The organism is Legionella qingyii, from assembly GCF_003990155.1.
Taxonomy (GTDB): domain Bacteria; phylum Pseudomonadota; class Gammaproteobacteria; order Legionellales; family Legionellaceae; genus Legionella; species Legionella qingyii.
The window spans coordinates 115,343-171,158 of sequence record NZ_RZGX01000007.1 but is presented as its reverse complement, the minus strand read 5'-3'; the positions used below and the strand labels follow the sequence as shown (position 1 = coordinate 171,158).

Genomic DNA, 55,816 nt, shown 5'->3' with positions numbered 1-55,816 from the left:
AATTGCTGGAAGAGGACAAATCCTCTCAGGATGGTATTGCTTTAAAAAGAATGAAAGCTGCTCTTTCTACTCAATACTTAAGAAAAGTGATTGGTTTTTAAACTTTGATGAAATCGCCCTGAAAAATGATCCATCGCCTGATTTATTTAATATTTCCTTAAGAATTGAACGATACAATGGCGTCAATTAATGAGCTATTCATACAGATAAGTATCAAATGGTTTAATATCTGTATGAGCGGAGGACTGATACAACTTAGGCAATCTTAAATCAATAAGCTGAAATTATGTTGAGATAGATTTTTTAAGTTATCAGTGTGCTCAAAACAATCCAATAATAAAAACCTACGACAAAAGCACTATGTGTGTTGCTTTACGTTTTGATCAAACCTTTTTCATCACCTTTCTTAAACATAATCAAATAATACCTACAGCGAATTGAGCAAGATTTCCTGGGAGCAGCAATTTTTTATCTCGAATTACTTAACAGGTGCAGCATTTTGGCTGAGCTCATTATTAATTTTTAAGTAGGTATCCCATGAACGACAAACACGATCAGAATCAACAAGAACAAATAGCGCTGATAAGAGCAGAACGTGCACGACAATTTGCAGAACAAAAAGCAAAAGAAGAGGCAAAAGGATTGCTAGAACATTTAAATGTTCTTAATGAATTCTTCCATCACTATACATTTCCCAAAGACACACATGAAGATATTTATGCGACAACAGAACGTACCAACCAATACGTAACCGCGGTGTTCGAGTTACAACCCGTACTTAATGAATTAATCCAAAAATGGGATGGTATTGAATCCGAGCTAAGGCTACTCAGTCATGCGATGCAATTGCTTGCTACGGGCAAATCCAGTGCTTTAGGCGATTCATTTGAACATGAGTTAACGCAATTTTTTAAGTGTCTTCCTGTGTTGCTGGAGCATATAAACGAGGTGACGTCGCATATTAATGACCGAGATGAAGAGCGGCGCTATCATGATCAGAGTATTCTCGTCGAAGTGCGGGTGCTTCAGGAGCACTTGCAACAGATTCTTCATCAGCTATCTGGAGTGCAATTGCATGATGTTGATGAAAAGGCAGTTTCAGCTGTTGCGGCCGCACCGAGTAAGGCACTTGATGTAACAGAAGATGTTAAAGATATCAATCAAGACAATCCTTTTTTTTCACTTCCTGACGAAATGATGATGTCGATTCTACGCCACTTACCGCCACAGGATTTGCTTAATGCCCGATGGATGGCTAAATCAAAAACCGCAGTAGTTGATGCCACACTAGAAATGATAACCCGACCGTATTTTATCATCGATTACTTAAGCCATGCGGATGGAATTGCTGGCCATCAGTTTACAGCGTTTTATCAGCGAACCCCACGTTATCAAGAGCTAAAGCGCAAAGTCCTGGCAAATGAGCCTCTCACTGCCGAAGAAACTATTTGCTATACGCTCACCCGCGATTGCAACGTCTTACCCGCTAACTTAACAGAGGCCATGCAGGAACTGCCCTTAGATGAAGCCACCAAGAACCACTTGGAACTGATTCGTGCTGCTTCAGAAGAAATTCGTGCAATTGATGATATATATATAAGATACTTTAGTTGGCCAACGGAGGGCATTGCGAATAAAGCGATGGCTCATCGCGCTAATTTATTGGAGCACCTGAAACTACATCCAAATCAATTTGTTAATGTTTTGGCTGGGGCCAATTTTAGTGTTGGGCACTTCTCCGGTGTGGACTTTTCTTATCTTAATCTAAGAGGCATAAACTTTAGAGAAGCTGACCTTCGAGGGACCAATTTTAGTGGGGCTTTTCTTGCTGGAGTGAACCTGAACAGTGCTCTATTGTTCGGTGCTGATTTTACCGATGCGAAACTGGGCGGCGTGCAGTTACATTGCGTGAATTGTGATGGTATGGATCTGTCGGCAATGAATTTAGAAGGAATAGATTTTGAATGGGCCTATATTCGCGGTGCGAAATTATTGCCTGCGGGTGCCCTAAATAGCCCGGAAGAATTAAGCGCTGTGTTAGCTCAATTTGTACAAAGCATTGCAAATCATTCTTCTGGTAGCAAGCGTAAACTACAAGAACACATGTTAGCAGAAATTGCGCAGCATCTTGAGCTCTCCACCGAACACAGTTTAAGAGAAAAAATCGACTTGCTGGATGTTGCTTTAGCAGAGATTGATCCAGGCGAGCTGATTGTAGGGGTATTCCCATTCCAAAATGCCTGCCAGAAATTAAAAGAAAAAATGACCTCCGCACAACCTATACAGGACATTGCAGATCATCCGTTGAAAAACGAGGCAAAGGAGATTCTTGAGCGAATTTTGGGGATGCTACACGGAACGGACGAAGCTGAAGAAAAAAGGCCAAGCTGGCTTCCAAAACGGAAACAGATTAACGTTCAGGCCTATATGCGGCAATGCCGCTTATTGGTGGATTGTATTAAAAAATACCCTGAGCTAAATAATGGTCTCAAGGTTGCCAACGCGCTCGGTATTAGCCCTGAAATGTGGCATATGCTTTATACTACATATCCGGCTTTTTTTAATTTTTATCCTTCTTATTCGCCAATTTTAGTCGATTATCCTCGAGATAAACAACAAACGGATGATGAAGCGAGATATTATGCAAGTGAGGTATTTAATGGCTATAAGTTTAATATCAGATTACTGCAAAAAATAAAATGGAACGAGTTAGATCGATATTTATATGGAGAAGAAGATTTTGTTATCCTGGAAGGCAATGAATTTGATGAAAAGAAAGTAAAACTGGGTGATTTGTTGATTACTTTTTGCCCTAAGGGAAGTGATTTTCCAAAATTTGAAGTGATTGATTTTGAACGCCACAAACTAAAACCTGCTTTTTCAATTAATTTAGCGCATTATGGGAACATATCTTTGGAGGCATGCGTACCATTCGATCCCTTTGATATTGATCCTTCGCAAAAATTTAAAGCTTTCTGGTTGACTGTTGATGACATTCAATATTTCCCAGCGGCTTATGCATTAAAACAACAAATTATAGAAAGGGTGTTTGCATCTGAACGCGTCAATCGTAATCGTAAGCAAGAACTATTTTTTCCGATTTTCGAACAACATGAAGATAAAGATGAAAATCAATTGGCTGTGTTGCCCACGGAATTGCTTGATATGGTTTGTGCCTATGTTCATATGAACCGATTTAGGTCGCACAAAAATACTTCTCCCTTAGTTCAAGTAGGTGAGTTACACGGACAGTTTTTCAGGGAACGAGCCAAATCATTGCCAGAGAACACTACAAATCGACATGTTGGCTCAAGCTCCATGGCAAAAGAAAAGGAGATAACTACTGTGGAAAACCAGGAGCCTAAATCTGCTGAGAAGCTTGCTGCACCAAGAGCTCACGGATTATTTGCAGAGACTCAAAATGGAATCACCCAGGAACGCACAGCGCCGGTTGTAGCGCCTGTGATTCCAGAGCAAGGAAGAGGGCGACCAGTCCAAGATGGGACTCAAGGAGACTCTGAAACCTGTCTTCCTAAGCCTAGTATTGGTAGTTGCTTAATTTCATAAATTAATACTCAGATCCAACCGTATTTGGTTCCTCCAGCTTACAGATACGGTTGGCAAATTATACCCCTTGCGAATAAAGTTTTTCGGTTTCTACCTAAAATGAGCGTGTCGTTCCCGCCCGCTTGAAGCGACAAACGAAGTCAAATTTTTTAAGCGGGAATCCATAACAGAATATGAGCGAAGAAAATAGGGCGAACGATTGATATCCCTCGCACGTCACTGGTGAAGTGATACCGACTAAGGTATTATTCCTTATTAAGGAGAAGGCTAAGCCCTAAGGATGGGAGTTCATTGTTAATGAAACGTCTTGGTTTATCATTGCTACTGATTCTGGTTGGCTGTGGTGCTGCATCGGCTGCGCAAAAGACAGTTGTCTGCCATATGCAAGGAATAGAAGATGCTATTTCCTTTGCGCAACCCAATAAAATTGGGGATTTACCCAAAATTGATTTTGATTATCCAGTGAATGTTACTCGGTTCAGCCTGCGAGCTGATAATTTACTGCTCCTCGCGATGGATCAAGATGAGAAAGATCGCCCACGGATTTTCTTTTCAGCACAATTCAATAAACAAAAACAAGCTTATATTGGCCAATTTATGACGGATTCTGGCGGCAATGAATTGCAACTGGATAACGGTCCCCTTTCTTGTACATTAAAATAAATTAAGGTTCTTAGGAGGGCTCGCTAAGGTTCAAGCGAACGATTGAGTTCTTCGATTTCATCGAGAATCTTTAGAAATTTTTCTCCAAATGGGGTAACGAAATACTCAACCCTAGGTGGAAGTTCGTGAAACGTTGTTTTACCAAGGATGCCAAATTCAAGATTTTTTCTAAGACATTGATTTAAAACCTTAGTGGTGAGCCCTTCGACACGGCGAACCATTTCCCCGGGACGATTGATTCCATCTCGCAAAAGAGAATAGATGGTAAGAGACCACTTACAACCGTATATTGTCTCAACCATAGTTGCTGCTTTTAAGGTTTTTTTTTCGTTCAACGCGTTCTTCAAATAATTCAATAATCAGTACCAATAAGTACCTACTGTACCACTAAGTACTTACTTTTTTTAAGATTATATATCTCCCATACTCAGCAGAACAGATAGTTTACTAACTAAAAGGTGAGGGACATGTTACATCATAATTTAGCCATTATTATAGGTGGCTCTAGTGGTATGGGATTGGAAGCAGCAAAAAAACTAGCCGCAAGTGAACTTGATTTACTCATCACGGGAAGAAGTGAGCACAAGTTGAAGCATGCTGCCAATGAAATAAGACGGGTAGGAGGCAAAGTCGAAGAGTTAGTTACTGATCTTTATGATAATGCTCAGGTCGCACAATTGGTTATGAACATAAAAAATGAGACGCGCAAAATAAAATATCTTATTAATGCAGCTGGCTATTTTAAACCCATAAGTTTTTTAGACCATACAGAAGAGGATTATGATCTACAAGTAAACCTCAACAAAGCATTTTTCTTTATTACGCAAGCAGTTGCAGAGAAGATGAAGCACGAGGGAGGTGGCGCAATAGTTAATATTGGCTCCATGTGGGCGCATCAAGCAGTCAAGGCAACGCCTTCCTCGGCCTATTCGATGCAAAAGGCGGGTCTTCATTCATTCACCCAACATTTAGCCATGGAGCTTGCGGATCATAACATCAGAGTGAATGCGGTAGCCCCTGCAGTGGTCGTAACACCCATCTATAAGTCATTCATCAAGGAAGATCAAATTGAAGTATCGCTGCAGGATTTCAATAGCTTCCACCCGATTGGCAGGGTAGGCAAAGCCACTGATGTGGCGAATGCCATTGAATTCCTGTTGTCCGACAAATCAAGCTGGATCACTGGGGAAATCATCAATGTTGACGGGGGTGTTATGGCGGGAAGAACTTAACAAAGTCCGTGAGCGATACTCTATTAAGTTAAAGAACAAATCCCTCCCCCGTTTACGGGCGAGGGGAAAGGGCGCGACCATTAAGGTAAGGATTCTTGTCATTCCCGCGAAGGCGGGAATCTATTCTTAAATTTGGCACTACGCCTTGTCAGATATGGGTTCCCACCTTCGCAGGAACGACAGTTTGTTAGTGGGCACTTTCTCCCCAAGGGGAGAAGGGATCTTTAATTCTTATTCAGGGTGAAATCGCTTAAAGAACTGGAGCATTTCATAAAAGACATAGGGGCTAGCATCGCGATGATCGAGGGTATCACTTACTGATTTAATAAAGACAGCACTGCCCGATTTCTTAAACTGTTCATAGGCTATTTCTGCCCCATGATAAGGAACGTCTGTATCCCCCTTGGTGCCAACAAGCAATAAAGGTGCTGTTGGCGAAAAACTATAATGATTGAAATAGTTTTTCAGTTTCTCTGAATTGTCTTCTGTATGATTCAATATGGCATCAAAAAATTCGGGTTGAAAAATTAATGCTGGGTTTTGCGGCAGAGCATTCAGTATTTCCTTAGTGGAATGGTGCCCATCAAATAATTCAGGAATAGTAGCATGATAAGGACTGACAAATAGCTGATTTAAATCGAGCCAATAGTTTTTATAGGTTTGTAGCGAATAGAAAAAGTACGCTAAATATGCGGTGGCTCGAGGCCCCGGATTGCGCATAATAAATTGCATGGTTTCATTCCAGTCGTAAGGCGCGGAGCCTAAAGCAACAGCAGTAACTGGTATATCGGGATACTGGGTGGTCAGTAACTCAAACAGTACTAAAGAGGAAAATCCTCCTTCTGAATAACCACCAATATAGAGCTGGTCATTAAGATCAATTTTTATTATTTTGGCTAGCTGCTTGGCGGCTAACAGCATATTCATACTGCTACTGGCCAGGGTTTCATATTGTACGTAAGGATGAAGTGGAAGTTCGTTGTCTCCAAAGCCAAGATAATCCGGCATAACGGTTAGATAGCCACCATGGCTGGAAAATAAAGCCGGATAAATCGCATCCCCTTCCTTCATCTTCGAAGGTGCATCCTCATGGTTGAAACGTGTTCCATGCTGATAGCTGACAATTCCTAGTGTATCGTTTATATGAGGTACAGCCACCAAGCCTGAGGCCGTGGTGATATGGCCATCAGGAGCTGGGGTTTTATAGTTGATTTTATAAAGAGTTACATCGTAATTGGCTTCAAGTGCATCAAGTGGATGCATTTTTTTTAATGCTACTTGCGCCATCTCTTTAGAAAAGGTTCCTAAATAATTATAATTAACTAGGATTTCATTACGTTCTTGCGATTGGCCATAGGTGATACTTAAGAAGAAATATAAGGAGAAGAAAATAATTTTTTTTAAATTTGCCATCGCGATTTAGTTCCAAATAATCTTTAAAAGACAAGTACATTAAGAAAGCTCTACAACTCAGATTCAACTTTTTCTTCAGGGTTGTCAATTATAAATTTTCGCTGCATCTTATTGTTTAATAATCATATTTTAAGATTTATGTGAACAATCCAACACTCTGTATATATATTTACATCTGATAAAGGTTAAAATTGGGCCATGTTAATGTAATTAGGTAGTATTTAGATAAAACAGGATGTGGACAAATGAGAACAAAAAAAATACTAAGATTGATTTCGACAGAAAGCGATCAAGACGTGATCCTAAAAAAGCTGGATTTATGGTTCAGTAAAGACCCTCAATTAATCGAAAGAACTTATATTTTTGAACGCAATATTTTTCATCTTCTAGTATTAAAAAACAAAACGAAGGTTCTTGATAAATTGTTATCCGATGAGCAACGAAAATCAGTTGCGCAAAGAGCTGATCGACTAGGTAATACTCTATTGCATTTCGCAGTACGCAATGGAGGAGAAAATCAAGATACTTTGAATGTTTTGCTTAAGCATTTCCCTGAAATGGTCAATACCCAGAATAGAAGTGAAAATACCCCTTTTCATGATGCGGTTATTTTCGATCAACTCTGGGCGGTCAACATTCTTCTTAACCATAAGCAAACAAAGCGTTCAATAAAGAATGCTAATGATAAAACAGCCCCAGAATTAGCTCTTGGCAATCCTGCGATAAGGCAGGCAATACTTAGTATTGATTTGTCAAAAATTCAATTACTTGATTTACGTAATCGTCCAAGTAGTTCTAATTCGAGCGCTTTTGATAGTTTTCATGAGTCATTTCCTTTGATGTCTTCCCGAAGTAATTCATCAGATAGTTTAGCTTCTCCAGATAGCGTCGATTCTTCCAGTCCATCATTCAAATTACAAGAAATCAACTGGCGTGTACTTAATTTTGACCCAGGGGAAGAGCAAGAGGAAACGGAAGTTCTTAATAGGAAACCCACAAAACCTTATTCATTAACTCCTTATCTCAAGAAGCTATTAGCTGCCCATCAAGAAAAGGATTCGTCTTATCAGGCGTTATTCGAACGAGTTTGTAGGCGATTTGGTAAATATCATTTAAGTGAAGCTCTGGATTTCAGTGAGTTTTCAGCCGCCACAGTTCAAGAGGTGCTGCTGAGTATTCTGTCTTCTTCATGTTCGATTGTGACTGCTCAATCTAAACAAATTCAAAATAGAAATTTTCAATTATTCAAGGAGTTTTCTTCTTTGCTGCTCAGCAATAATTTAACGCTCCCTGAATCAAAAGAGATTGCCATTTCTGACAAAGAATCTCTTGCTAATGCTCTCAAATTATTGACAGCCTGCAAGGAAACACCAGAATCAATACGTGAATTTGATTTTGAACGAATCGCTCATAGAGCTTTAGGTTTGCTGAGCTTTTATGATTTGATAACCATCCTCATTAATCTGAGACGATTATATAAAAATCTCGATTATCATCAGAAGATTGTCGCTAATTATGTTGTTTGGCAATTATTTACCTATCAGTGTATTGAAGGGATAACTCCTGATTCCTTGGTCTTTTTACAAATGAAACTCTTCTTCAAATATAATGTTGATAAGGAGTTTGGTTTAGGTTTATTGGGGATGCAAATTAATGCTCTTTTTGAGGCATTAATTGAAAATAATTTGGATGTTTTTAATGTACCGGCATTAAGCAACTATCAACAAATAACGCAACGACTTGCCGAATATGAAGTCTCACAAGAGTCTTTTGATCGGTTAATTGATCGCGCAATGGATTTGAAAAAAGGCGAGCGAGAGTATGAGGTAAAACGGCTTGCTCAAGAAATGCGTATTCTTACGATCAACTTTTATCAAAACGTACTTATAAAAGAATTTGGTGGCGGCGAGTGGGCAAAAGCGGAATCTAAAAAAAATGCACCACACATAGATAAGTCAACTCAATTTTTTAACAAGTTAAGCGCTTATTTTGTGAAGAAAATATTGAGTCAGCCAAGTAACAATATTAAAAATGCATTACAATTCATGCTGGAGTTGGCTCATGAGCTTTGTCTTTTAGATGGTGAAAAATACCCTGATTTAAACCACCTGATGCTAATTTGTAGCGTATTGAATAATAATAATATTTTACGATTATCCAATTCATTTGAACTTTTATCGTCCAAAGAAAGAAAAGCACTTGCTGAATTGGAGCATATGGTTAGCAAGGAATCAAATTCAAAATGGATGCGCGAAGTTTATCGACTTTATCGAACGACCTTGCCATTTTTAGGTATTATTTTAACTGATGTTACTTTTGCTACTGATGGAAATCATTATCCTTTAAGCCGTTTTGAAGCAGTTGGTGGGATTTTGATGAGGGTTCTCGAAATCAAAACCTTGTTAAATAATAAATACAGCCGTAATACCACTGACCTGCAGGATTTTTTAAATAATTGTCTTGAAATCAGTGAGGACGACTTATATTTAGCTTCTCTTAGAATTCAGCCAAGAAAAGGGGATGTGTTGAATCTGGATGAACCAAGTAAAGATTGGCAGTTTATCTTGGATCATCTGAACCAAAATTTTTTAAACAATAATTTGATCCCTGCAGTTATTTATAAAGGGCAAATCCATCCCCCCATTCAATTGGCGAATCGATTAATTTCTTATTTTAGTAGATACATAGAAAATTTAAATAAAGCAGTCAAGGAGTTGAATGAGGCCGAAGAGCTTTCCGCAGAGCAGCTCAAATTAAAAGAGGATCATGACAAAATACGACAGTTGATTGAGCAGCTTGAAAAAACAATTGATCGAATTATTGAAGTGAATAAAACCTTCTACGTCAAACAAAATCTTATGGGGGCACTATGTCCCGTATATTATCAGAGTAAGATAATGCAGTTGAATCAGCAACAGTCACTGGTGGATAAATCTACAGACTTAAAGAAAACACGAAGAACTTCCTGGCGACAAGTTAGCACGCTTGTGCATAAAAAGCTTTTTTTCTCTTCTGTAGACGCAATCAAACCACAAACAGCTACAGGAGAACCTCTTTCGAGAAATTTCGCTGAGCGAATCCGCGCTGATATGGAAGTCGAAGAAATTCAACCGGATGGGGATTTGAGTCAACATGAAAGCAGTTCATTAAAACAGCTAAGCTTTTCTTAATGCGCACTTGTTATAATATTTGACCAACCAAACACACAGGAGTTACAAGATGGCATTGTCGCAACAAGAGCGTGAGGAACTGATACGTTTTATTCGATCAAATCAGTTAAATATTAAATCATCGACCGGATGGACTAATTATTCGAAATTTAGACAAAATAAAGATGCTCTGGTATTGGATATTGATGATACTGAATCATTAAGCAAGGTTTTGCAGTTCATTACTGCTTTAAATAAAAAGAAAGATCCTGCAGATCGTACTTTAGTAAGGCCTGCTGCAGGAGGTCGAGGAAAGAAATACAGTGAATCCTATTCGGTACATGGAGTGGAAGACGCTGATATTGTAATTCGTTTAGTAGGGAAAGAATTTACGGAAATTAAAGGGGTTGATAAGGAGGGGCAGGTTGTTACCATTGGTGCCAGTATGCAAGTTGGCGAAATAAATCAACAACTCTATGACCAATATAATCTTACGTTACCGACGTCCAGTTTAAATCCATACATTTCATTTATTGGTTTAGCCGCTAACAGCGGTATTGGTACTGGAAAAGATCAGCCCGGTGTAGCCGGCCTTATCAAATCGATGACACTCTGTCTGCCAAATGGAGAGATTGTAACCATTGATAGTTCCCATCCTGATTTTGAGACCATATGTTCAGGCCATCAAGGTTTATTCGGTTTTGTTTTAAGTGCTGAAGTTCAATGTATTGAAGCGCAAAAATTAGAATGCAATAAAGAAGTCATGAGTGTTGCGCAATTAATTGACGAAATAAAGCAGGGTTTATTCGAGCGCGATCCTTATACCAGTATCTATATTATGCCCACTTATCAAGCTGATGAGTTGACCAATCGAGCTTATAAAAATGTCTGCGTTTATCGTTGGCGTCCTGTTGAAAAAAACTGTGAGGATCAAAATGCTCGTACGCCCTTAACGCATGTAAGACAGGAAATGGAAACGAGAATTTATGATTATCTGAAAGTCAGCAATTTCTTGTGCCAATTTCCGCATGTGATTCCCCAATTTGCACAATATATAGTTCTTCCTCTTGTGATTGGGAGCAAAAATGAGACTTCTGTATCACGCTGGTATGATTCAGTTCATCATCAGACAGGTTATCCCGGAAATGTTGAAGACACAGGCTTATTATTTGAAGTGAGCGAAGATTGTCATGAAGTAGTCATCGCTCTGGAAAAGGTATTTACAACATTACATGAGTACAGTGAGCGCGATTATTTTCCCATCACTTCGGGGATGTATTTACGCTATTTACAGGGAATGAATGGTGGTGTCTCTATTACCCAACACGCCGACGGAAAACATGTTTGTTCGTTTGATATGGTTTCAGATATTCATAACCCTGGACATGATGCTTTCCAGAAAGAAATTACCAAATTCTTTAGGGAAAATCTTAAGGCGGTTCCGCATTTAGGAAAATTTTTACCTGATGATTATCAATTAAATTGCGCTGAGTATAATGATGCCTTAGTTCGATGGTATGAAGATAACAATTTAAATCTTGAAGAAAGCATGTTGCTTACCGCCCATTATTGCAAACTTTTGCAATTCCCTAATATGATGCCTGCGCAACCCGATTTTTCAAGAAGACAATTTGCTTTATTCCAACCCGCAGAAAACATTCCTCAGTTAAGAGATAGTGTTGATGATGAGCCCAGATATAAAGCTGCAATTTGAGCCTGCATGTCATTATTGCCAAGGTAGGTTGCATTGACAATTAATTTTTATTGCCTCTGGTATTTGTTTTATTCAATAACTAAACTTATTGAAATATATTAAAATTAACTTGAATTGAACGCTCTTTACCTACTAAGGCGGGTTGGGCGTAAAATTAAAACAGACGCTTGATGTTGATATGAACAGGACTTACGAAAAACGCCAAGGTCGAGGCAAAAAATGTTTTTAATGAGGAAGTTTAGATATACTAAATGACCGAATTAAAAACATTTTTTAACGAAGAGATGGGGGGCGTAAGTCCTGATGAAAATAAATAGCCTATGAGGGGCTGATAAAATGATACAGGACAAGAAGTCAAAACAGTTGTTGGGAATGGCTGTAATCATTTTAGCTATCCTTTTATTTCTACTTTGGCATTATTTCCAACCTAAGGCGTTAGGAAGTGATTTTGCCAGTGGGAATGGACGAATTGAAGCGATAGAAGTTGATATTGATACTAAAATTGCTGGGCGGATAAAAACCATCTACGTTGACGAAGGGGATTTCGTCAAAACAGGCCAGGTGCTTGCCAAAATGGATACCGATTCCCTTGAGGCGCAACTTCGTGAAGCGCAAGCCAAATATAAAGAAGCTCAAAGCAATGTGATTAGTGCCAAGCACCAGGTTATCCAACGAAAAAATGAAAAGGAAGTGGCTCAGGCTACGGTAGCTCAACGTCAAGCTGAGTTAAGTTTGGCAAGAAATCGGTTGTCTCGCGTGCAAAAGCTGGTCGCCAAAGGAGCTGCTTCAGTAGATAGTCTCGATGAAGCAAATGCGCTTTTTTATAGTGCTGAGGCCGTATTTAAAGCAGCCAATGCTCAGGTTGCTGAAAAAGATGCAATGATTGCAACCGCAGAAGCGCAAGTTAATGGTGCAGAATTATCCGTTGATGCAGCTGCTGCGACAATCGAGCGACTGAAAGTGGATATTAAAGACAGCACCTTGGTTGCACCAATTGATGGACGGATCCAATTTCGTGTTGCTCAGCCAGGAGAAGTACTGGCTGCTGGGGGCAAAGTATTAAATATGGTCGATTTAACCAATGTGTATATGGTTTTTTTTCTGCCCACAGAACAAGCTGGAAGAGTGCAGATAGGTGCAGCCGTACATCTGGTGCTTGATGCGATTCCTCAATATGTAATCCCGGCAAAAGTGACTTTTGTCGCGGATGTTGCCCAATTTACCCCCAAAACTGTTGAAACAGCAAGTGAGCGGCAAAAACTGATGTTTCGTGTTAAAGCACGAATCGCTCCAGAACTACTAAAAAAATACATCCATGCTGTAAAAACAGGGTTACCTGGTATGGCTTATGTCCAGTTGAATCCTAAAAGTAAATGGCCTGCCAATTTACAAGTGAATGTGCCAAATGAGCGAAGATAATGCCAAACGAATTGGAATAATTGATAATGTGAGCCTATGGTTTGGTAAGACGCAAGCACTTAAGCAAATCAACCTGAATATTCCTGCCAGTTGTATGGTTGGATTTATTGGTCCGGATGGGGTAGGTAAATCGAGCTTGCTTTCCTTAATTGCAGGGGCACGTGCGATTCAGCAAGGAACGGTCATAGTTTTAGGCGGCGATATGAAGAGTGCTTCTCATCGTAACGCCGTATGCACACGCATTGCTTACATGCCCCAAGGATTAGGAAAAAACCTTTATTCTTCACTTTCAGTTTTTGAAAACATTGATTTCTTTGGGCGCTTATTTGGTCATGAGCGCAGAGAACGTGAATACTATATTACGCGATTGTTAACCAATACCGGGCTATTGCCATTTAAAGATCGGCCAGTAAGCAAATTATCTGGTGGAATGAAACAAAAACTGGGTTTATGTTGCGCCCTGATTCATTCACCTGATTTGTTAATTTTAGATGAGCCTACTACCGGTGTTGACCCTTTATCTCGACGTCAGTTCTGGGAATTAATCAATGTCATTCGTCAAGATAAACCGCAAATGAGTGTTCTGGTAGCTACTGCCTATATGGAGGAAGCGGCACAATTTGATTGGTTGGTCGCGATGAATGATGGAGGCATTTTAGCAACAGGAACCCATAATCGGTTGTTGGCACATACTCAGACTTCTACCTTGGAAGAAGCCTTTATTGCCCTGTTGCCCAAAGAACAACAAATGCATCATCAAAAGGTAGTAATTGAACCACGGTTACAGCAAGAGTTTGCTGAAATTGCTATTGAAGCTAATGGCCTGACCAAAAAATTTGGTAATTTTACCGCGGTAGACTCAGTAAATTTTCGTATTGAGCGAGGAGAGATTTTTGGTTTTTTAGGGTCCAATGGTTGTGGTAAAACAACGGTCATGAAGATGCTGACTGGATTATTACCAATAAGTGCGGGGCAAGTATGGCTTTTGGGTAAAACAGTTGATGCTCATGATCTTAATATACGTCGACAAATTGGATATATGTCGCAATCCTTTTCGTTATATGCAGAACTGACGGTTTTTCAAAATTTATTACTGCATGCTCGCTTGTTCCATTTACCCAAGGAACAGGTCCATGCGCACATTAATCGCTTGGTAAACCGTTTTTATTTAACCGATGTTCTTAATGAATACCCTAATTCTTTGCCGCTAGGGTACAAGCAAAGACTGTCATTAGCAGTTGCGGTACTCCATCAGCCGGAAATTTTAATTTTGGATGAGCCCACCTCTGGTGTTGATCCTTTGGCACGTGATTTGTTTTGGCAATTAATGATTGATTTGTCCCGCCAGGATCGGGTCACCATCTTCATTTCCACTCATTTTATGAATGAAGCAGAACGCTGTGATCGCATCTCTTTGATGCATGCGGGAAAAGTATTAGTCAGTGATAAACCAGCCAATCTGATTAAAATAAAAAAAACCAAAACCCTCGAAGATGCCTTTATCTGTTACCTTGAGGAGGCTCGAAAAGAAGAGTCCACGAGCCAAATTACTTCATCAACAAACAGGACAAATCAACGCTCCTTTCTGCTCGCAAAACAAAATCAAAGAAATATAGCGTTTGATATCCGACGTATGTACAGTTATTGCCGGCGGGAAACACTAGAACTGATTCGTGAGCCTATTCGTGCGATTATGGCTTTTTTAGGTAGTGTCATTCTCATGATCATCATGAGTTACGGTATAAATCTGGATGTTGAAAATCTATCTTTTGCTGTGTGGGATCGCGATCAAAGTACTACCAGCCAAAATTATGTGCTTGATATTGCGGGCTCACGCTATTTTAGTGAGTATCCGCCGGTTATAAATTATAACCAATTAGACAAAAGAATGCGTTCGGGGGAACTGAATCTGGCACTCGAAATACCCAATGGTTTTGCCCGTGATATCAAACGAGGCAGGGAAGTCCAAATAGGCGCTTGGGTCGAAGGCGTCATGCCCCAGCGTGCGGAAACGGCAAGAAACTATATTCTGGGATTACATCAGCATTGGCTGGCGAATAACCTGCCTGAATTCAAAAAAAATGATCTGCAGAATTACTTCAATATAGAAACACGGTTCCGTTACAATCCTGATGTGAAGAGTTTACCGGCTATGGTTCCTGCGATGATCCCCTTACTTTTAATGCTGATTCCCTCCATATTAACGGCACTTGCTGTAGTGCGCGAAAAAGAATTGGGTTCCATTATCAACTTATATGTCACTCCAGTTACTAAAATGGAGTTCCTGCTTGGTAAATTACTGCCTTATATCGGCCTTGCCTTATTTAATTTCCTCTCGTTGGTTGCACTTTCTGTATTCTTTTTCAAAGTGCCTATTAGCGGTAGTTTTTTAACCTTTCTGATGGCAGCTTTTATTTATGTCGTCATCGCGACATCGATGGGATTTTTAATTTCTACTTTTATGCACAGCCAGATTGCCGCAATTTTTGGTACGGCAATCCTTACTATTCTTCCCGCAACGCAGTTTTCAGGTATATTGGAACCTGTATCCTCTCTTGAAGGATTAGGAGCTTTGATTGGCCAAATTTATCCCGTGACTTATTTTCTGAATATATCACGAGGCATTTTTTCCAAGGGATTGGGTTTTAATGAATTACATGGTGCTCTTTTTTCGTTATTACTTGCAGTACCCATATTAATGGCCCTTTGTTTGTGCTTTATCAAGAAACAGGAGCAGTAAAATGGCTATAAGTAATATAGTCTATCTGGCAGTTAAGGAATTACGGGGCATGTTACGTGATCCGATTATGCTGATATTAATTATTTTTGCATTTACTGTTTCTGTTTATGCGGCTGCAACGGCGTTACCTGAAACACTGAATAAAACACCTATAGCCATAGTCGATGAAGATCAATCTCCTCTATCACAAAGGATTACCGATTCATTTTATCCGCCACAATTTACTCGACCCGTGCTCATTAATTTGACCGAGATGGATTCTGGAATGAATTCTGGGACTTATACTTTTACCCTGGATATCCCCCCCAATTTTCAACGTGACTTATTGGCTGGCCGTAAACCCTCTATTCAATTAAATGTCGATGCAACACGCATGAGTCAAGCATTTGTCGGCTCGGGTTATATTCAAACCATGATTAATGGGGAAGTCAGTGAGTTTTTAAGACATTATCGCGAAATTGTCATTCCTCCAGTAGATTTAGTGTTGAGGGTTCGCTTCAATCCTACGTTAAGTAAAACTTGGTTTGGGGCCGTTATGGAAATCATTAATAATGTGACCATGCTTTCAATTGTCCTTACAGGAGCCGCACTACTGCGTGAGCGTGAGCATGGGACGATTGAGCATTTGTTGGTGATGCCTATTACTCCATTTGAAATCATGACCAGTAAACTTTGTGCTATGGGCTTGGTGGTATTAGTAGTCAGTTCATTCTCTCTGGTCATCGTGGTGCATCAGTTACTTGCCATTCCTATTGAAGGTTCCATCCCTTTATTTTTATTAGGAAGTGCGATGAATTTATTTGCGACAACATCCATGGGTATTTTTATGGGAACTATAGCCCGCTCCATGCCACAATTCGGTTTATTACTGATCCTGGTTATTATACCTCTGGAGATGCTCTCTGGAGGTATGACACCAAGAGAAAATATGCCTGAGTTGGTACGTACCATCATGCTCGCAGCACCCATCACTCATTTTGTTATGCTGGCGCAATCGGTGTTGTTCCGGGGGGCTGGTTTAGATATCATATGGCCGCAGCTGGCAGCACTTGCGTGTATCGGGTCTACTTTTTTCTATATCACATTACGTTACTTCCGTAAGTCGATTAGTTTGTTATAGATTATCCCTTAATTCATGCATTATGGCTTTCTATTTTTTCCAGAACCCATTAAGAGTACTGAGTGATTATTGGTGGGGACGCGCTTTTAAAAGGAATTTATTATGAAAACAGCATTGGTATCTGGATTTGCCCGTTCATTTATATCCGGTTGGCCGATTGCAGAAGCAACAATTACGGTTCTTGAACACGAGCAGTTAAAATTTAAGACGGATTCTTCGGGAAAGTTTGGACCCTTCGCGTGGCCCGTTGGAGAACCGATTACCTTGGTTTTTGAGAAATCTGGATCGTTTTGGACCGGATATAAGACAATACAAACAGCGACTTTAATTGTTCCGCCCGAGGGAATCAACGATGCGAATTTCCTAAAAAATATTTCATTTCAAGTTCCTTCAAATATGGCCTATAGATTTCTTTCTTTCGCAATGGGGGAAATTGAAGACCCGCAAGCATGTCAAATTGCTGCAACAGTTACACCACCCAATACCACCATGGATGACATCCCGCAAGGAGTTGAAGGTGTTACCGTGACTTTATCACCTAAAGTGGATGTAAGAACATTTTATTTTGGGATTTTTCCGATAGTTCACAAAACAAATCCTTTTGTCAAAAAATTAACATCGACGTCACTGGATGGTGGGGTTGCCTTCATCAATGTTCCACCAGGTGATTACATCATGGAAGCCAAAAAGGATAACATCCTTTTTTCCAAAGTAGCGATTAAGGCACGTAAAGGAATGATTGTGAATGCAAGCCCGCCACAAGGTCCAACAATGCTCGAAGACCCCAAAGTAGATTCAGAGAAAAAAACAAATCAGTTTAGTTTTTTTAAACCGGCATTAGCACTAGGATTTACTACGGTGGGTGCTCTTGCTGCAACTAGTATGCTGAGTAAACCTGCTCCATAAATCCTATAGGCTTAGCTATAATTGGACATGGGCCGCGTCATGGGATTACTGTTTCCTTTGAGCCGAAACGAGATAAGTGGATTCTTATTGATGCAAATGCGCCGCCAGCTCAGAAATATTCAGAAGACGATGCCATAGCCAAAGCTTTATTAGTAGAGGGTGCTTGTTCTACAAATGGAACTGCGGGAATTAATACGCACGTTTATTTGATGTCAGGAAATGAATCCTTACAACATGCACTTTCTGAATGGATGCAGGAAGTACAGAAATTATCTGAGCAGGATATGCAAACAAAAACCAAATAGGAGGATTCGCGAGGAGGAACTTTGTTGAGTGTGGTTCTTCGCAGCAATAATTCCGCTTGTTGTTTTAAAAAATGAACACGCAATAGAACGATTAATAGATTTTGATATTGCTGCATTGCTTAATTCCAAATTGTACTCTACTTTAGTAAATAAACATGAATATATATTTAATCAAATCGAAAAAGTTAAAGCATATAAAAATCAAACTAAGGAATTAACGAATACCCCGCAGAATCCAGCCGCTTAAGATATTGGTATTCTGACGGGCTATTGAGCAAGGAATGAAAGAACATGACAGACACAGCAATAGAAAAAACAGTGAGAAGAGTTTTTGATGAGTTGTGGAATCAGCAAAGGGCTGCCCTGGCAGATGAGCTCTTTTCTGCAAAAACCGTAATTCACTTTAGCTATGAACAAGCAGCCAATTTACAGAATTTTAAAGAAGCGCTACCGCAATGGTATCACGCTTTTCCGGATCTGATGCACTCTATTGATGATCTGATCGTGAGTGGTGATAAAGTCGTAACGCGCTGGCATGGCCTGGGTACCCATCAGCATGAGTTTTTGGGAATTCCCGCAACAGGTATCCCTGTATTTTATAGTGGCATTACTATTTTTCGCTTGGATAGTAATCATCAAATCGCTGAAGCTTGGGTCTATAGTGATTTAGACGACATGATCATCAAAATGCAGCAAAGTCAAAAGCAATAGGCATGATTATGGAAAAAGATCGGGAAAAGCGTTATGAGCGGGCAAAAAAATTTCTTCCGCAAAATGTTGTTGGTTTGCTAAAAAACCTTCAACCTTCAATTGCGTGGTCCCCCGATGATAAGCGTATTTGCTATCGGCATGATACGAGTGAAGGTTATGAATATTTAATTTTTAATCTACAAAGCAAAACCAAGGAGCTCGCTTTTGACCACAAAGTAGTGGCAGCAACAGTTGCTAAACAGTTAAATCGGGAAATCAAGGCTTTTGCCTTGCCAATCAATCAAATTGATTTTTTTGACGAACACATTTTGCAATTGCATATTGAGCAATTTATTTTTCAATATGATCGAACAACGCAGGTGCTCTCGCGTATTCCTGAGGCAAAAAAAACGGCTGCTATGACTCGATGCCCCACGATCATGGAATTATGGGGACTTTTACCCATTCCTATTGTTCCAAGAGTTCGCTCACCAGATGAGCGTTGGGATTTATACAGTAAGGAGCATAATTTATTTCTTTTTTCATTTGACGAAAATAAAGAATATCAGCTTACTACAGATGGCACAGTAACGAATGCATATGCAGCTTCCCCTGATACTAATTTAACTTCATTAACGCTGCGTCGTACTCAAACAGTACTACCGCCTATGGCTATTTGGTCTCCTGATTCACAAAAAATTGTAACTTTTCGATGCAATCAAGAACATGTAAAAAAATTGGCATTATTACAACATGCTCCTGAAGATGGTTCTTTTCGTCCCCAGGTTTTTGAGGCGCATATTCCTTTTTTAGGTGATGAAATCATTCCAGAAATTAAATTATGTTGGGTTGATGTCAGGGAAAAGAAGCTGTACGAAATCGACATGCCTCCTTTGATGCCCGCATTGGTGGGTTCTCCAATTGAAGCAGGTTATGTCTGGTGGAATGAAGACAGTACAAAAATATTTCTTTTGAAAGAAGAACGAGGTAATCATCAACTTTCTTTATGCGAATTAAATGTTGCGACCCAAAAGCTGCGCGTCATCCTTACCGAAAAGTCCAAAGGGTATCTCGAACCCAGTCAATTAATTTTGTGGCAAAATTACACGCGAATACTCGAAGCCTCAAATGAATTTATTTGGTTATCCGATCATAACGGTTGGGCGCATCTTTATTTACATGATTTACAAACGGGGCAAATAAAAAATCCCATTACGCAAGGTCTATGGATGGTTCGCAAAGTATTCCATGTTGATATGAAACATCGATGGATTTATTTTTTGGCTAATGGGAACGAGTCGGGTGTTGATCCCTATTTCCGTTATTTATATCGTGCCCGCTTGGATGGAAATGACGTGCAATTGTTGACACCAGAAACAGCGGATCATTCAATTGTCTTCTCACCATCCCAAGAATATTTTATTGACTATTATTCTTCTATGGATTCCATTCCAATCACAAAACTACGTGATAAGAATGGCCTAGAGCTCGATACCATAGAAAAGGCTGATTTTTCCCAGCTCTTTTCTTTAGGATATAAACAGCCTAAGCCTTTTTGCCTAAAAGGTGCGGATGGAGAAACTGATATTTATGGTGTTATTTATTTCCCTACTGATTTTGATCCAAAGAAAAAATATCCAATAATTGATGATATTTATCCTGGGCCGCAATTAACTCGAGTTCCTAAAACGTATTGTTATGATCCTCCTGAATATCTTTATGGCTGCTGGTGGCCTCAAAGTGTAGCGGAATTAGGTTTTATCGTTGTCAACATCGATGGGCGAGGTACGCCTTTGCGTTCTAAAATATTTCATGAGTACTCCTATCAACATTTAGAAAGTGCAGGTGGATTAGAGGATCATGTTGCGGTCATTAAAAGTCTGGCCAAGCAGCATTCTTATATTGATATCAATCGGGTCGGAATTTTGGGGCAATCTGCAGGGGGATATGCTGCAACTCGAGCTTTATTGGACTATCCTGATTTTTATCGAGTAGGGGTCTGTGTTTCCGGATTACAGGATTTACGAAGTTATTTAGCTTTTTGGGGCGAGCGGTATCAGGGTATGCCAAACGATGTAGACTACACACTGCAATCAAATTATCCACGGGCTGATAAACTTCAAGGTAAATTATTTCTGATTCATGGTGATTTGGATGATAATGTTCATCCATCCAACATGTTGCAATTTGTTGATGCGTTAATTAAGGCAGATAAAAATTTTGATATGTTATTAGTGCCTAATGCAAACCATGGTTTGTATTTCATGAATCCTTATGTTTGGCGTAGAATTTGGGATTATTTTGTTGAATATTTAAAATAGTAATTACGTCCTTACGTTTTACTGCTACGGGGTGGGTGTTCAATGAATTCCTTGAAGAAAGAGCAACCCGCTGCCATAATAAATTTAACGCGTTACCAGTAATTTAAAGAAAAGGATTCCTTATGGCTACTGTAGGTACTTATCTCGCACAACGCCTCCAAGAATTAGGCATGAACGATTATTTCGCTATTCCTGGTGACTATAATTTGGGCTTATTGGATGAACTGTTAAAAAATAAATCACTAAACATGATCAATTGCTGTAATGAGTTGAATGCAGGTTATGCAGCTGATGGTTATGCACGTATAAAAGGAGTTTCTGCACTGATTGTTACCTTTAGCGTTGGCGGCTTAAGTGCGGTCAATGCTGTTGCTGGTGCTTTTGCTGAGAATCTGCCTGTCATTGTCATTTCAGGGGGACCAAATACAAATTCAGTACAAGATGCGGAAATTCTACACCATACTTTGGCGACCGAAAATTACAGCTATGTTCGCGAAATTTTTGCAAAAATTACTGCACATAGTGTGTTTATTCATAGACCAAGTGATGCGCCCATGCAAATTGATACCGCTATTGCGATTGCGCTTGCAAAGAAAAAACCCGTTTATATTGAAATTGCATGCAATATTGCAGGACTTAGTGTTTCTCCGCCAACGCAACGGGCGCTTAATGTCAAAAAATTGAGTGATACGTCATCTCTTGCAGCCGCAATTGAGGATGCCGCTGCTAAACTTAATGCAGCAACTAAGCCAGTATTGATTGCAGGCAGTAAATCTCGTCCTTGCGAAGCAACTTCTATGATCGAAACCTTAAGCCAAGCCTGCGGCTATGCTTTAGCTGCAATGCCTGATGCCAAGGGATTTGTTTCAGAGCAGCATCCCAATTATATTGGCATTTATTGGGGGCCTGTCAGCTCTCCTGGATGTGGCGAAATTGTAGAATCAAGTGACCTGTATTTCTTTATAGGACCAAATTTCAACGATTATACGACGGTTGGTCATGTGTGTAATATCCAACCCAAGAAGCTTATTGTTATTGCGGATGGGAGTGTTTCTATCGCAGGAACAGTGTATACCGAAGTATACATGAATGAGTTTTTACATGGCTTAAAGGAGCGATTGAAATTCAATGATGCATCACTCAAAGCGTACAAACGAATCGCTGGTTCCGCTCCTTTATATAACGAGCCAGATGATTTGAATTCACCACTCACTACCCGATTTTTATTTGGGCAAATTCAGAAACTTCTAAGTAGTGATTATGGGGTGTTGGCGGAGACTGGTGACTCATGGTTTAATGGCATGCGTCTCAATTTACCAGAAAATTGCCCGTTTGAAATTCAAATGCAGTATGGATCTATTGGTTGGTCTGTAGGGGCGCTTCTGGGAATGCAAGCCGCACTTCATAATAAAAAACGTGTTATTGCTTTGATTGGTGATGGTTCTTTTCAAATGAGTGCCCAAGAGCTTTCAACGCTCATTCGTTATGGATTTAAACCGATTATCTTTTTAATGAATAATGCTTCGTATACGATTGAAGTTCAAATTCATGATGGCCCGTATAATGTGATTAATAATTGGCGTTATGCTGATTTAGTGGATGCTTTTAATGGGGAACAAGTAAATGCCCGCGCATTTAGGGCCCCTACGCATCAAACACTTCTTGATGCAATCGCAGAGGCTAAAAAAGCGGATGCCTTATGCTTTATTGAGGTCATTTTAGACAAAGATGATTGCAATAAAAACCTATTGGAATGGGGCGCCAGGGTCGCATCCTACAATAGTCGGTCACCAAGAACGAATTAGCCGTGCCCGCTATGTTCCATCGTGTCTACAACGAACTATACTTATACTTATAGTGATGGTTAAAAAGGACTTATATGAAAATCTATTTGAATCCTCAACCACATGCAGTGGAGCGTGTAAATAAAGTTCGAAATAAACCCTGTAGCATGCCAACTCCAAGACATAACAAAGTAGAAGAAGATTTATCGGAAATGTCAGATACAGAAATTTTCAAAACCGAATCTGAAGAGCAAGCTTGGAGAGATGTCCTTAAAAAGGATAAAACTCACTAGGTTTTTTCGATAAGGAATTATAGGTGATTCATTTTTTTCAGGTTTTTTTAGCACTTCTGTTGGTTTTACTCAATGCATTTTTTGTTGCCGCTGAATTTGGCATGGTAAAACTTCGTGCGACCCGTGTTGAAGCAATCAAAGATAATTATGGTCTACGGGGAACAATTTTAGTTCATGTGCATAAAAATCTTGATGCTTATTTATCTGCATGTCAGCTCGGTATCACGATTGCATCACTTGGTTTGGGTTGGGTAGGAGAGCCGGCATTTGCTGAGTTGCTTAAGCCTGTTCTGATTTTTATTGGCGTTGATTCACCGAGAGTAATTACAGTAATTGCTTTTTTCGTTGCGTTTTCATTTATTTCTTTTCTCCATATTGTTGTTGGAGAATTAATGCCTAAATCCCTTGCTGTTCGTCAATCAGAACGGGTATCCGTATGGACTGCACTTCCTTTATATGGTTTTTATTGGTTAATGTACCCGGCAATATGGGTACTTAATACTTGTTCAAATTTTCTTTTAAAAGTGTTTAAATTAGATGAAGTCCACCAGACTGAGTATTTTTATTCAACAGATGAAATAAAGCTGCTCTTGGGGACAAGCCATCTGCATGGTGAGCTTACTGAAGAAGAGGTTGAAATCATTGAACACACTCTTGATTTAGCCGATCTTAAAGTCACTGAAGTCATGCGCTTTAGTGAAGAAATGATCGTGATCAACATAAGTAAGCCGATACAACAAATTATCGATGTAATTATGGAGCATCGCTACAGTCGATATCCTGTTTATGACCCAGATAAAAAAGATGTGATTGGTATTATTCATGTAAAAGATCTGCTTCCTATTTTTTATCAGCATGGTGAAATCAAAGAGTTACACTCACTGATTAGACCGGTCCTTAAAGTGTCTCGCCGTCTACCTGCATTGGATTTATTAAATAAATTCCGTGAAGGGATGTCTCATTTTGCTCTTGTGTACAGCGGTAAAGGAACTATTTTAGGTTTTGTCACGATCGATAATTTACTGCAAGTACTGATTGGCCGCATTAAAGATGAATTTCATCGTACCAAAGTGGATTGGGTATTGAATGCAGATGGAACCATATCTGCCTCGGGGAATTGTTCCATTTATTTTTTAGAACAAGCAATTGATGAGGATATCGATATAGAAGACGAAATTGATACTTTAAATGGGTTATTCCTTCATCGATTAGGTTATTTGCCTAAGGAAGGGGAGCGTATTGAGTTTCCAGAGTTTAATGCCAAAATTGAAAAAGCAACCCCCTCAAAAATTATTAAAGTAAGAATTTATCCTAAAAATGCGGAGCCTTCTGAAGGGCAAAATGATGTAAAAATCTGATTTGGCCTTGATACTGTGTTCAAACAGCCCTGTTGTGGAAAAGTAATATAACGGAGCTGATGGGTTGGAGATACAACGTTCTGTGAACAATTCGACTACACTTTCGATTTTTTTTCTTGAGTTCATTTCGATAGTCCAATAATTTGCAAATAAAAATTTATCTGCTCCAGTTTTTCTCTATTTTATGAGTGTAGTCACTTTTTTGGTATTCAAAAAATAATCATTATTTTTGCTAATTTTTTTCTGTATATGACGATCAAAATGATTGTGGATAAGTATATGGAGCGACATTATCATCGCTGACAAATGTGATTTTATGGTTAAATTTGGATCATATTGGTTGAATTATGAAAATTACTTGCCTATATTTATAACATTCATTAATTCAAATAGAGAGACTCAAAGCTCTTTGATTAAGGTAGTTATGAAACAGACCGAATTGCATTTGTATCGTGGTTTAACCAATTCGGAAAAGCGATACAGTAGAGCCATAATATGGATACCCTTATTAGTTACACTATACAGCATAATTTCAGGGATGTTATTTAATATTGGTGTTGGTACATTAATATTGTTTTTAATTTGTTACAGCTGTACCGTTTTAGGGATTACGATTGGTTTTCATCGCTTGTTAACGCATCATTCATTCAAGGCAAAGCGATGGGTTAAGATTGTGTTTGCTTGTTTTGGTTGCATGGCTTATGAGGGACCACCATTCTTTTGGATAGCTGCTCATCGAAGACATCACAAATATACAGAGACTGAATTCGATCCGCATTCACCCCTTTCAACAAAAAAAGGGGGGCTCTATGGTTTTTATCACGCTCATATGGGATGGATGGCTAATCATACTTTAGAGAACTGGCGATATTACCTGGGCGATTTGCTCCGGGATCGCGATTTATTGCTTATAAACAAACATTATAGCCTTATTGCTCTGGGCGGAATAATTATTCCTGGAATCATCAATGGATTAATGTACATGAGCTGGTATTCGTTCTGGGAAGGAGTTATTGTTTGTGGATTTGTCAGAATCTGTTTCCAACAACATGTTACCTGGTCCATTAATTCTATTTGTCACATTTGGGGCAGAACAGATTTTAAAACTCAGGACAACAGTAAAAATAATTGGCTCTTTGCGCTTCTCGCTTATGGTGAGGGTTGGCATAATGGACATCATGCTTTTCCAAGTTCAGCCAAGCATGGGTTAAAAAAATGGCAAATTGATCTTTCTTATATATTAATATTATTACTATCACGCGTGGGGTTAGTCCATGAAATCAAGTTACCTACAGAGGAGCAAATAAAACAAAAATCTATAAAATAATATAATGGTGATGTCCTGGGTTCTCATCAACTATTATTTTTTTCTGCATAAAACTATTCATCTTCTCTGTTATGGACCGCAACTTTGAGATCGGGATCAAGAGGATTTCCAGGAATTGTTCGCGTTTCGCTGGCCCATTCGCCTAAATCAATGAGTTTACATCGATCAGAGCAAAAAGGTTTGAACCGGTTCTCAGGGTGCCAGGTATTCTGTTTCCCACAAATAGGGCAAGCGATTTTTTGATGATTGTTCATGACGGTCTTCATTAATTTACATTGAGTATGGGGTATGTGATCTGGCACCATTGATGTTCAATATTCCAGATCATATCAATTTTAGCATATTCAGGTATTATCGGAACATTTAGGGACGAAATTTAAGAGAAGGTATTAACCTATAATATGGTAACCGCTATCAATATAAATGACGTCGCCAGTAATATTTTTTGCATATGGGCTTGCAAGAAAAACAACCATTGCCCCTACATCATCTATATCAACTAATGATTTTAGTGGCGATTTTTCTTTAGCATGTTGGATTAAATCATCAAACTTTTCAAGGCCTGAGGCTGCGCGTGTTTTTAGCGGACCCGGAGAAAGTGCAATGACGCGAATTTGTTTTGGACCCAATTCCACCGCCATATAGCGCACAGAAGCCTCCAAAGCAGCTTTAACAGGTCCCATGAGATTATAGTTTTCGACGACCTTTTCCGCTCCATAGAATGACATGGCAAACAATGAGCCCCCATTTTTCATCAGCGGTTTAGCCAGATTGGCCATACGGATAAATGAATGACAGGAAATATCCATGGCCATGAGAAAGCCTTCTTTAGAGCATTCATGCACAGGATTTTGTAAATCTTGTTTTGGCGCGAAAGCAATCGAGTGGATGAGGATGTCTATTTGTCCCCATTTTTTCTCTATTTGTAAAAATAAATTATCCAAATCCTGATTTTGAGTCACGTCACAAGGACAATAAATAGATGGTCTGAGATCCTTGGCGACTTTATCTACAAATGGTTTGGCTTTTTCATTTAAATAAGTAATTGCCAGATCAGCGCCTGCCTTTTTTAATGCTCGTGCACAACCAAAAGCAATGGAGCTGTCATTGGCAATGCCAATGACTAATGCTTTTTTTCCTGCAAGTAATGTGCTGTCCATGCATGGTTCCTTTTTCATATTCTCCATATTTGCCTTTAAATATTTTTCTACCATCACTCATAGCATTTCAATCTAAAGAACACGTCTTATAGTTAATTTTAGACCATAGTTAAACAATTAGATTAATTTGCGATCAGTAGGTTGGGTGTCATGAATTTCGCTAGACACACAGGTTGATGCTGTTGTGTTTTAAAAAAGGGATACTTATTGAGCTGAAAAATATTGCGTAATAATTAAAAATCGGCCTAATGAGTACAATTAAAAACAAAATGTTCTATACTATTTCAATAGCCAATTCCAATTTCAATGCTGCATTAGATTAAGGATAGTTCTATGTTGCATAACCCAATTGATAACCGCTCTTTGTACAACTGGTATGATTTGACAATGAGGTCGCTCCAGCCCTACTCAGATTATTGTCTCATGCTTTCCAAACGGTTTCGACGAATAGCTGATACCATGGATTTACCGATTAATCTGCCATTTCTTTCTGACATGCAAAAAGAGTTAGGTGAATCGGCTATGCATTCGTCAATTAAATATTTTAGAGAGTTAACCGGCTATTTTTATTTTTCTCATATGATGACAAACATTTATGAGAAACCGAGCTTTGATATCAAAGATATAAAATTAGGTGATGACTATTATGATATTGTTGAGGAGGTCGTTGATCGTAAAAGTTTTTGTCATTTATTACGCTTCAAGAAAAAAGGGATTGATGATCATGTTTTCCCTAAAATGCTTCTTGTTGCCCCGATGTCAGGCCACCATGCAACTTTATTAAGAGATACGGTGCAAGCACTATTACCATTCTATGATGTATATATTACCGATTGGAACAATGCACGCGATGTTCCCTTGTCAGAGGGAGCATTTGACTTAGATGATTTCATTGAATATGTGATTTCTTATTTCAAACTTTTGGGGCCTGGATTGAATGTGATGGCGGTATGCCAACCTACAGTTCCTGTCTTGGCTGCTCTTGCGTTGATGTCAACCGCTAAAGACCCTAAATTACCTCGTTGCACCATTTTATTGGGTGGGCCTATCGATACGAGTCACTCTCCTACTGCGGTAAATGAACTTGCTGTTTCGAGAGGCGATGATTGGTTTCAACAGAATGTAATTTCTATGGTTCCAAGTCGATTTCCTGGGGCAATGCGGTTAGTCTATCCTGGGTTTATGCAGCTTTCTGGTTTCATGAGCATGAACTGGCAACGGCACATGGAATCGCTCCAATCAGCTATAACGGATTATGCGGAAAATAACCGAGAATCTGCGTTTAAAACGATACGTTTTTACCTTGAGTATTTTTCAACGATGGATTTGACGGCTGAATTTTATATGCAGACAATCAATACGGTTTTTCAAGAGCAATTACTTGCTAAAGGTCATTACAAATCTCGAGGAAAGAACATTCGTTTACAGGATATAAAAAATACATCGATTTTGATTATTGAAGGTGAGCATGATGACATTACGGGGCTTGGACAAACTAAATCGGTTATTAATTTATGCAAAAACCTTTCTGAAAGTAAGAAAAAGTATTATCTCGCGAAAGAAGTTGGACACTATGGATTATTTAATGGCAGCAAGTTTCGAAAGAAGATTATTCCAGAAATAAATAGTTTTATTCAAAAACAGAGTGGTTTGGTGAAAAGGGATAGATTAAAACATGGATCACAAAAGACTTGATTTGGATAAATTAGCAAAGAATTTTCTACAAAAGTGTCAGGCCTTACCAAAGATCAAGGTAGCTGTAGTATTTCCTTGCAGCGAGGATTCCCTTGAGGGCGCAATCGAAGCCAATCATTTGGGGTTAATTGACCCTGTTTTTATTGGGCCTAAATCCAAAATTCAAGACATTGCAAAAAGCATAAAAGCTGATATTGGCGATTATGAATTAATTGATATTGCAGAGTCACAGGTGGCTGCTGAAAAAGCAGTGCAATTGGCGAGAGAGAGAAAGGTTGCCGCTTTAATGAAAGGGAGTTTGCATACGGATGAATTGATGCATGCGGTTATTAAGAAAGAAAATGGATTACGAACTCGTCGTCGCATCAGTCATGCGTTTATTATGGCGATTGAAAAATATCATAAGCCATTTATCGTTACTGATGCAGCAATTAATATCGCTCCTGACTTGATGGTTAAGAAAGACATCATTCAGAATGCAGTCGATCTGTTTCATGCATTTAGTAAAGAAATAGTACCAAAAGTAGCGCTTTTATCCGCAGTAGAAACCGTGCATCCCGAGATGACATCGACAACAGATGCAGCATGCTTGGCAAAAATGGCTGAGCGTGAACAAATTACCGGAGCAATTGTCGATGGTCCATTTGCTTATGATAATGTATTCAGCCTCCATGCAGCCCAAACTAAAAATATTAAATCCACAGTGATTGGTGATGTTGATATTTTTGTCGTGCCCAATTTAGAAGCCGGTAACATTTTAGCCAAACAAATGGTATTGATTGCTGATGCACTGTCTGCGGGCATCATTTTAGGCGCTGCGGTACCCATTATCTTAACCAGTCGTTCTGACAATATTCGTTCTCGGATTGCATCATGTGCAGTGGCCGTTATGATGGCCAATGCGAAAAAAACAAGAGAGTATAATGAGCAATATTCACTATAAAAATGTTCATGAAATTACTGGGGATATACTGAAAATAGTTGTCCCATACGCTCATGATATGCGTGCAATTTCAGTTCCAAGACTCGATGATTTAGCGTTGATCCATACCTCAAAAGGGGTATTACTTGCTCAAATTACCCATTTAGAAGACGAGATCGTTACTTTGCAAGTGTATGGGAGCACCAAAGGGTTATCAACAAACGCTTCAGTTACCTTTCTTGGCCATCCGATGCGGGTGAGTTATTCTCCAAACATTCTCGGACGTGTGTTTAATGGAGTTGGGCAACCTATTGATGGTGGTCCTAATTTAGAACAAGACGATACAACACCTATTCGTACATCCACAGTAAATCCTACGCGACGAACGCTTGCTTCCAAAATGATCCGCACCAATATTCCTATGATTGATGTGTTTAATTGCTTGGTTGAAAGTCAAAAAATTCCCATATTTTCAATCGCAGGTGAACCTTACAATGAATTATTGGCAAAAATTGCAACCCAAGCAGAGGCAGACATTATTGTGTTTGGTGGAATGGGGCTATTGTTTGATGACTATTATGCTTTTCGTAAAACTTTTGAAGACCATGGTTCAATTGCCCGGACGATTATGTTTGTAAATCAGGCTTCCGATTCTATTTTAGAACGATTACTTATTCCCGATATGGCGTTAGCTGTTGCTGAAAAAATGGCAATTGAAGAAGGCAAACGTGTGCTGGTGTTATTAACCGATATGACGGCGTTTGCTGATGCATTAAAAGAGGTGGGTATTGCCATGGAACGTGTGCCATCAAACAGAGGGTATATGGGCGATCTCTATTCTCAATTGGCAAGACGATATGAAAAGGCTTGTGACTTCCAAGGTGCTGGCTCGGTCACCATTCTCTCAGTAACTACGATGCCAGGTAATGATGTAACGCATCCTGTACCTGACAATACTGGGTACATTACCGAAGGTCAGCTTTATCTGCACTCAGGCTCTATTGATCCATTTGGTTCACTATCCCGACTCAAACAACATGTGATTGGCAAACAAACACGTGATGATCACGGTCAAATTATGAATACGATGATCCGCTTTTATTCAGCTGCCTGTGAAGCGGAGCAAAAACAAGCAATGGCTTTTGAAATTTCTGAATTTGATGAACGGTTACTTAAATTTGGTCGTTTGTTCCGTGAACGATTTATGGATATTAAAGTTTCCATCTCTTTAGAAAAGGCATTGGATTTATGCTGGCAAACACTTGCGGAGTGTTTTCATGAAAATGAATTACTTATGAAACAAGAACTGATTGCTAAATATTTTAATGCCAAGACTCAACCGGATACCGATCATGGCGCAAATCAAACTCAATAAAGCATCACTAAGTCTAGAGCAAAGAAATCTGAAGAACTATCAGCGATTTTTGCCTTCCTTAGAATTGAAAAGGAAAAAATTATTGTCGGAGCGAAGCCGTGTTGATACTCAAGTTAATGAATTAAGACAAAAAAAAGAAGCCTTGGAACACTGCATTCAAAATGATGTACCTATGGTTGCAAGCACTATGAACATCTTAAGTAAACTCATTGACATTAAAGAAATTGCCCTCGCTGAAGAAAATATTGCTGGCATCAAGTTACCGCTGTTACAAACGATTACTTTCCATCCTATAGATTATGTGTATTTTAATACACCGCAGTGGTTTGAGCGGTTAATTGTTGTGCTCACTGAAAAAATCGAATTGCAGCTGCGTTTGCAAATAGCACTGGAACGGCAACGGCGATTGGCTAAATCCATTCAAACGGTAACTCAGCGAAAAAATCTTTTTGAAAAAGTATTAATTCCCAAGTCATTGAATAATATCCGGCTGATTCAGATTTTTTTGGCCGATAATGAGCGTGCCGCAGTGGTTCGTTCGAAAATCGCTAAAAAGAAAAGGATACTACGATGAGTATCGCAACCTTTGAGAAAGTGAGTGTCTTTGGGCCAAGTCGATGCAAGGCAGATATTTTAAGTGCTTTACAAGAATTAGGTTGCATGCATTTGATTGCTATTAACCCACCCAGAAAAACGGCATTAACTACTATTTCTACAACATTACTTGATCAAATAAGATGTGCATTGCTTTATCTTAATAATTCACCGGAGCATGGAAACCCTCGCCTTATTTGGAAAGATTTTAATCCGGATATTGTGGTAAAAAAGATTTTAGCGAACCAACATGATTTGAGAATTGCAATTGATCGACGTGATTTTTTAACAACACGAATTCGTGAGGTATCTGAATGGGGTGAGTTTATATTACCTCCCGATGGTGATTTAGGCGGAATCAAATTATGGTTTTATAAAATTAAACTGAAAGAAATTGCCCGGATTCCCAAAAATGTTCCTTTGCACGAAGTGTATCGGAATCATCGTTATGCTTTTATTATCGTGCTGTTCGAGCAAGAGCCTCAAGAAGAGCAATTTCCTTTTCATCGGATTCATACAGGTTCGATCGCTTTAGAAGCACTGCGTGTTGAATTAAATGAATTGAATGAAAAAATTGATGATCTTATGGATGAACGACGTAATTTAACGCGTTATCGTTATTTGTTAGCCCGCGAGGTAGCTCAATTTTCTGATAGAACCGAGTTGCAGAAGGCTTCAGGACAAACACAAGAGCATGATGAATTTTTCTTGTTACAAGCTTGGGTACCGCATAATGAATTATCACGTCTCACTCAATTTTGCCAAGAGAACCAATTAAGCTTGGTCATCGAAAAACCGTTACCCGAAGAACTACCACCGACGCTTATGGAATCACATCCCTGGTTGCAAGGTGGGGCTGAGCTCGTTAATTTTTATCAGACACCAGGATATCATGCATTAGATCCCTCCATTATGGTCTTTTTTTCATTTTCAATCTTCTTTGCGATGATTCTTGCTGACGCTGGCTATGGAATTCTATTGGCCTTTTTCGCAGTTTTTGGGTGGAAAAGATTAGGAAAATACAATGCCGCAGTATGGTTAAGACCTTTATTAGTGGTTATTAGTCTTTTTTCCATTCTATATGGCGCCATGCTTGGGAGTTATTTTGGTATTGAACCTAAAGCAGGAACATGGTTAGCGACATTGAAAATAATTGATATCAATGATTTCAAATTGATGATGCTCCTCGTTCTTATCATAGGATGTCTGCATATTTGTATTGCTAGTGGCATGCGTGCCTGGTTTGCCCAACATCGCCATGAACGCATTCAATCTTCAGGGTTTATTTTATTAATTGTTGCCACATTACTTTATTCCATTGGTTTGATGAAACATAACAGTACGATAACCCAACTAGCCATTTTTCCTTTTATCCTGAGCTTATTGCTGATCATGATTTTTGCCTCAAACGAACCGATTACCAGCTTTAATAATCTTGCAAAAAGAATTGTTCACAGTTTGGGGGCTTTAACGGAATTGCCCTCGCTATTTGGCGACATCCTCAGCTATCTTCGCTTGTTTGCATTAGGAATGGCAGGGGCTTCATTAGCAGTCACATTTAATTCCATGGCGCAGCATATTACCCAATTTGGTAAACCAAGTAGCTGGGTTTTAGCGGTTCTTATTTTAATTATCGGACAAACACTTAATTTTGTTTTATGTTTTATAAGCGCGATAGTTCATGGACTTCGTCTAAATTATATCGAGTTTTTCAAATGGAGCATCAAGGAGGATGGGTATTGTTATCAGCCTTTTAAGAAACAGGAGATATCCCATGAATGAGTTAATGGTACTTTTTGGATGGGCAGGTATATTTGCTCCGATGGCATTAGCAACAATAGGAAGTATCTGTGGTTGCGCCATTGCAGGACAAGCGGCAATTGGCGTGATGTTAGATACTGGAAGTGGATATGGAAAATACATCGGTGTTTCAGTGCTTCCCTCTACCCAGGCCATTTTGGGAATAGTCATTATGTTTACTCTCAATAGAACAGTTACGCCGCAGATTGCTGGAGGACTTTTTGGTATTGGATTTTTGGCCGGAATCGCTTTGATGATATGTGGCATTCAACAAGGATATTGTTGCGCCAGTGCGATCAATGCAACAAAAAACAAGCCGGAAATATTTGGTTTATCTATTGCTCCAGCCGCGATTGTGGAAGGTTTTGCAGTATTCATATTTGTATTTGCTCTGGTAATAAGCAATGGAATATAGGAGTTTTTTATGGAACCCAAGCAAAATCAAACGGCGAACATGATTTCTCAAGGCGTTGAAGCACTAATCGAACGGTTAAAACAGGATGGAGTGAATGCCGGGAAAGAGGAAGCTGCACGATTAATCAGTGAAGCACAAGAGAAGGCGAACACGATCCTCAATAGCGCGCAGACTAAATCAAAAGCCATGATGGATGAAGCACACCAATTGATTCAACAAGAAAAAAAGGCGGCAGAGGATGCACTACAGCTTGCAGCGCGAAATATGCGCCTTGAGCTCAGACAAAACCTGATTGACCGTTTTACTCAAGAGGTCAGATGTCTTGTACATAAAGAACTGGATGATAAGGATGTATTACGACAATTAATTCTTTTAATTGCAACAGATTCTGTGGAGCAAATCCACGCGTTTAAAGCAAAAAATATAGAAATTCAATTGCCCCAAAAAGTACTCGATTTCGATGAGATTAGAAAAAATCCTGAATTACTGGAAAAAGATTTCTTAAAAACGATGGTGAAATGTTTAACTGGGCGCATGCTCAGAGAAGGCATGAGTATGCGCGTCAATCAGCAAGAAAATAAAATCGCCGGGATTAGAGTGCACCTTGTTAATGAAGAAATTGTCCTGGATTTGACGGAAGATGCCGTCAGCAGTTTACTCATCAAGCATATGCAGCCTCGATTTAGAGCGCTCCTGGAAGGATTATTACAATGAGCGGTCAATATTATACTGTTGTATGCAGCTTGCCGCGCATGAACAGGTATTTCCAAATTCAGGAAACACCTATTTCAAGGCTACAACTGGAAAAACGGCTAAAACTACTCCCAACAGAGAAATTTACTCTTGCTTTTACTCTAGAATCATTAGCTTGGACAAGTTGGTTTGCACCTCATCAATCCATGTCTGAGCTAAGAGATGCATTTCAACAACTGATTGACAAGGAGCCTGCTTTTATTCGCGATATCCTTATCTGGTTTTTCGATTTACGCAGTATCTTTGCGGCCTTGCGTATGAGAAATGAAAAAAAAGAACCACCCGAAAACCCTCAAGAGTATTGGATTACGCGATGGAATCATAAATTGCTCAGAAACTGGAGTGAGCCAGATTTTGGATTGAAATTCATTTATCCTTGGCTGCCCAAGGTTGCTGCAGACATTGCCAAAAAAGATACGGTCGCAGTCGAAGAGTTTTTATTGTCCTATATTTGGAAGTATTTATCGATTATTGAAACTGGGCATTACTTTGATTTTGAGGCAATTATTATTTACTTACTCCGGTGGAATATCATTCATTATTGGTCGCAATTTAATAAAGCTAATGCGTTAACTTATTTGAATGAACTCTCTAATTTATTATTAAGCAAGCAGCTGCCAAATGATGTTATCTTGAACGACAAAGGGAGCGTGTCATGAAGGATAAACAGTCTCAGCAATTAGTCCATAATGCCACAGTGATTGCAATACAAGAGGGTGTTGTGCATATCCAGCAAAAAGGATCTATGCCCATCATCAAGAATGAAATTATCTATATTTGCCCTGCTCAAAGTCCCACTGACGAACGCATAATGGCTGAAATCTTACAGGTAAAGGACGATACCGCGATTGCTCAGGTATTCGAAGAAACGAGCGGTATAGCAATAGGTGATCGTGTTGAGCAATCAGGGGAGTTGCTCTCTGTAACTTTGGGCCCAGGTTTATTAGGAATGATCTATGATGGCCTACAAAATCCTTTAACTAATTTTGCCAACAAGTATGGCTTTTTTTTACCGCGTGGTGTCCGTGAAGAATCAATTGATCCACATAGAAAATGGGTGTTTACAACATGTGTGCATGCAGGTGATACGGTGAATGCTGGCAGCATATTGGGGGTAGTTCAAGAGGGGCGATTTACCCATAAGATCATGGTTCCTTTTGATATGGGGAAACACCTTAAAGTGGAATGGTTGCAGCAAGGTACTGTTACTGCTGATACACCCATAGCAAAGCTCATCGACTCTGAAAATAACGTGCGCGAAGTCAGCATGTTACAGAAGTGGCCGGTACGTTTTTCGATTGCGCAAACCCTGATGAAAAATAATCTTGCAGAGCGCCTTTATCCTAGCGAACCGATGATGACTACATTGCGATTGGTCGATACTTTTTTCCCCATCGCACGCGGTGGAACCGCCTGTATTCCAGGGCCATTTGGTGCAGGAAAGACTGTTTTACAGAATTTAATTGCACGTTATTCTGATGTTGATATCGTCATTATTGTGGCATGTGGTGAGCGAGCAGGAGAGGTAGTAGAAACCATTACTGAATTTCCAAAACTTGTTGACCCCAAAATGGGGGGGACGCTTATGGATAGAACCATTATCATTTGTAATACCTCTTCAATGCCGGTCGCTGCACGCGAAGCATCTATTTATACGGGAATTACTCTGGGTGAGTATTATCGGCAGATGGGATTTAATGTGTTACTGATTGCAGATTCAACTTCTCGATGGGCACAGGCGATGCGGGAAACCTCAGGACGAATGGAGGAGATTCCCGGGGAAGAAGGTTTTCCAGCGTATTTGGATAGCAGCATTAGAGGATTATATGAACGAGCAGGCATTATTCAATGTCACGATCAATCGACGGGTAGTCTTACCATAGTTGGAACAGTTTCCCCTGCGGGCGGAAATTTCGAAGAGCCGGTAACACAATCCACATTAAGCTCAGTTAAAACGTTTCTTGGGTTAAGTTATGATCGCGCTTATAAGCGCTTTTATCCTGCGGTTGATCCATTAATTTCCTGGTCGCGTTATTTTGAACAACTTAAACCTTGGTTTGAAACCAATATCGAGCCAACATGGACAACTAAAGTGATGGAGGTAATCAAGCTGCTGCATCAGGGACAAGAGATTTTTAATATGATGCAAGTTACAGGTGAAGAAGGTATTACCATGCGAGATTACATTCTCTATCAGAAATCGCTTATGTTTGATATGACCTACTTGCAACAAGATGCTTATGATCCTATCGATGTTTCCGTACCTATGAACCGCCAAAAGGAATTTTTTAATCTTCTGTTTGATATCATTATGAAAGAATATGAATTTACAGAGAAAGAAGAGGCGCGTGATTTCTTTGTGAAACTAACGGGTTTATTAAAGAATTTAAACTATTCACCATTAAATTCCGATAGTTATACAAGCTATTACAATCATATTATTAAATTAACGAAACTGTGATGGGGTTACGCGAGCAGGGGCTCGTTTTTAAGCTCTCTCCCTTTCGGTTTTAAAGCAAACTACACTTACATACTTTACTTCTCTTAATTTATCCGTTGTGCAAATTTATTTGTTTTAATGTGCTAAATTTATCATAATGACAGCTTTTTTCGTCTAAGGATCTTATGTCATCATTGCTTACAATCAATTTGTTAGAAGATTTAGTTCGTACTGCTGAGTTGAATCAAGAGGGTAAGACTGCAGATTATATTCCGGAACTCGCTAATGTGAATCCGGATTTAACCGCGATCGCAGTGCAACCATTAGGTGGGCAACCTCTTTCACACAGCAACGACCTCCTGAGCCCAGTAACACTGCAAAGTACATCCAAGATGATCCCTTTGATTGGGTTACTTGAGGAAGCTGGTAGCGAACAAGTGTTCGAATGGGTTAAGGTTGAGCCTTCTGGAGATGATTTTGCGTCAATTACTCGCCTGGAGCAATTTGGTCCTAAACCTTCAAATCCCATGCTGAATGCTGGGGCAATTACTTTATGCTCACGCATTCCGGGCAAAGGCGAGCAACAATTTGGATGGTTAGAACACTGGACGCAAAAATTATTTAATCAACGTCTCAGTATTAATCCTTTGGTTTTTGCCTCTGAAAAACGAACGGGGAACCGCAACCGTGCACTCGCTTATTTATTGAAAAGCAGAAACAATCTTGGGGTGGATGTTCATGAAACTCTGGACTTATATTTTGCTCTATGTTCCTATGAAGCCAAGTTAGAACAGATGCTCTTTTTACCTACTTTATTAGCGAATGCCGGACGAGATCCAGAAAGTGGGGAGCAAATCATTTCCACTGAAACGTGTAAAATTACTTTAGCAATCATGGCAACTTGTGGACTCTATGATGAAACAGGGACTCATATGGTTAAAACCGGGATGCCGGCTAAAAGTGGAGTATCTGGCTATACCATCGCCGTTGTTCCTGGTAAAGCAGGGATTGTCGTATTAAGCCCACGAGTTAATGCGAAAGGAAATAGTATTCGCGGCGAAATCATGCTCCAGGGGTTATCTAAAGCCATGAATTGGCATTTTGCATTACCCTAATCGGATCAATACCAAGCTTATCTCGGGTATCTAAACGGATTTCCCGGGTTAAGGGGGGCGCCTTTACCCGGGTTACATTATCCTTTGCTGCAAGGTGCAATTACAATGTGACTGTTGAGAGAGCAAAAAGTTTATCGTATTCATGTTGTAATACATCATCCTCATGGCGATGTTCAATTAAAACGTTTTGTAATGAGTGCAGCAGATTGTCACATGCAGTTATTCTTAAGTTTAATATTTTAAGAATTTTTTGTTGTTCAGGGGGCTGACCCTGTTCAACTTGCTTGATTACTGTATTCAGATTTCTTTTGGCTTTAATAACAACGTTTAGCGCTTCAACTTCATTTCCTTTGATTTGTGACGCAATACGGGCAAAGCTTATTTGGGCATCGGCTTGATTAACGTAGCCCAAAAATGAGTTTGTTGCTTCCTTATAATAAGGATAAGCTTTTTCTAGATCTCCATTGCGTTCAAATGCAGCACCTGCAAGAGTTGAAAAGAATACCTTGTCCTCATCAAATTCTGCTTTGCTCATACTGGTGGCATAATCGGCTGCTCTGCTAAAATAGAATGCACTTTTATCATAATTTCTGGCACCTAAATGCAGCAAACCTAAATTCTTGTAGGCATCATACAAAGCAGGGCTGCCAAGATTCAATACAGGGTTTTTACTCTCGCTAATAACAGATTCCATTCCATTGATAAGCTCCTCTATTTCTATTCGATTATCCTGAGTAAATTTAATGAAATCATGAGATGGGTTCAACACGAGATACTCTAATGGTTCACGGGAGTCTATGGCTCTAAGTAGTTTGCCTAAAAATTTATCAGATTGTGTTTTTAAATCCCGAAGCTTTTCTTTCAGCTTCATTTGCTTTTCTTCTGGGAGTTTCTCATGGGCATATTTATTTATATTATTATTAAATGCATTCTCATAAGATTCGGTGTATAAGCCATTATTTGAAATAACAGTCAACGTTTCAGACTCTGGATTAAATGCAACGCTATAATAATAGGCGTGATTTAATGCTTCATTGATAATTACATTCGATTTGACTAATTTTCCCGGAATTCGTTCTTGTAATGTAGTTAATATTTTTTCTTGGACATTCTCAATGTTCCAATGTTCATTGTTTGCAACAACAATTACTTCCAATTCTGAGTTCGAATGGGTTCCTATCAATTCACTATTATAATAGTATGGATCTAAATCAATATAGGCTGGTTTTTTAACGTTAGTCAATGCTATATCACTATCCATGAAAAATAGACCAAACCCACTCGTACTTACTGCTGTTCCAACCTCTTTATTGACAGGGTTATAGGGTCTGCGTAGAGCTTGCGGGGAGACATGGAGCATAAAATAATTGTTGTATGTGCGATCTCTGACAATCACCGTATGACAATGATGAACGCCTGTTGATTTTAAAACTATTTCTTCTTTGGGAGCTATTTTTGTCGGCTCATAAGTTGCATATGCGTGAAATTTCTTATCGAATTTTGGATGCAATGCATAATAGGCTAATTGGCTTGGAGAATATTGAACGGCATCATCTTCTGAAACTTGAATAAATGTAGGCATAATTTTTGCAAATTGATTAATAATCGTGTTGTGCATTCTATCGACAAAATCTTAAGGTTTTCTTAAGAGAATTATTGATGCCATTGTGTAAAAAATTAGTAGTAGATGCTTGAAAAAAGGAATTAAATTTTTATAATGCCTAAATGTTAATCATTCCAAGATGCTATTTTTATGTATTCCAACATATATTTGCCCCGTTTTTTTTCAACATCCCTTGAAATAGATATTCAGAGAAAACTGTCAGATCGCGAAACTTTGAATTGGGATCAAACTCGATATCAAGCTTTATTGAACTTAAAGAAGCATCTCTCACGCATGATGACAAGTCTTGCGCAATTAAAACAAATTACAGGGGCTGCCCAGATTGAATCAATGTGTTCACTTATCGAGCTATCGATGCAAAAAGCAATATCTGATCCCAGCTTCAATTCAGTTCAGTTTTCTAATGCATTGAATAATAAATTTTCACAATTAAAAGATGAGATTGAAGAATATAAGAAATTACAAAAGTGTTTTTCCGGGTGTAACTTGTTCGCGAATTCTATTGTGGCTTCTGTAGGTGCTCTAGGCGTTGTTTTATTTGGAGCTGCCGCAGCCACTGGCCCCTTGGGTATCGCTCTTTTAGGATTAGGGATGGCCATCTTGTCGGCACTCGTTTTTGCTGCGGCTGCTTATAGCGTTTATGTAGATGCGCGATTTCTAGGAGATAAACAGCTAGAAAACCTTGAAACAGGTATAAATTTCTTAAATAACTATCCTAATGTGTCGTTTTTGCTTGATGAACACCCAACTGGCAGCACTCTATGTTGTATTTAAAGTTACATCGTGTAGTTTTGCTGCTTATTCTGATGACTAAGAGAGACAGTTACAGGACTTACGAAACCCCTCTAGGTTGAGGCAAAAAATTTTTTTAATGAGGGAGTTTAGATAGACTAAATGACCGAATTAAAAACATTTTTTAACGAAGAGATTGGGGTTTTTCGTAAGCCCCAACCTGATTTCGACTTTCTACAAAACTGTCTAATAAATTCAAGGCTTTATAGAATAGAGGGATTCCTCTTTTTGTTTTACAAACATTGACCTATGGATTTCTACGTAAGTCTCGATGATTTGGGATTTTAATTTATCAAGCCCTATCCCTTCTTTTGCAGATGTTTCGATATAAACTGTATTGAAACGTTCGGCCAGTTCTTTTGCCTCTTGGTTGCTTACTTGTCGCTCCGAATCAGTATCGCATTTTAAGCCTACCAATAAAAACCTGAAGCGGGGATTATGTTCGTTATATCGAAAAACATCTTGATACCAAAACATTAAATTATTAAAACTCTCACGAGTACGTATATCAAAGCACAAAAGATGAATTTTATCTCCCATATATTGTTTTCCATAATAAGGAGTTGCATTATGAGTCATTGGATAATCGCGTCCTTGAATTAAAGGGCTTTCATAACGAAACAACAATGTTCCATAGTTCTTATCATTCTGCTCATGACTTTTCTCAATCTGTGTCTTATTCGAATTAATAAACTTGTTTTCGGCAAGTCGACAGATTAGGCTTCTAATGCCAATATCTGTATCGCCAATCAGATTAACGGTAATTGTTGGTACACTCTTTTTAAAAGAAGTTTTCCAATTGGATCTGGGAATCTCTGTTATTTTTCTAAAAAAATGGCCTGTTTCTGAGAGTCGGCATAGGTCCTTTGGTTTGAGAAAAGAAGTAATGCAGGCTGTTATTTCCCTGGGTAATGTACTAAAACTCCCAGCTCTAATCGTAATTAATTCATTTTGTGTTTCTTGCGGTAATTCTCGTTCAATGACTTTTTGTTTTTGATGAATTGCCATAGTCAATTCGTCAAGGTATTTTTTTAATTCTGCTTTAAATTGTTTGATAGCGGGAGAGCCAGTAAGAGTTGAAGTAAATTGGGTTAACAAGGATTTTTCTTGCATCTGCAGCGAGCTAAAGGTTTTCGCCAGAAGCAGACTATATTGCTTCTTAAGGGCCGTTTGGGATGAAACAGGGCAGCTCAGATCAATGAGATCAATGAGTAATTTTTCTACTCGCCTTCCTATCTCAGAACTCAGGGAGTTAAAAGCTGATTTGTTATCTTTTTGTCGTTTGAGTTCTTTTAGCATCCCTTGTAAATTGCTCACAAGTTCCGTACGTTCTTCCAGTGCCTGTTTAATTTTTAATAATTGACTCACTCCATTGTGCTCATCAGAGCTTCGTGGATTAAAGCCGCTTAAATAGTTATAGGATTGTTCTAGCAGAACATAGACTGCATGAAGAAGATTAATTTGTTCTTGAAAGTATGTAATGCGTGAGTTCATATTTTCTTCTAAATATCCAATAAATTAATTGTTAGTTAAAATGCAATGCATCTTGTCGGGACGTTAATCTAACATTTGGGTCAAAATAAAACAATCATGTGCTATATTTCCGTCTTTGAAATATAACTAGTACCCATCTTTGCAGCGAAGGTACTAATAAGGGGGGGCTTGCCTGTGTAATGTAGTGAAACCCGGGTTATGGCTCCTTCGGGCAGGCGCCCAGACACAAGGATTTAGAAACACGGTTTTGTGTTTTTATAAAATGCGGTACACTGGTTTTCATTTTTACGGTATGGCCAAACAAAATGCTTAATGTTTCTCGGGATACAAAAAATAACAAAGAATTCAATACAGCAGAGACGATAGATGCATCGACATCAGCAACAGAAGGCAATTCGCAAAAGCCTTCTATCCAAAGCTTGCAAGAGATAATTCTCGCTGTAATTGCTCAAGATCCTCTCTTGGTTATTAAGCTTATTCAAAATAAGAGCTTTGAGGATACTCTTATTCCAGAAATTCTGAAAAAAAGTACTCCTTTTATCAATTTAGTACCTGCAGAACTAAAATGTGAGCTTCTTAAGTTTCTTCCTATTCGGGATTGGTGTTCATTATTTAAGGTGAGCAATGAGTGGCGACAATTAGTAATAACTGCTGCAGAATTGTTTCTTAATGAAGTTGCACGTGACAAACCAACGGTAATTTTAGTTGATAAATTTGAGGAAAGTCTTAACAGCCTGCTGGAAAAAGTTAAGAGTTACCACCAAAAAACTCGAAGACGCCCTCGGCAGGTGCAGGAGATAAAGCAGCTAGAGAGCGAAGTTAAGTCTTTCACCCAGCCGTTGGCAAAATTTTTTCATTGCCAGAAAAGGATGGATGAAATTCAAAGAGCTATAGAGCGTGGATATGGAAACAGTACCTTAGTATCTATTTTTTCTGGTCCGGGAAATAGTCAATTGTATCAAATTATTGAATCATTTCTCAAAGAATGCAAAAGAAATACGGATTCAACCTGGTTTAGAAAAGTTCAGTATTGTGTGAGCCTGTGCCCTGAGCATGTTATTGCCCAGCAATTTTCTGATGCTTGGTTAGAAATAAAGAATCTGCAAGTTGACTTAAAAATACCATTACTTTCAGCTACATTTGGGATTTAGTGATATGGTGATTACAACTCATATTATGATTAGAAGATAATTTTCAATAGAAAAAATTAAAATAGCTCGTTCACAATAGTTAATATATTTTGGGGATTTCTCGCGATATGGGTTGGATTATAACGAGTCAGTAATGATTCTGAATTAAATCCCCACGTGACCGCTATAGAATGGATGTGACATTTTTTAGCCGCTTCAATATCTCGTGTTTCATCTCCTATGTAAAAAGTATCATCCAACTTCATTGAGTATGATTTGATTGCTTTTTTTAATAAATACCCTTTACCAAAATAGCTCGATTCTGCATGAATAAAATTAAATATATTCTGCATTTGATGTTGTTCAAGCCAGGCTGAAACATTGGCTAATGAATTCGAGGTTACTATTCCCATAGCGCAATCTAAACGCTTCAATTCATTAAGTACTTCAGGTAGATCGATAAATGTAGATAAGATAGGAATTTCCTTTTTCATCTGCTCTCTTGCTCGATGCATTAGGTAAGGAAGCTTATAAAATGGAATTTTTAGATAATGGATGAGTTCTTTTGATGTTAGATTCCTTAATATTTCTAATTCGGAGGGCTCTATTTTGCGTAAATTTAGTTCATTAGCTAAAAGCGTCAATTGTTCAATAGCAATGGGGAAACTATCGGCTAATGTACCATCAAAATCAAAGATTAAATTAAATTTCCTATTGATCATTTTTCTTCTCTTTGTGATTTCACACTTGATGATAAATTCAGCTCCTAATATAGAGTATGCTCGAATATTTAGAAAATACAGGAGTAGTCAGGTATTTTTATTCAAAATAGTGCAACAAAAAAGAATTACCCATAAATCCTTCAAAGACGCTAAGGACTTAAGATGGTATTTTGTTATGCCCTTATACAGCAAGTGATTGAAAATTTATCTATTTGATGTTATAATGTTCATTCGATTTTGAGTTTCAGGTCTGCATTAAAGATTCGTTCTCGTTCAAATAAAAACAATCAAAAAAGAAAATCGCTTTTTCATGGAGTAAATCATGTGGTTCACTTTTGCTATCCTTGCCGCCATCTTATGGGGATTTAATTATGCTTTAGCTGAAAAAATACTAAATAGTATTTCACCCATTACCCTATTGGCATTGGAAATGATAATTGGTGCTATATTGTTTTCCGGTATTTCTTTTTTTACCACGATGAAAAAAGACCTTCAACTATTAACGACTGATTCTGGTTTACTTTTATTAACCATAACTGAGATTGCAATTGTGCTCATCGCCAGTTATTTTATCGCCACGTCCATTAACCTTAAAAATGCTACAATTGCAGGTATCGTCGAATTAACCTATCCTCTATTTACCATTATTTTTACCTGGTTTTTATTTAATCAAATTCATGTAAATTTTTCAGTCATCATTGGCGGACTTTTAATTTTTATCGGTGCCTTGGTAATCGGTTTTGCATAAATTGGCTGTACTGCTTTACGTTTTAAGAGTTGGTTTGCTCAACCTTTGGGCATGCCAAACTAAAATCAATCTCGCCCAGCTCTCTGCGCGAATGGCATTAATATCCTCTGGTTGTCGATGACGGAACATATTCAGTTCTTTTTCAAAACAATCATTTTTTCCTTGGACATGTCGTTCATCGTCCACGGAATCCCTCCAATGCCGTAACCCGATTGCTTTAATCCTGCAAATGGCATCCAATCGGTGCGAAAGGCGGTATGATCATTAATCAGTACTGTGGAGGCTTCAAGGCATTCTGCTGCTTTTAGCGCAGGTTCTATGTCCTCAGAAAATACGCTGGCTTGAAAGGCGACGGGTAATGAGTTCGCAATACGAATTGCCTCGTCAAGTTGCTCATATTCATAAACACAGGTTACTGGGCCAAAAATTTCCAATTGGGACACTTTAGCATCAGCAGGTGGATTGAGTAATACGGCAGGAAGTAAGGTTGTTTCAGAGAACCTGCCTCCACCAAACAGTTTGGCTCCTTTGGCCACTGCTTCATCGATCCAGGACATGACGCGTTCTGTTTCACGTGGGAGAATCAATGGTCCCACCTCTGTTTCTTTGAAGAGTGGATCCCCAACGCGCAATGATGTGACTCGTTTAACGAATTCATCCATAAATGGGCTGATAATGTCTTTATGTACCAAAATGCGCTGTACAGAAACACATACTTGCCCGGCATGGTAATACCCACCTTTGACAAGCGATTGGGTGGTTTTCTGGATGTCTGCACTGCGATCTACAATTACCGGTGCTGCACCGCCATGCTCTAAGGCACAACGAGTTCCTGGAGAAAGTTTGCTTCGTAAACTCCAACCGACTTTGGCTGAGCCAATAAAGCTCAAGAAGGCAATCCGTTCATCAGTAGCAAGTTGCTCAGCCAGGGAGTTATCCTCTGTGATAAAAGTTTGACACCAAGCTTCTGGAAGACCAGCTTGTCGTACTAATTGGATGAGTTCTAAACAACATAAGGGTGTTGTAGTAGCGGGTTTAATAATTACCGGGCATCCCACCGCGATTGCTGGAGCGACTTGATGCACAATCAGATTTAAAGGATGGTTAAATGCAGAAATAGCCGCTACGACGCCAATCGGTTCTTTAACCGTAAATGCCCAGCGATGATCACTTGCAGGGGTTAGGCCCATAGGAATTTCTTTACCTGCGAAATGCCGCAATTCTTCTGCTGCATCGTTTAACCCATCTATGGCGCGCGTCACTTCAATTGTTGCGTCAGTAAACGGTTTACCACCTTCTTGGGCAATGAGTTTGGCAAAACGCCCCTGCTCGGATGTTAATAATTGAGCCGCGCGTTTCAAGATGGCCATGCGCTCATAGGGTTTGAGCCAATCCTTGCGATTGTTTAGTGTTGATGCAGCGGTCTTAAGTTTTGTTCTCAGTGCTTGTTCATCATCAACGGTAATTTCTTTGATCAAGGCCCGGTCAAATGCTTGTACCACTTGCAGTGCTTTTTTCATGATGTTCCCTTATTTGCTGGTGCTGGAGGTAGACGTTGTTGTAACTCATCGACAAGGACACGTTTATTTTCTGAATAATCGATTGGGAAAATAACAAGCTGTACTCCTCCAGCAGTGAATGCATTCTCGAGAATGGATTGAAAGTCTTCAATTTTTTCAACTCGGGTGCCATGTGCTCCATAGGACTCAGCATATTTTATGAAGTCAGGATTCTTGAAGGTCATCCCGAAATCAGGGAAGTGATCTACCGCCTGTTTCCAACGTATCATGCCAAAAGCATGATCTTCGATCACCAGGACAACCAGGTTTAATTTCAGCCTGACTGCGGTTTCTAGCTCTTGGCTGTTCATCATAAACCCCCCATCACCACACACAGCCATCACCCGGCGCTTAGGATATAAAAGTGATGCCATAATTGCGGATGGAAGTCCAGCCCCCATAGTCGCGAGTGCATTATCAAGAAGAATGGTATTTGCCATTTGCGTCCGATAATTGCGGGCAAACCAGATTTTATACATCCCATTATCCAAGGCGAGAATTCCATCATGTGGCATGACTTGCCGCACGTCATAGACCATGCGTTGTGGAGTAAAGCGATCTTCAGTAGCTCGCGCAGTAATTTTGCTCAAAATACCTTCGCGTAAATGCAAAAGTGCATTCGCATGTGGAAGATTCCCTTCGAGTTTGTCGGCGAGCAAATTTAAGGAGGGTCCCATATCTCCAATAACTTCTGCTTGAGGAAAATAAATTTGTTCCACAGTAGCAGATTGGTATCCAACATGAATGACCTTAAGATGGCTGGTTCCCATGATAAAAGGTGGTTTTTCAACGGTACTATGGCCTATGGTAATAATCAGATCCGCTTGTTCTATTGCTTCATGAACATAATCTCGTTCTGAAAGAGCGGCTGTCCCCATATAAAGCTCTGTGGCTCCTGAAACAGTCCCTTTACCCATCTGTGTAGTGAAATAAGGAAGTTTTGTCCGCAAAATAAATTGCGCAAGCGCATTGGTCGCTCTAGGACGTGAAGCGGCCGCACCGAGCATCACGAGCGGTCGCTTGGCTTGCATAATCATTTCTGCGGCGCGATCTAGGGCCGCTTCGCTTGCGACGGGATATTCAATAGGGTGTGGCGGGATGAGTGCAACCTTTTTGCTGCGCTCGGCGGCAATGTCTTCAGGGAGTTCTAAATGTACCGGTCCCGGTGTTTCTGCTTGGGCAAGATGAAATGCTTCACGCACAATAGTGGGGATCATCGAAGGGGATATAATTTGACGCGACATTTTAGTTAAGGGCTGCATGGTAGCTACCGTATTCACCATCTGAAATCGCGCTTGATGCGAGGATAAAACCCCTTTTTGTCCGGTAATCATGATCATCGGCATTGCACCAAGGAGAGCATAAGCAGCCCCGGTCGTGAGATTGAGTGCTCCGGGGCCAAGGGTAGTCATACAAACTCCCGGGTTCCCGGTTAATCGGCCATAGGTCGCGGCCATAAATGCGGCTGCTTGCTCATGCCGGGTGAGTACTAGTTCAATTGAAGAGTTACGAAGTGCTTCTACAACATCGAGATTTTCCTCTCCGGGAATACCAAAAACGTGTTTGACTCCCTCGTTTTCAAGGGCTGCAACTAACAGCTCGGAACCTTTGATCATAATGTCCCTCATGGATTTCAAAATGTTCTTCTTCCAATTATAAACCAAACTCGTTCATATTTTTTTATTATGTTGTCTTGTGAGGAAGAATCAGTTGTTATCAGAAGAAGTGAATCGATAAATACGATTTATCATAAAAACGAAAATGGACAGGTTGATTCTAGCCTTGAGGATCTATGTAATACAGGGTATTTAGATTAGTCCCTTTTTGGTTTATCAACGCGCTGTACCGAATTTGGTAAATGTATACGACAGTTGAATTTGGCATGTTTTGCAAACTATATTTGCTGATAAATATAAAAAAGAACGTTATGATGAATCAGGGGTAGCTATACCAGTATAATTACTTATCAATACGAGCTCAAATATGCCTAATCTTATAAAAAATAAAACTATTCTCATTTCAGGCGCCAGTATAGCAGGCCCGGCCTTAGCATATTGGCTGCATCATTACGGCTTTACGGTTACTCTTGTTGAGCAAGCCCCTAAGTTTAGAGAAGGTGGATATAAGGTTGATGCACGGGGAATATGTATCGACGTTTTGAAAAAGATGGGACTTTACGAAAAAATCCAAGAAAAAAATGTACACACAAAAACAGCTATCTTTATGGATGATGAAGGCGCGATTACCTCAGAAATCTCCGCTGATGAATTAGGTATGCGGCAACCCCAAGATGTGGAACTGCTTAGAGGAGATTTGTCTAAAATTTTATATGATGCCACCCGTGATGAATGCGAATACATTTTTAATACGTCAATTAAATCGATTAAGCTTAACAAAGACGATGTTGAAGTTGAGTTCAATAATAATATGATTCGCAGCTTTGATTTGGTAATAGGTGCTGATGGCATTCATTCTAATGTGCGTTCTCTTGTTTTCGGTGAAGAGTCTCAATATTCTCATGATTTTGGCAATTATTTTTATGCTATTTATTCCATAGAAAATTATCTTAAACTAGCCAATAAAGAATTATTTTATTCTATCGAAAACAAGCAGGTTAATCTTTCTTCTACCCAAGCAGAAAACAACATTACTGTAATTTATCTCTTTCAAGATAAAAATTATGCTTACAATTATAAAGAAGTTGATAAACAAAAAGCTGTTGTTATTAAAAATTATGCCAATGCAAAATGGGAAGTGCCTCATCTATTAAAAGAAATGGATAAAGCAAATGACTTTTATTTTGATGTTGCCAAACAAATTCACATGCAGCAGTGGTTCAAAGATAGAGTTGCATTAATAGGTGATGCCGCTTACAGTCCCGCGTTAACATCTGGCCAAGGCAGCAGTGTTGCTATTGTCGGCGCTTATGTATTAGCGGGAGAGTTATATGCTGCTGCGGGTGATTACGAAAAAGCATTTACTTCATATCAAAATAAAATGCAAAAATATATTAAAATTAACCAAGAAATAGGTGAGGCTGTTATAAATTTTATTCTTCCTAAACCAAAAAATATATTCCAACAAGTATACGATAAAATAAAATCTGTTCTCTTGCCAAAAGATTACACAATAAAACAATTACGTAAAAAATTTTATAAAGCATCCAATGGAATTACGTTAAGTCAGTATGAGTAGGGTGAAAATCTTCTATATCAGAATGCGCGCTATTTGTACAAAAATTCGTTCAACATAGGGGCTAACAATATATTGGCAAGGTACAATTTGCTGTTGATGGTTGCGATTATTCGTATTACCTTTTAATGCTTGATGCCTTGGAAACTTGCTAGTCAATTTAGGATGGGATTGTCAACATGCCCTACTTAGGATTACGAAATAAACGAGGAGGAGCTACCACTTCCATGTGGCTCGCGTCATCCATGACGCCCTAAAATTCTTTTTTAAAACATCCATTGTTTATTTCCTCGTTGTGTTAAGCATAGCAAAATCCCCTAAAAGGTCATTAGCCTATGTGCTTAAATTTTTGTAAGATATTTCTTAAAATGGACATGTGTTCCTTGAAAGCCCTGAGTTGGCCTTTCTCAAGGGGATGGACTGACTTCAGAAGTTCGCAGGTTTGATACTGTCAATCTATTTATCCGGCAATACATCAATTTTGTTTACAAAACATTTAGTCTCACCACTCCAGGGGAGAGTATAGGCATCACAATGATAGCTAATGATTACATGTTTGTTATTTTGCATGGCAAAATCAGCTTGCTCTACCAGTTCGGATTTGAATTGTCCCAGCGTGAAGTGAAAAGCACGTCCACTTGCTCCACTGGCATTTTCTAAACCACCCAGGATCATTTCTCCTTCATAAGTCCCCCAAAATCTACCTTCTTTGGCAACCTTAACTATAACTCCTGATTTTTGCCCTTTCTGTACAGACCAGCACCCTGTTAATAAACAGGAAGTGATGAGTAAAATGGCTGATATGAATATTTTTTGCATCGTTGTATTCTATTGTTCGAGTGACAAACACTCTTTTAGTTGGTTTGTCTATTATTGTAAAGCAGTTTTACTATTGATGTAATATTGGATTCAATGAATGGCCTTTTTTCTATTCTATTCGCTTTTATAGCGTTTGACTTTTTTAAATAAGCGAATTAGTTTGATGTTGAGTTTATTTTCAAATTCAGTAAGGATTGTTTGATAGTGTTCTGAGTGCAAATCGGTAACAGAAGACTTGCTGGCAAATAAAATATAGTTATCGCTCACTGTAGGACAAATAAATAATTCAGCAAAATAATCGCGCATGGATTGAATAAAAGCGGAATTCAACTCAGGAAGTTCATGAAAATTGATAACCAGCCAGCCCCTATCATCCAAAACACGATCAGCTTGTTCGATAAACTGTTGCTGGATTTGAAATGAGTCCATTCCATAATCAAGGTACATATCAGCGAAAATGACTTGCGTGTTGTTGCTTTTTTGAAATTTGATTGCAACCTGGGCATCTGCAATTAATATCTCGATGTTTTGCTTTTCTGGTAATTGAAAAAAATTCGTTGCTACATCATATACCTTTTGGCGTAGTTCAATACAAAATAGCGAGCACTCGGGTAAAAGAAAGTGAAGGCAATGAATCAAACTTCCTCCACCCAGGCCTAATAAAGTGATATGGCTTGGATTTACGAATGCAAGAACTAACAACATCACACGAGTATATTCATGTACGGGTATATGAGGATATTGAATATAAATACCGGTCTGATCATAGATGGGATCAAAATTTAACGCTCTAATATTTCCTCTATCAATGACGAAGATATCACCCCAGGAATCATGTGTGCGATAAATTATCGTTTTTCCAAAGAAATCAGTATCTGTAGTCTTCTTAGCGCTCAATCGTTTATCCTTTATATCTTGTCTTTGAACAGGCAAAGCATTCATTTTGACGGATTCTATCTCATGTTCCAACACAATTTTTTAAATTCATGAAGTAGAACAATTAAAAAGAAACGGCTATTCATCAAGAAAAAAACCGGTTTACCTATTTGAGTCTGTTAGAAACCATAGGCCGTCGTTGGTCTATGGTTTCTAACGATACATGGAAATTTACAGATTAGAAGAAAATTCTGGTGGAGTATAACTTTCTTCTTTGCTCTTGGTTCCCGGCTTCATGGAAAACACACCAAGCTGGGTTGCATTTTTTGCGCTGCCAGGGGACAGGGAGGCCTCTACAGGTTTTTTAGCAAACACTTTTTTATCATCAAGCAGTGTTTTACCATTACTATCGGTAATAGTTAAATATAGGGTTTCGTTGTCCTTATATTGTTTTGATTTTAATGCAACAAATTGACCAGACATATCATAAGAACAAACATATTCCTCTGATTTGGCATCAAGGGTCGTGTTGTCAGTCACTTCCATACGACAGGTAAATAATTCGCGAACAGCGGCCCATTCCTGAAGTTTCTCTTTTTTCTCTAAAGCCTCAGCAAAATCAATCGTATCTGTATTAAGAACAAGAGAACCGAATAATTTGGCCACTTCATCCAAGATTGAAGCTTGGATTACACCGTAACTTAAGATAAAGAATTTATTACGTGCAGGAATTATAGATGATTCGTTTTTTAAGGATGTAACTGATTTTTCAAGGGCAATGCTGAGTGCGTTGTTATCGCCTATTGTATTCTCGCCATCGGTAAATAATAAAATATTATTGTGTTGATTTGATTTCATAAGCATCGATAATTGATCGGATACCGTACCAAAAAGGCGCGTATATCCTTTAGCTTTTAATCCATTGACATTTTGAGACAATTGGAAAAAATCCTCTTTTCGGTAACTACCCATGCCAACATTTTTAGTTTCGCTGTTAAACTCAGTGATATTAATGACTGCATCAGGCTGAAATTTAAATAAGGCATCGGCGAACTCAATGACACTCTTTTTCAACTTGGTTAAGCGCTGTCCTTGCATACTGTCACTGGTGTCTAAAACAAAATGATAAGTAGGGGGTGTCAGAGCCTCGGGAACGAAAAAGTAAGGCGTCACTTCAAGCGTATCCTCGCTAACTCGTTTTTCTGCATAAAAAACCTTTTTATCTTCAAAGGAATTTGAATGAGCCAAAAGTAAAGGTGATTTCCCATCAATTAAAATAAGTTCTTGCTTGTGATTTTTTAGGAACTCCTTGACGTTAAATTTTATTTTTTCGCCCTCAATGCTCATGCACTTATAATTCAACGAATTAAATAATGGTGCGAAGGCGGCAGACGGTAATTGGATGTTCAAGTATTCCTGTTGCTCATCGATGGTGAAATCGAGCCCGGTAAGTTGCAAAACATTCAATACGGCCAGACACGATTTTTTGTGTGTATCAGCTGTTAGATTATCAATACAGGTGGCCTGAGTGATCTCTTCAGCCAATAAATCAGCCAGAGTTACTCTTTTTAGGTCTGGTTTTACGGTGTTTTGTTGTAAGAGTTCTTGCAATTCAGCCGCAAGACGCTCATTTTCCTTTGTTGTTGTGGAGTGAAAAACAACCCGCTCATCATGACATACCACTTTGGTATTATCTATAGGAACACCCATAGCGTTCAACAATCCCACCATATTTTTTGTGCGCAGCATATTATTAGCAAGATGCTTCATAAAACCCCCCATTTATTAAAATAAACGCAAATTGCCGAGGATAATACACAGAAATAAAAGGGAATAATAGACAAGTGCCAATGCTTTATTTCAATCGCAATTGAAAAGTTCAGTTCCATTTTTTAAAGTATCCAAATCACTATTGAATAAGTGAGTTAATTGTACTTTGGTTGAGTTATATTGGGTCTGGTGGGGTGATTTTGAGCACTCAATTGTTTATGCGAACAACATGTCAAGAAATAGAAAATATTGGGGATTACATAATAATTATATTTATTATCCAGGAAGGCATAAACTTCATGCTTCGGGCTATTTTCTTCGGAAACTAAAAAAGAACCAGCCCATTATTCAGAACCTCAAAGAATCACTATAGATTTAGTGTGATGAGCGTTGTTTGCCTTATTCACCAATAATTTTTATTAAGACTCTTTTATCGCGGCATCCATCGAATTCACCGTAAAAAATTTGTTCCCAGGGTCCAAAATCAAGTGCTCCTTCAGTAACCGCGACGACCACTTCTCGTCCCATTATTTGTCTTTTTATATGTGCATCCGCATTATCTTCTCCAGTATTATTATGTTGATACTGTGATATAGGTTGATGCGGAGCCATGTGTTCTAACCATTTTTTATAATCTTGGTGCAGGCCTTCCTCATCGTCGTTAATAAAAACAGATGCGGTAATGTGCATTGCATTAACTAAAACAAATCCCTCCTGAATGCTGCTATCTTTCAGGCATTCACGTACTTGCTCCGTAATATTGATAAATCCCATCCGTTCGGGAACGTGGAACCATAACTCTTTTCGATACGATTTCATTGAAGACCTTAGCCTAGATAAAATTTTAAATAAAAACCAACGATATTACTCTAAATACTAACCATGACAAGTCGTTAGACGTAAGACACCAATCGTTTAATTTGGACCACAAACTGTGCCCCCCAATTACTTACGCCAGTAGGCAAAGCATTTTTTCAGCTACCATCAAACACGGCTTTGGGTGATATAAGCCATAGCGGCTCTCTCAGTAAAGAACATTCATTTTTATTACTCGGAGTACAGGTTTCAATATAACGAATTTTAAGAGAGTCTTTCCTCAGAGTTCAGCGAGTTCCCTTGCAGCATTAAGGTCCAGTTTTGTGATCAAGGAAAATACATGGTCCATTTCCTGGGTTGAAAAGGAATTCTTTAAAAACTTCATGCAGCGATAAGTCAAAATAAGTGCGTCTAATGCTAAACCAGGTTCCCAGGCAATTAAATGATGTTTATTGATTAATTCCAGAATAAACGTTAAATAGGGTTTTAAAATCGATTGCTCATTTGCATCAAGCAATGATTCGCACATGGCCATGTAGGATAATAATTTTACTTTGTTACTTATTGAGTCTTTGTGCAGCAATTCAATTTGCTGGCGAGACATATCGGCTTTTTGGGTATTCAAGTGAGCAATGACTTCTTTTATTGCTTGCAGTTGATTTTGCTCGATTGCAGATAATGTTTTCTCACTGTCTGTACTTTGTGAGCTCTTTTTTACGGTAAATAGGTTAAGTTGTGCTACGTAGTGTTCACTTAGAAAAGGAGTTTTGTCGCTAAATCTTAATTTTTCAATACCAGGTATTCTATTTATAAAATGAACCAATTCTCGTTTGGTTGTCTCATAGGCAGGATTAAATTTCCCATCGAGCTTTTGCAATGCATTAAGGCTAATTAAATTTAAATCGAGCCAAAAAGGTTCTTGAGGGAGCATTTCTTCTGCTGTAGCAACTATTTCAGCCCAATTTCCCGTGTCTTGCACTTTTTTGATGCGTTCTTGATTGAAATACTCAGGAGGTTTTACCAGCGTCAATCCATCGTCGTTAAAAGGGATTCCTGTTATTCCGCTCCAGGATGCAACACGATTTAAATAATAAGCATAAGGATTGGATCGATCCTTTTCCATCAATTCGCGTGCGAATTGAGTGCAGAGAAGGAAGGCTGGTTCTAAACTAACACTTGATTCGTTCTGTCGATTTGAGCTCTGCATCTCAATAATCGTTTGTTCTTGTGCTGCTGTGGGTAGGGCAATTACTTCAGTGGATTCGATTTTTTTTTGCAAATTTGAAAAAAGATCGATATTTACATTGCGTGTAAGTAATTCCCGCTCGAGATTTTTTAAGGTGCTAATACTTGGTTGCAGAAAATCTTCATCTTCCGAAACAAGTTTAATCTGCTTTAAATGATTCAGTGATTGGGTCGCATACCAGTTTAACGCTTCAATTTTGGCTTTCAGTCGGCCTTGGGGGTATGCTTCTTCCCAAAAATGTACAATAAAATCTAGAAGAAAATTTAACCCAGCTGCTAGTCCTCTAAATTGGTATTGGTGAAAGAGGCCATAAGCCAAATAAGAAGCGATTTGAATGTCTTTAGTATAATAGGTCAATAACTCAATCGAATTATCAATAATGCTCAACCAATGAACATCTGATGATTGCCCGACTCGAGATAATTTTTGCACTTCATTGCGAATCAGGGTGTATTGAGAAAACTCATAACATTCTTGGCCTGCTCTATTGAGTCCTGGGATGGGTTGGGTTCCCAGGTTGGTAATCGAGTCAATTTTAAACATCGTATTCGCCCTGGGCCCAGCAATCAGTGATGGTTCTTGGAAGCTTCGATACATGGGAGAGATTCTTTTGTGCTACTTTATAATCTCTTTGTGCTGCAAAGTATTTTGCAATTTGCCACATGATGTCATGGCCACCTTTTATGTAGTAACTGACACGAATTTTATCAATTTTATTCGCTTGTAAAAATTTCGCATGCTCTGGAAAATTATGCGGA

The 55,816-nt window shown here is 39.0% G+C and carries 46 protein-coding genes (1 of these 46 only partly in view); 31 read left to right on the top strand and 15 right to left on the bottom strand.

From position 1 onward, the window contains the following. From ELY20_RS16975 to ELY20_RS07045, 3 genes are all read left to right on the top strand, one after another. A partial coding sequence (locus ELY20_RS16975; RefSeq protein ID WP_233590492.1) for a hypothetical protein occupies positions 1-101 on the top strand: 101 nt, incomplete at its 5' end. A gap of 436 nt (positions 102-537) precedes the next feature. Then, positions 538-3,567: a pentapeptide repeat-containing protein gene (locus ELY20_RS07050; RefSeq protein WP_110141781.1), complete on the top strand. Its 3,030-nt coding sequence runs from the start codon at positions 538-540 to the stop codon at positions 3,565-3,567. Positions 3,568-3,864: 297 nt separating this feature from the next. Beyond that, positions 3,865-4,230, top strand: coding sequence for a hypothetical protein (locus ELY20_RS07045; protein ID WP_110141782.1), 366 nt, complete (start codon positions 3,865-3,867; stop codon positions 4,228-4,230). A 23-nt stretch (positions 4,231-4,253) separates the two neighbouring features. Here ELY20_RS07045 and ELY20_RS07040 read toward each other — a convergent pair whose 3' ends face one another. Further along, positions 4,254-4,577, bottom strand: a complete 324-nt coding sequence (locus ELY20_RS07040) for a winged helix-turn-helix transcriptional regulator (protein WP_233590518.1) — start codon at positions 4,575-4,577, stop codon at positions 4,254-4,256. Between the two features lie 120 nt (positions 4,578-4,697). Here ELY20_RS07040 and ELY20_RS07035 point away from each other — a divergent pair, with 120 nt between their 5' ends. After that, complete coding sequence (locus tag ELY20_RS07035) at positions 4,698-5,462, top strand: SDR family NAD(P)-dependent oxidoreductase (RefSeq protein WP_110141783.1); 765 nt, start codon at positions 4,698-4,700, stop codon at positions 5,460-5,462. A gap of 231 nt (positions 5,463-5,693) precedes the next feature. Here ELY20_RS07035 and ELY20_RS07030 read toward each other — a convergent pair whose 3' ends face one another. Next, positions 5,694-6,875, bottom strand: coding sequence for an alpha/beta hydrolase family protein (locus ELY20_RS07030; RefSeq protein WP_165831578.1), 1,182 nt, complete (start codon positions 6,873-6,875; stop codon positions 5,694-5,696). Between the two features lie 245 nt (positions 6,876-7,120). Here ELY20_RS07030 and ELY20_RS07025 point away from each other — a divergent pair, with 245 nt between their 5' ends. The 13 genes from ELY20_RS07025 to ELY20_RS06965 all read left to right on the top strand — a co-directional run bounded on the left by ELY20_RS07025 (position 7,121) and on the right by ELY20_RS06965 (position 26,001). Next, positions 7,121-10,045: a RasGEF domain-containing protein gene (locus tag ELY20_RS07025; RefSeq protein ID WP_110141785.1), complete on the top strand. Its 2,925-nt coding sequence runs from the start codon at positions 7,121-7,123 to the stop codon at positions 10,043-10,045. Between the two features lie 49 nt (positions 10,046-10,094). Then, positions 10,095-11,738, top strand: a complete 1,644-nt coding sequence (locus ELY20_RS07020; RefSeq protein ID WP_110141786.1) for an FAD-binding protein — start codon at positions 10,095-10,097, stop codon at positions 11,736-11,738. 336 nt (positions 11,739-12,074) lie between these two features. Beyond that, positions 12,075-13,157, top strand: a complete 1,083-nt coding sequence (locus tag ELY20_RS07015) for an HlyD family secretion protein (protein ID WP_110141787.1) — start codon at positions 12,075-12,077, stop codon at positions 13,155-13,157. Further along, positions 13,144-15,897, top strand: a complete 2,754-nt coding sequence (gene rbbA, locus ELY20_RS07010; RefSeq protein WP_110141788.1) for a ribosome-associated ATPase/putative transporter RbbA — start codon at positions 13,144-13,146, stop codon at positions 15,895-15,897. Before ELY20_RS07015 ends, rbbA begins: the two co-directional genes overlap by 14 nt. A 1-nt stretch (position 15,898) precedes the next feature. Then, entirely contained in the window at positions 15,899-17,017 is a 1,119-nt protein-coding gene (locus ELY20_RS07005) for an ABC transporter permease (protein WP_110141789.1), read from the top strand. 102 nt (positions 17,018-17,119) lie between these two features. After that, positions 17,120-17,923 (top strand): carboxypeptidase regulatory-like domain-containing protein, encoded by an 804-nt coding sequence (locus ELY20_RS07000; RefSeq protein WP_233590517.1) that lies wholly within the window; start codon positions 17,120-17,122, stop codon positions 17,921-17,923. A 333-nt stretch (positions 17,924-18,256) separates the two neighbouring features. Then, a complete protein-coding gene (locus tag ELY20_RS06995; RefSeq protein ID WP_110141791.1) occupies positions 18,257-18,475 on the top strand; it encodes a hypothetical protein in 219 nt (72 codons plus the stop codon). A 44-nt stretch (positions 18,476-18,519) separates the two neighbouring features. Further along, positions 18,520-18,939 carry an ester cyclase gene (locus ELY20_RS06990; protein ID WP_110141792.1) on the top strand — a complete coding sequence of 140 codons (420 nt, stop codon included), beginning with the start codon at positions 18,520-18,522 and terminating at the stop codon, positions 18,937-18,939. Between the two features lie 8 nt (positions 18,940-18,947). After that, positions 18,948-21,239, top strand: coding sequence for a S9 family peptidase (locus ELY20_RS06985; RefSeq protein ID WP_110141916.1), 2,292 nt, complete (start codon positions 18,948-18,950; stop codon positions 21,237-21,239). Positions 21,240-21,361: 122 nt separating this feature from the next. After that, positions 21,362-23,044 (top strand): thiamine pyrophosphate-binding protein, encoded by a 1,683-nt coding sequence (locus ELY20_RS06980; protein ID WP_110141793.1) that lies wholly within the window; start codon positions 21,362-21,364, stop codon positions 23,042-23,044. A 74-nt stretch (positions 23,045-23,118) separates the two neighbouring features. Further along, complete coding sequence (locus tag ELY20_RS06975; protein ID WP_110141794.1) at positions 23,119-23,316, top strand: hypothetical protein; 198 nt, start codon at positions 23,119-23,121, stop codon at positions 23,314-23,316. A 23-nt stretch (positions 23,317-23,339) separates the two neighbouring features. Next, the gene (locus ELY20_RS06970) at positions 23,340-24,674 is read left to right on the top strand and encodes a hemolysin family protein (protein ID WP_110141795.1); all 1,335 of its coding nucleotides are present in this window, start codon (positions 23,340-23,342) and stop codon (positions 24,672-24,674) included. A gap of 424 nt (positions 24,675-25,098) precedes the next feature. After that, positions 25,099-26,001 carry an acyl-CoA desaturase gene (locus ELY20_RS06965; RefSeq protein ID WP_110141917.1) on the top strand — a complete coding sequence of 301 codons (903 nt, stop codon included), beginning with the start codon at positions 25,099-25,101 and terminating at the stop codon, positions 25,999-26,001. A gap of 53 nt (positions 26,002-26,054) precedes the next feature. On the opposite strand, the gene ELY20_RS06960 is transcribed toward ELY20_RS06965, so the two are convergent. Continuing rightward, on the bottom strand, positions 26,055-26,255 hold the full coding sequence (locus tag ELY20_RS06960; RefSeq protein ID WP_110141796.1) for a DNA gyrase inhibitor YacG: 201 nt from the start codon (positions 26,253-26,255) through the stop codon (positions 26,055-26,057). 135 nt (positions 26,256-26,390) lie between these two features. Further along, entirely contained in the window at positions 26,391-27,161 is a 771-nt protein-coding gene (gene fabI, locus ELY20_RS06955) for an enoyl-ACP reductase FabI (RefSeq protein ID WP_110141918.1), read from the bottom strand. A 333-nt stretch (positions 27,162-27,494) separates the two neighbouring features. Here fabI and phaZ point away from each other — a divergent pair, with 333 nt between their 5' ends. The 10 genes from phaZ to glsA all read left to right on the top strand — a co-directional run bounded on the left by phaZ (position 27,495) and on the right by glsA (position 38,270). Continuing rightward, on the top strand, positions 27,495-28,856 hold the full coding sequence (phaZ, locus tag ELY20_RS06950; RefSeq protein WP_110141797.1) for a polyhydroxyalkanoate depolymerase: 1,362 nt from the start codon (positions 27,495-27,497) through the stop codon (positions 28,854-28,856). Then, entirely contained in the window at positions 28,837-29,799 is a 963-nt protein-coding gene (locus ELY20_RS06945) for a bifunctional enoyl-CoA hydratase/phosphate acetyltransferase (RefSeq protein WP_110141798.1), read from the top strand. Before phaZ ends, ELY20_RS06945 begins: the two co-directional genes overlap by 20 nt. Next, the gene (locus ELY20_RS06940; protein WP_110141799.1) at positions 29,780-31,153 is read left to right on the top strand and encodes a V-type ATP synthase subunit B; all 1,374 of its coding nucleotides are present in this window, start codon (positions 29,780-29,782) and stop codon (positions 31,151-31,153) included. Before ELY20_RS06945 ends, ELY20_RS06940 begins: the two co-directional genes overlap by 20 nt. Further along, positions 31,131-31,727: a V-type ATP synthase subunit D gene (locus ELY20_RS06935; protein WP_233590516.1), complete on the top strand. Its 597-nt coding sequence runs from the start codon at positions 31,131-31,133 to the stop codon at positions 31,725-31,727. Before ELY20_RS06940 ends, ELY20_RS06935 begins: the two co-directional genes overlap by 23 nt. Continuing rightward, complete coding sequence (locus ELY20_RS06930) at positions 31,724-33,529, top strand: V-type ATP synthase subunit I (protein WP_110141800.1); 1,806 nt, start codon at positions 31,724-31,726, stop codon at positions 33,527-33,529. Before ELY20_RS06935 ends, ELY20_RS06930 begins: the two co-directional genes overlap by 4 nt. Continuing rightward, complete coding sequence (locus ELY20_RS06925) at positions 33,522-33,962, top strand: ATP synthase subunit C (protein ID WP_110141801.1); 441 nt, start codon at positions 33,522-33,524, stop codon at positions 33,960-33,962. The genes ELY20_RS06930 and ELY20_RS06925 overlap by 8 nt, the downstream gene beginning before the upstream one ends. Positions 33,963-33,971: 9 nt before the next feature. Then, positions 33,972-34,676, top strand: a complete 705-nt coding sequence (locus tag ELY20_RS06920) for a hypothetical protein (protein WP_110141802.1) — start codon at positions 33,972-33,974, stop codon at positions 34,674-34,676. Next, the gene (locus tag ELY20_RS06915; RefSeq protein ID WP_110141803.1) at positions 34,673-35,374 is read left to right on the top strand and encodes a DUF2764 family protein; all 702 of its coding nucleotides are present in this window, start codon (positions 34,673-34,675) and stop codon (positions 35,372-35,374) included. The genes ELY20_RS06920 and ELY20_RS06915 overlap by 4 nt, the downstream gene beginning before the upstream one ends. Then, positions 35,371-37,176, top strand: coding sequence for a V-type ATP synthase subunit A (locus ELY20_RS06910; RefSeq protein ID WP_110141804.1), 1,806 nt, complete (start codon positions 35,371-35,373; stop codon positions 37,174-37,176). The genes ELY20_RS06915 and ELY20_RS06910 overlap by 4 nt, the downstream gene beginning before the upstream one ends. Positions 37,177-37,340: 164 nt before the next feature. After that, a complete protein-coding gene (gene glsA / locus ELY20_RS06905) occupies positions 37,341-38,270 on the top strand; it encodes a glutaminase A (RefSeq protein WP_110141805.1) in 930 nt (309 codons plus the stop codon). Between the two features lie 100 nt (positions 38,271-38,370). On the opposite strand, the gene ELY20_RS06900 is transcribed toward glsA, so the two are convergent. After that, entirely contained in the window at positions 38,371-39,852 is a 1,482-nt protein-coding gene (locus tag ELY20_RS06900; protein ID WP_127059479.1) for a hypothetical protein, read from the bottom strand. Positions 39,853-40,023: 171 nt separating this feature from the next. Between ELY20_RS06900 and ELY20_RS06895 the strand changes: the two genes are divergently transcribed. Beyond that, positions 40,024-40,668, top strand: coding sequence for a hypothetical protein (locus tag ELY20_RS06895; RefSeq protein ID WP_110141807.1), 645 nt, complete (start codon positions 40,024-40,026; stop codon positions 40,666-40,668). Positions 40,669-40,881: 213 nt separating this feature from the next. On the opposite strand, the gene ELY20_RS06890 is transcribed toward ELY20_RS06895, so the two are convergent. Beyond that, positions 40,882-42,180, bottom strand: coding sequence for an F-box-like domain-containing protein (locus tag ELY20_RS06890; RefSeq protein WP_110141808.1), 1,299 nt, complete (start codon positions 42,178-42,180; stop codon positions 40,882-40,884). Positions 42,181-42,485: 305 nt separating this feature from the next. On the opposite strand from ELY20_RS06890, the gene ELY20_RS06885 reads away from it, so the two are divergent. After that, positions 42,486-43,331, top strand: coding sequence for a hypothetical protein (locus ELY20_RS06885; RefSeq protein ID WP_110141809.1), 846 nt, complete (start codon positions 42,486-42,488; stop codon positions 43,329-43,331). A 56-nt stretch (positions 43,332-43,387) separates the two neighbouring features. Here ELY20_RS06885 and ELY20_RS06880 read toward each other — a convergent pair whose 3' ends face one another. Then, positions 43,388-44,032 (bottom strand): HAD hydrolase-like protein, encoded by a 645-nt coding sequence (locus ELY20_RS06880; protein ID WP_110141810.1) that lies wholly within the window; start codon positions 44,030-44,032, stop codon positions 43,388-43,390. 322 nt (positions 44,033-44,354) lie between these two features. On the opposite strand from ELY20_RS06880, the gene ELY20_RS06875 reads away from it, so the two are divergent. Next, complete coding sequence (locus ELY20_RS06875) at positions 44,355-44,780, top strand: DMT family transporter (RefSeq protein ID WP_110141811.1); 426 nt, start codon at positions 44,355-44,357, stop codon at positions 44,778-44,780. 131 nt (positions 44,781-44,911) lie between these two features. On the opposite strand, the gene ELY20_RS06870 is transcribed toward ELY20_RS06875, so the two are convergent. Further along, positions 44,912-46,300 (bottom strand): aldehyde dehydrogenase family protein, encoded by a 1,389-nt coding sequence (locus tag ELY20_RS06870; RefSeq protein ID WP_110141812.1) that lies wholly within the window; start codon positions 46,298-46,300, stop codon positions 44,912-44,914. Further along, positions 46,297-47,955, bottom strand: coding sequence for an acetolactate synthase large subunit (locus tag ELY20_RS06865; RefSeq protein WP_110141813.1), 1,659 nt, complete (start codon positions 47,953-47,955; stop codon positions 46,297-46,299). The genes ELY20_RS06870 and ELY20_RS06865 overlap by 4 nt, the downstream gene beginning before the upstream one ends. Before the next feature lie 367 nt (positions 47,956-48,322). On the opposite strand from ELY20_RS06865, the gene ELY20_RS06860 reads away from it, so the two are divergent. Next, on the top strand, positions 48,323-49,534 hold the full coding sequence (locus tag ELY20_RS06860; RefSeq protein ID WP_110141814.1) for an FAD-dependent monooxygenase: 1,212 nt from the start codon (positions 48,323-48,325) through the stop codon (positions 49,532-49,534). A gap of 453 nt (positions 49,535-49,987) precedes the next feature. Here the strand turns inward: ELY20_RS06860 and ELY20_RS06855 are convergent, their stop codons facing one another. From ELY20_RS06855 to ELY20_RS06830, 6 genes are all read right to left on the bottom strand, one after another. Further along, entirely contained in the window at positions 49,988-50,350 is a 363-nt protein-coding gene (locus ELY20_RS06855) for a hypothetical protein (protein ID WP_110141815.1), read from the bottom strand. Positions 50,351-50,464: 114 nt separating this feature from the next. Beyond that, positions 50,465-51,292: a class I SAM-dependent methyltransferase gene (locus ELY20_RS06850; RefSeq protein ID WP_233590515.1), complete on the bottom strand. Its 828-nt coding sequence runs from the start codon at positions 51,290-51,292 to the stop codon at positions 50,465-50,467. A 165-nt stretch (positions 51,293-51,457) separates the two neighbouring features. Beyond that, positions 51,458-52,996, bottom strand: coding sequence for a vWA domain-containing protein (locus tag ELY20_RS06845; protein WP_110141816.1), 1,539 nt, complete (start codon positions 52,994-52,996; stop codon positions 51,458-51,460). Between the two features lie 399 nt (positions 52,997-53,395). After that, the gene (locus tag ELY20_RS06840; RefSeq protein WP_110141817.1) at positions 53,396-53,815 is read right to left on the bottom strand and encodes a secondary thiamine-phosphate synthase enzyme YjbQ; all 420 of its coding nucleotides are present in this window, start codon (positions 53,813-53,815) and stop codon (positions 53,396-53,398) included. A 277-nt stretch (positions 53,816-54,092) separates the two neighbouring features. Further along, positions 54,093-55,601, bottom strand: a complete 1,509-nt coding sequence (locus ELY20_RS06835; protein ID WP_110141818.1) for a TssA family type VI secretion system protein — start codon at positions 55,599-55,601, stop codon at positions 54,093-54,095. Beyond that, positions 55,594-55,816, bottom strand: partial view of a type VI secretion protein IcmF/TssM N-terminal domain-containing protein gene (locus ELY20_RS06830; protein WP_110141819.1) — the final stretch only. Its footprint extends 3,269 nt past the window's final position; the window shows 223 of its 3,492 coding nt (coding positions 3,270-3,492); the start codon falls outside the window, past its right edge; it ends in the stop codon at positions 55,594-55,596. The genes ELY20_RS06835 and ELY20_RS06830 overlap by 8 nt, the downstream gene beginning before the upstream one ends.

Coding starts and splice junctions, on each gene's coding strand:
- ELY20_RS07050 (WP_110141781.1), top strand. CDS start 538: ATGAACGACAAACACGATCAGAATCAACAAGAACAAATAGCGCTGATA.
- ELY20_RS07045 (WP_110141782.1), top strand. CDS start 3,865: ATGAAACGTCTTGGTTTATCATTGCTACTGATTCTGGTTGGCTGTGGT.
- ELY20_RS07035 (WP_110141783.1), top strand. CDS start 4,698: ATGTTACATCATAATTTAGCCATTATTATAGGTGGCTCTAGTGGTATG.
- ELY20_RS07030 (WP_165831578.1), bottom strand. CDS start 6,875: ATGGCAAATTTAAAAAAAATTATTTTCTTCTCCTTATATTTCTTCTTA.
- ELY20_RS07025 (WP_110141785.1), top strand. CDS start 7,121: ATGAGAACAAAAAAAATACTAAGATTGATTTCGACAGAAAGCGATCAA.
- ELY20_RS07020 (WP_110141786.1), top strand. CDS start 10,095: ATGGCATTGTCGCAACAAGAGCGTGAGGAACTGATACGTTTTATTCGA.
- ELY20_RS07015 (WP_110141787.1), top strand. CDS start 12,075: ATGATACAGGACAAGAAGTCAAAACAGTTGTTGGGAATGGCTGTAATC.
- rbbA (WP_110141788.1), top strand. CDS start 13,144: ATGAGCGAAGATAATGCCAAACGAATTGGAATAATTGATAATGTGAGC.
- ELY20_RS07005 (WP_110141789.1), top strand. CDS start 15,899: ATGGCTATAAGTAATATAGTCTATCTGGCAGTTAAGGAATTACGGGGC.
- ELY20_RS07000 (WP_233590517.1), top strand. CDS start 17,120: ATGAAAACAGCATTGGTATCTGGATTTGCCCGTTCATTTATATCCGGT.
- ELY20_RS06990 (WP_110141792.1), top strand. CDS start 18,520: ATGACAGACACAGCAATAGAAAAAACAGTGAGAAGAGTTTTTGATGAG.
- ELY20_RS06985 (WP_110141916.1), top strand. CDS start 18,948: ATGGAAAAAGATCGGGAAAAGCGTTATGAGCGGGCAAAAAAATTTCTT.
- ELY20_RS06980 (WP_110141793.1), top strand. CDS start 21,362: ATGGCTACTGTAGGTACTTATCTCGCACAACGCCTCCAAGAATTAGGC.
- ELY20_RS06975 (WP_110141794.1), top strand. CDS start 23,119: ATGAAAATCTATTTGAATCCTCAACCACATGCAGTGGAGCGTGTAAAT.
- ELY20_RS06965 (WP_110141917.1), top strand. CDS start 25,099: ATGAAACAGACCGAATTGCATTTGTATCGTGGTTTAACCAATTCGGAA.
- ELY20_RS06960 (WP_110141796.1), bottom strand. CDS start 26,255: ATGAACAATCATCAAAAAATCGCTTGCCCTATTTGTGGGAAACAGAAT.
- fabI (WP_110141918.1), bottom strand. CDS start 27,161: ATGGACAGCACATTACTTGCAGGAAAAAAAGCATTAGTCATTGGCATT.
- phaZ (WP_110141797.1), top strand. CDS start 27,495: ATGTTGCATAACCCAATTGATAACCGCTCTTTGTACAACTGGTATGAT.
- ELY20_RS06945 (WP_110141798.1), top strand. CDS start 28,837: ATGGATCACAAAAGACTTGATTTGGATAAATTAGCAAAGAATTTTCTA.
- ELY20_RS06940 (WP_110141799.1), top strand. CDS start 29,780: ATGAGCAATATTCACTATAAAAATGTTCATGAAATTACTGGGGATATA.
- ELY20_RS06935 (WP_233590516.1), top strand. CDS start 31,131: ATGGCGCAAATCAAACTCAATAAAGCATCACTAAGTCTAGAGCAAAGA.
- ELY20_RS06930 (WP_110141800.1), top strand. CDS start 31,724: ATGAGTATCGCAACCTTTGAGAAAGTGAGTGTCTTTGGGCCAAGTCGA.
- ELY20_RS06925 (WP_110141801.1), top strand. CDS start 33,522: ATGAATGAGTTAATGGTACTTTTTGGATGGGCAGGTATATTTGCTCCG.
- ELY20_RS06920 (WP_110141802.1), top strand. CDS start 33,972: ATGGAACCCAAGCAAAATCAAACGGCGAACATGATTTCTCAAGGCGTT.
- ELY20_RS06915 (WP_110141803.1), top strand. CDS start 34,673: ATGAGCGGTCAATATTATACTGTTGTATGCAGCTTGCCGCGCATGAAC.
- ELY20_RS06910 (WP_110141804.1), top strand. CDS start 35,371: ATGAAGGATAAACAGTCTCAGCAATTAGTCCATAATGCCACAGTGATT.
- glsA (WP_110141805.1), top strand. CDS start 37,341: ATGTCATCATTGCTTACAATCAATTTGTTAGAAGATTTAGTTCGTACT.
- ELY20_RS06900 (WP_127059479.1), bottom strand. CDS start 39,852: ATGCCTACATTTATTCAAGTTTCAGAAGATGATGCCGTTCAATATTCT.
- ELY20_RS06895 (WP_110141807.1), top strand. CDS start 40,024: ATGTATTCCAACATATATTTGCCCCGTTTTTTTTCAACATCCCTTGAA.
- ELY20_RS06890 (WP_110141808.1), bottom strand. CDS start 42,180: ATGAACTCACGCATTACATACTTTCAAGAACAAATTAATCTTCTTCAT.
- ELY20_RS06885 (WP_110141809.1), top strand. CDS start 42,486: ATGCTTAATGTTTCTCGGGATACAAAAAATAACAAAGAATTCAATACA.
- ELY20_RS06880 (WP_110141810.1), bottom strand. CDS start 44,032: ATGATCAATAGGAAATTTAATTTAATCTTTGATTTTGATGGTACATTA.
- ELY20_RS06875 (WP_110141811.1), top strand. CDS start 44,355: ATGTGGTTCACTTTTGCTATCCTTGCCGCCATCTTATGGGGATTTAAT.
- ELY20_RS06870 (WP_110141812.1), bottom strand. CDS start 46,300: ATGAAAAAAGCACTGCAAGTGGTACAAGCATTTGACCGGGCCTTGATC.
- ELY20_RS06865 (WP_110141813.1), bottom strand. CDS start 47,955: ATGATCAAAGGTTCCGAGCTGTTAGTTGCAGCCCTTGAAAACGAGGGA.
- ELY20_RS06860 (WP_110141814.1), top strand. CDS start 48,323: ATGCCTAATCTTATAAAAAATAAAACTATTCTCATTTCAGGCGCCAGT.
- ELY20_RS06855 (WP_110141815.1), bottom strand. CDS start 50,350: ATGCAAAAAATATTCATATCAGCCATTTTACTCATCACTTCCTGTTTA.
- ELY20_RS06850 (WP_233590515.1), bottom strand. CDS start 51,292: ATGAATGCTTTGCCTGTTCAAAGACAAGATATAAAGGATAAACGATTG.
- ELY20_RS06845 (WP_110141816.1), bottom strand. CDS start 52,996: ATGAAGCATCTTGCTAATAATATGCTGCGCACAAAAAATATGGTGGGA.
- ELY20_RS06840 (WP_110141817.1), bottom strand. CDS start 53,815: ATGAAATCGTATCGAAAAGAGTTATGGTTCCACGTTCCCGAACGGATG.
- ELY20_RS06835 (WP_110141818.1), bottom strand. CDS start 55,601: ATGTTTAAAATTGACTCGATTACCAACCTGGGAACCCAACCCATCCCA.